The 41,997-nt window shown below is 44.7% G+C and carries 37 protein-coding genes and 1 pseudogene; 21 read left to right on the forward strand and 17 right to left on the reverse strand.

Annotated elements, in window-relative coordinates; all coding sequences use genetic code 11:
* Positions 1–65: 65 nt before the first annotated feature.
* A complete protein-coding gene (locus tag BS19_RS13720; RefSeq protein ID WP_051686538.1) occupies positions 66–410 on the reverse strand; it encodes a hypothetical protein in 345 nt (114 codons plus the stop codon).
* 477 nt (positions 411–887) lie between these two features.
* On the opposite strand from BS19_RS13720, the pseudogene BS19_RS20590 reads away from it, so the two are divergent.
* Positions 888–1,004, forward strand: a pseudogene (locus BS19_RS20590) (site-specific integrase); the annotation flags it as partial.
* Positions 1,005–1,068: 64 nt separating this feature from the next.
* Here the strand turns inward: BS19_RS20590 and BS19_RS13725 are convergent.
* The 3 genes from BS19_RS13725 to BS19_RS13735 all read right to left on the reverse strand — a co-directional run bounded on the left by BS19_RS13725 (position 1,069) and on the right by BS19_RS13735 (position 4,990).
* Complete coding sequence (locus tag BS19_RS13725; protein ID WP_038175970.1) at positions 1,069–2,112, reverse strand: GMP reductase; 1,044 nt, start codon at positions 2,110–2,112, stop codon at positions 1,069–1,071.
* Positions 2,113–2,561: 449 nt separating this feature from the next.
* Positions 2,562–4,190, reverse strand: a complete 1,629-nt coding sequence (locus BS19_RS13730; RefSeq protein ID WP_038175971.1) for a methyl-accepting chemotaxis protein — start codon at positions 4,188–4,190, stop codon at positions 2,562–2,564.
* 359 nt (positions 4,191–4,549) lie between these two features.
* On the reverse strand, positions 4,550–4,990 hold the full coding sequence (locus BS19_RS13735) for an Lrp/AsnC family transcriptional regulator (RefSeq protein WP_038175972.1): 441 nt from the start codon (positions 4,988–4,990) through the stop codon (positions 4,550–4,552).
* A gap of 144 nt (positions 4,991–5,134) precedes the next feature.
* Between BS19_RS13735 and BS19_RS13740 the strand changes: the two genes are divergently transcribed.
* From BS19_RS13740 to yghU, 11 genes are all read left to right on the forward strand, one after another.
* Positions 5,135–5,719 carry a LysE family translocator gene (locus BS19_RS13740; RefSeq protein WP_038175974.1) on the forward strand — a complete coding sequence of 195 codons (585 nt, stop codon included), beginning with the start codon at positions 5,135–5,137 and terminating at the stop codon, positions 5,717–5,719.
* A gap of 73 nt (positions 5,720–5,792) precedes the next feature.
* A complete protein-coding gene (locus tag BS19_RS13745; RefSeq protein ID WP_038175975.1) occupies positions 5,793–7,472 on the forward strand; it encodes an RluA family pseudouridine synthase in 1,680 nt (559 codons plus the stop codon).
* A 113-nt stretch (positions 7,473–7,585) separates the two neighbouring features.
* The gene (locus BS19_RS13750; protein ID WP_245609282.1) at positions 7,586–8,332 is read left to right on the forward strand and encodes a substrate-binding periplasmic protein; all 747 of its coding nucleotides are present in this window, start codon (positions 7,586–7,588) and stop codon (positions 8,330–8,332) included.
* A gap of 78 nt (positions 8,333–8,410) precedes the next feature.
* On the forward strand, positions 8,411–8,887 hold the full coding sequence (locus tag BS19_RS13755; RefSeq protein ID WP_038175977.1) for an OsmC family protein: 477 nt from the start codon (positions 8,411–8,413) through the stop codon (positions 8,885–8,887).
* A 94-nt stretch (positions 8,888–8,981) separates the two neighbouring features.
* Positions 8,982–10,181 carry a DEAD/DEAH box helicase gene (locus tag BS19_RS13760; RefSeq protein WP_038175978.1) on the forward strand — a complete coding sequence of 400 codons (1,200 nt, stop codon included), beginning with the start codon at positions 8,982–8,984 and terminating at the stop codon, positions 10,179–10,181.
* Complete coding sequence (yqfB, locus tag BS19_RS13765; protein WP_157631177.1) at positions 10,175–10,492, forward strand: N(4)-acetylcytidine aminohydrolase; 318 nt, start codon at positions 10,175–10,177, stop codon at positions 10,490–10,492. The genes BS19_RS13760 and yqfB overlap by 7 nt, the downstream gene beginning before the upstream one ends.
* A gap of 119 nt (positions 10,493–10,611) precedes the next feature.
* Positions 10,612–11,196, forward strand: coding sequence for a TetR/AcrR family transcriptional regulator (locus BS19_RS13770; protein ID WP_038175980.1), 585 nt, complete (start codon positions 10,612–10,614; stop codon positions 11,194–11,196).
* A gap of 75 nt (positions 11,197–11,271) precedes the next feature.
* Positions 11,272–12,303: an NADP-dependent oxidoreductase gene (locus tag BS19_RS13775; protein WP_038175981.1), complete on the forward strand. Its 1,032-nt coding sequence runs from the start codon at positions 11,272–11,274 to the stop codon at positions 12,301–12,303.
* A gap of 9 nt (positions 12,304–12,312) precedes the next feature.
* The gene (locus BS19_RS13780; RefSeq protein ID WP_038175982.1) at positions 12,313–12,930 is read left to right on the forward strand and encodes a glutathione S-transferase family protein; all 618 of its coding nucleotides are present in this window, start codon (positions 12,313–12,315) and stop codon (positions 12,928–12,930) included.
* A gap of 521 nt (positions 12,931–13,451) precedes the next feature.
* Positions 13,452–14,102 (forward strand): HAD family hydrolase, encoded by a 651-nt coding sequence (locus BS19_RS13785; RefSeq protein ID WP_038175984.1) that lies wholly within the window; start codon positions 13,452–13,454, stop codon positions 14,100–14,102.
* A 165-nt stretch (positions 14,103–14,267) separates the two neighbouring features.
* The gene (gene yghU / locus BS19_RS13790) at positions 14,268–15,125 is read left to right on the forward strand and encodes a glutathione-dependent disulfide-bond oxidoreductase (RefSeq protein WP_038175987.1); all 858 of its coding nucleotides are present in this window, start codon (positions 14,268–14,270) and stop codon (positions 15,123–15,125) included.
* 138 nt (positions 15,126–15,263) lie between these two features.
* Here yghU and BS19_RS13795 read toward each other — a convergent pair whose 3' ends face one another.
* Positions 15,264–16,196 carry an endonuclease/exonuclease/phosphatase family protein gene (locus tag BS19_RS13795; RefSeq protein ID WP_038176012.1) on the reverse strand — a complete coding sequence of 311 codons (933 nt, stop codon included), beginning with the start codon at positions 16,194–16,196 and terminating at the stop codon, positions 15,264–15,266.
* Positions 16,197–16,463: 267 nt separating this feature from the next.
* On the opposite strand from BS19_RS13795, the gene BS19_RS13800 reads away from it, so the two are divergent.
* From BS19_RS13800 to BS19_RS13820, 5 genes are all read left to right on the forward strand, one after another.
* Positions 16,464–18,953 (forward strand): bifunctional diguanylate cyclase/phosphodiesterase, encoded by a 2,490-nt coding sequence (locus BS19_RS13800; RefSeq protein ID WP_038175988.1) that lies wholly within the window; start codon positions 16,464–16,466, stop codon positions 18,951–18,953.
* A 114-nt stretch (positions 18,954–19,067) separates the two neighbouring features.
* Positions 19,068–19,397 (forward strand): EF-hand domain-containing protein, encoded by a 330-nt coding sequence (locus tag BS19_RS13805; protein ID WP_051686539.1) that lies wholly within the window; start codon positions 19,068–19,070, stop codon positions 19,395–19,397.
* A 490-nt stretch (positions 19,398–19,887) separates the two neighbouring features.
* Positions 19,888–20,538, forward strand: coding sequence for a TetR/AcrR family transcriptional regulator (locus BS19_RS13810; protein WP_038176016.1), 651 nt, complete (start codon positions 19,888–19,890; stop codon positions 20,536–20,538).
* A gap of 5 nt (positions 20,539–20,543) precedes the next feature.
* Positions 20,544–21,857: an efflux RND transporter periplasmic adaptor subunit gene (locus BS19_RS13815; RefSeq protein WP_038175990.1), complete on the forward strand. Its 1,314-nt coding sequence runs from the start codon at positions 20,544–20,546 to the stop codon at positions 21,855–21,857.
* Positions 21,854–24,955: an efflux RND transporter permease subunit gene (locus BS19_RS13820; RefSeq protein WP_038175991.1), complete on the forward strand. Its 3,102-nt coding sequence runs from the start codon at positions 21,854–21,856 to the stop codon at positions 24,953–24,955. Before BS19_RS13815 ends, BS19_RS13820 begins: the two co-directional genes overlap by 4 nt.
* 122 nt (positions 24,956–25,077) lie before the next feature.
* Here the strand turns inward: BS19_RS13820 and BS19_RS13825 are convergent, their stop codons facing one another.
* From BS19_RS13825 to BS19_RS13845, 5 genes are all read right to left on the reverse strand, one after another.
* Positions 25,078–28,221 carry an efflux RND transporter permease subunit gene (locus tag BS19_RS13825; RefSeq protein WP_038175992.1) on the reverse strand — a complete coding sequence of 1,048 codons (3,144 nt, stop codon included), beginning with the start codon at positions 28,219–28,221 and terminating at the stop codon, positions 25,078–25,080.
* A 3-nt stretch (positions 28,222–28,224) separates the two neighbouring features.
* Positions 28,225–29,370, reverse strand: coding sequence for an efflux RND transporter periplasmic adaptor subunit (locus tag BS19_RS13830; protein WP_038175994.1), 1,146 nt, complete (start codon positions 29,368–29,370; stop codon positions 28,225–28,227).
* Positions 29,371–29,791: 421 nt separating this feature from the next.
* On the reverse strand, positions 29,792–30,424 hold the full coding sequence (locus tag BS19_RS13835; protein ID WP_038175995.1) for a DUF6198 family protein: 633 nt from the start codon (positions 30,422–30,424) through the stop codon (positions 29,792–29,794).
* Between the two features lie 156 nt (positions 30,425–30,580).
* On the reverse strand, positions 30,581–31,945 hold the full coding sequence (locus BS19_RS13840) for a diguanylate cyclase domain-containing protein (RefSeq protein WP_038175996.1): 1,365 nt from the start codon (positions 31,943–31,945) through the stop codon (positions 30,581–30,583).
* Positions 31,946–31,949: 4 nt separating this feature from the next.
* A complete protein-coding gene (locus BS19_RS13845; protein WP_245609283.1) occupies positions 31,950–32,915 on the reverse strand; it encodes an ABC transporter substrate-binding protein in 966 nt (321 codons plus the stop codon).
* Positions 32,916–33,175: 260 nt separating this feature from the next.
* Here BS19_RS13845 and BS19_RS13850 point away from each other — a divergent pair, with 260 nt between their 5' ends.
* Complete coding sequence (locus BS19_RS13850) at positions 33,176–33,883, forward strand: SDR family oxidoreductase (protein ID WP_038175999.1); 708 nt, start codon at positions 33,176–33,178, stop codon at positions 33,881–33,883.
* A gap of 6 nt (positions 33,884–33,889) precedes the next feature.
* Here BS19_RS13850 and BS19_RS19850 read toward each other — a convergent pair whose 3' ends face one another.
* The gene (locus BS19_RS19850) at positions 33,890–34,054 is read right to left on the reverse strand and encodes a DUF2256 domain-containing protein (RefSeq protein WP_084185995.1); all 165 of its coding nucleotides are present in this window, start codon (positions 34,052–34,054) and stop codon (positions 33,890–33,892) included.
* A gap of 243 nt (positions 34,055–34,297) precedes the next feature.
* On the opposite strand from BS19_RS19850, the gene BS19_RS13855 reads away from it, so the two are divergent.
* On the forward strand, positions 34,298–34,777 hold the full coding sequence (locus BS19_RS13855) for a peptide-methionine (S)-S-oxide reductase (protein WP_038176001.1): 480 nt from the start codon (positions 34,298–34,300) through the stop codon (positions 34,775–34,777).
* A 17-nt stretch (positions 34,778–34,794) separates the two neighbouring features.
* Here the strand turns inward: BS19_RS13855 and BS19_RS13860 are convergent, their stop codons facing one another.
* Entirely contained in the window at positions 34,795–35,484 is a 690-nt protein-coding gene (locus BS19_RS13860; protein WP_038176002.1) for a flavin reductase family protein, read from the reverse strand.
* 74 nt (positions 35,485–35,558) lie between these two features.
* Positions 35,559–36,041, reverse strand: a complete 483-nt coding sequence (locus BS19_RS13865; protein ID WP_245609284.1) for a fasciclin domain-containing protein — start codon at positions 36,039–36,041, stop codon at positions 35,559–35,561.
* A gap of 290 nt (positions 36,042–36,331) precedes the next feature.
* Between BS19_RS13865 and BS19_RS13870 the strand changes: the two genes are divergently transcribed.
* Complete coding sequence (locus BS19_RS13870) at positions 36,332–37,207, forward strand: AEC family transporter (protein ID WP_038176005.1); 876 nt, start codon at positions 36,332–36,334, stop codon at positions 37,205–37,207.
* On the opposite strand, the gene soxR is transcribed toward BS19_RS13870, so the two are convergent.
* The 4 genes from soxR to BS19_RS13885 all read right to left on the reverse strand — a co-directional run bounded on the left by soxR (position 37,178) and on the right by BS19_RS13885 (position 41,183).
* Positions 37,178–37,645, reverse strand: coding sequence for a redox-sensitive transcriptional activator SoxR (soxR, locus tag BS19_RS13875; protein WP_038176006.1), 468 nt, complete (start codon positions 37,643–37,645; stop codon positions 37,178–37,180). The two genes, BS19_RS13870 and soxR, sit on opposite strands and share 30 nt — an antisense overlap.
* 270 nt (positions 37,646–37,915) lie before the next feature.
* Positions 37,916–39,829 (reverse strand): methyl-accepting chemotaxis protein, encoded by a 1,914-nt coding sequence (locus tag BS19_RS13880; protein WP_038176007.1) that lies wholly within the window; start codon positions 39,827–39,829, stop codon positions 37,916–37,918.
* 382 nt (positions 39,830–40,211) lie between these two features.
* On the reverse strand, positions 40,212–40,502 hold the full coding sequence (locus tag BS19_RS19855; protein WP_084185996.1) for a YkgJ family cysteine cluster protein: 291 nt from the start codon (positions 40,500–40,502) through the stop codon (positions 40,212–40,214).
* A 201-nt stretch (positions 40,503–40,703) separates the two neighbouring features.
* Entirely contained in the window at positions 40,704–41,183 is a 480-nt protein-coding gene (locus BS19_RS13885) for a YehS family protein (RefSeq protein ID WP_038176010.1), read from the reverse strand.
* 331 nt (positions 41,184–41,514) lie between these two features.
* Between BS19_RS13885 and BS19_RS13890 the strand changes: the two genes are divergently transcribed.
* A partial coding sequence (locus tag BS19_RS13890) for an IS30 family transposase (protein ID WP_157631179.1) occupies positions 41,515–41,997 on the forward strand: 483 nt, incomplete at its 3' end.

Genomic DNA, 41,997 nt, shown 5'->3' on the forward strand with positions numbered 1-41,997 from the left:
TGTAGCGTGATTTTTTCATCATGCGTTCTCCGTTTGTTTCAGTGTAAACGGAAAAACTCTAATAGCTAATGACCAGTTTTTTGGGGAGGGTTACAGGGGTTCCGATGCTCTTCACCAGGGAAAAACTCTGCATCCCAACTCATCCCCAAATCTGTATCTGTCATGGCTCGAGTCATTATTTTTGTGTCCAGTCCTACAGCGTGGTTTGATGCACTGGCTTTCAACTTGTACTGTAAAGGAATGGTAAAGTTACTTAGGTCTCCAGGGCCTGTCTTATCTAATGTCATATATGCAGAGGAATTCGCGAAAACCTCCTTTCCGGCCGCTTTTTCTGGTTCACTTAGGAACAACCAAAATTTACGAGATTTAGACTGTTCATTTACGATATTGATCTTGTATTCTGTAGTCATGTTTTAAGCCTTATATTTAACTAATAATATTTAATTTATCAGTATAACTATCTAACTGACCGGTTCAGTGTAGAAGCAATCACTACATGCACAATATGAATCATATTGCATTTATCATATATTAAGCATGACTCACACAAGCCATGAATCCAAAGAGACTTCTCAAATTTTATTTGTGATAACAAAGGCACATTTAGAACTTTTCAATGCTAAAAATTCAATCCTATACTACTCACGTCCAAATTCAGCTCTGCCCCCTTCTCGCTCTTAGCTTTGTATACTGTGACAGGCTTATCTGACTTAATTCGGAGTTCTACTTCGGATTTGCTTTTTAAGGTTGACTCGTTAGTGGTTGGTTGGCTTGGTATTGCTTTGGCGTAGTCAGATTTCCTGACTGATAAGCATGGTATTGTGAGCTAGTCGTTTCTCGGCGGTTTTGTCTTTAATGCCATCCAGTTTATTGGCATGGATGGTTAGATTTGTTTTGTCGATTTACGTTGGCAGAAAGGCGCCCCTAGTATTGCGACATTGAACTCTGAGCTCGCCCGATTTAAAGCCATGTTTAGTAAGTTGAAAGAGCTAAAAGAATGGAAAAGGCAAAAAAAGGAGCCGCAAAAAGCGGCTCTTAATCATTCGGAATTTACGAAACGTTCTAGTTTCACTCTTTACCGAATACGTTGTTCTCTTGCTCTTGTACACGGATAAAAGTCGTACGCTTAGTTAGCTCTTTAAGCTTTGCTGCGCCTACGTAGGTACACGTTGAGCGGACACCGCCGAGGATGTCAGAGATCGTCTCATGAACGCTACCACGGAATGGCAATAGTACGGTTTTTCCTTCAGCTGCGCGGTACTTAGCCACACCACCAGAGTGCTTCGCCATGGCTGACTGAGAAGACATGCCATAGAACTTCATGAACGTTTGTCCATCCTTTTCGATACGTTCACCGCCCGCTTCTTCGTGGCCAGCAAGCATACCGCCAAGCATAACGAAATCAGCGCCGCCACCAAATGCTTTAGCTACATCGCCAGCACAAGAACAGCCACCATCACCAATGATCATACCGCCAAGGCCATGCGCTGCATCACCACATTCAATGATTGCCGAAAGCTGCGGATAACCGACGCCAGTTTTGACTCGCGTGGTACAAACCGACCCTGGGCCGATACCGACTTTGACGATATCTGCGCCCGCAAGGATAAGCTCTTCACACATATCCCCTGTCACGACATTGCCCGCTGAAATGACCTTATCAGGGAACGCCGCGCGAACTTTTTCTACATACTCAACAAGGTGCTCTGAGTAACCGTTAGCAATGTCGATACAGATAAAGATCAGCTCATCACTTAGCGCCATAATATCTTGGGTTTTCTGAAAATCCGCTTCAGACGTCCCCGTTGAGACCATCACATGCTTTAGCGTCGCGCTGTCGGCCCCTTTAACAAAGTCGGCCCAATCTTCAACGGTATAATGCTTATGCACAGCCGTCATGACATCATGCTCTGCAAGTGCTCGCGCCATTTCAAAACTACCGACTGAATCCATATTAGCGGCGATTACGGGGGTCCCTGACCATTGACGCCCGCTATGCTTGAAGGTAATATCGCGGGTTAATTCAACTTGAGAGCGACTTTTTAACGTTGATCGCTTAGGGCGAAATAGCACGTCTTTGAAGCCTAACTTAAGTTCTTGTTCGATACGCATTAATACAGTTCCTTTCTCGTAAAAATCGGAGTGTCGGTGCGTTTTCAGTCAGCGTTGGCAGACGCTTTACTGAGTTTCGGACACAAAAAAACCGGAGCGTTGGCAGACGCTCCGGTTTTCAGCATTATAGGTCGCAATTTAATTCTCGCAAGACTGATATTCCTCATTTTTTTATGCTACAGTTCGGTTAAGTTGCATACCTACACAACGCCCCCTTCCTGATTCAATCTCACTAAAAAGATAATAAACAATTACTTACCGTATATTTTAGCAAGCGTTTGCGCACCCTTTCACGATTTGACTGCTGACGTCTATTTGACCTATTCAATGACTAAAGTGAGTATCTGTGAGCCAAAGCATCACTTAATCATGATTTTTATCGGTTTTTAAATGAGATAAATAAACAAAAAAGCAGCGATTGACGCTGCTTTTTATCTAATAAGCTTAGATTACAGCTTAAAGAACGCCAGTTGTGCTTTTTGCTTTTCAGCCAGAGTCGATAGCTCTTGGCTCGCACTGGCACTTTGGCAAATACCTGATACGTTTTGATTTACCAGTTCTGACATATTAACAACGTTACGGTTAATATCTTGCGTCACTTGGGATTGCTGCTCGGCCGCTGTCGCGACCTGCGCATTGGCATCATTAATGTTGGCTACCGATTCAGTAATCCCCAGTAACGCACTATTAGTCTGCTCTGCAAGCTGATTGTTCTTAGCTAGAACGTCTAAGCTCACCTGCATACTGTCGTTAGCGCAACCTGACTGTTTTTGCAGATCTTCAATAATGGTCTGGATTTCACCTGTCGATTCTTGCGTGCGCGCCGCAAGCATACGCACTTCATCGGCGACAACGGCAAAACCACGCCCCGATTCACCCGCACGCGCGGCCTCAATAGCGGCGTTCAATGCAAGTAGATTCGTCTGTTCAGAGACACTGCGAATAACTTCAATCACATCACTAATCTGCTCTGATTGCTGTTTTAGATTCATCACAACTTGCGCCGCCTCATTCAAGGCATTGCCCATCTGCACACTGGTCTGTTTGCTTTCTTCAAAAATATTCAAACCTGACTGAGCAAGCTGATCGGCCTCACGAGCAGTTGAATCAGCAATTTGAGCATTATCACTCACGTTATCAGCGGTACTCGATAGCTCGTTCACCGCCGAGGCGACTTGCTCAATTTCAGCCAACTCTTGCTGCGCGTTAGCTTGGGCTTGCGTCATTACTGCGGCTAACTCGGTTGAGGCCGAGGCCACTTCTTCACTAATTCGGCTCAGTTGTTCAACCGTGGTGTGGAGCTGTTGAGCCGTCAGATTGACATCTTGACCCAATTTAGCAATTTCATTTTGCCCCTCAACATTGGCGCGAATAGAGAGATCTCCTTGTGCCAGCTTACGCATCACTTCTTGCAACGCAAAAATTGGGTTGACGATAAGTCCAGACAAGATCCAAGCCACCATCAAAGAGATAAACAATACCACCAGCACCAATATCATCGCGGTCGTTTTAACTTTGGTGTTTTGCGCGTCACTGCGAGCCATGGTATTCGCCGCGTAATCGTTCACTTTAACCGAAAGTGCGTTGAGCGCTGCGATCATCTCGATACCCGACTGACGATATTGACTGATGAAACGGTTGTATTCCTGATCGGTCACTTGACCAAGATCGCGTCTAGATAATGTTTCAACCGCTCGATGGGAAAATTGAATGTAGTTTTCAATGACACTGCGCGTTACGCTAACGTCTTGACGAAATTCAGCGTTATTCGCCATAAGATCAAGAGCTTTATCAATACTGCTTAGCGTTGTTTGCAATTCATCAACGAACTGCTTACGTCTTGATGAGTCATAAATCGCATAAACCGCACTGATTCGTAAAGGATAAAGCTGATCACCAATTTCAGCTAATGTATCTTTATAGACAATCAACGAGTCGATACTCGCATTTACCGTTTTTTGCTCTTGTTCGAGATTCACTTTGGTTATCCACAGGGTGACAAGTAAGGTCAACGTGGTGAATAAGACAGGTAAAAGTACCTGAGTACGTATTGATAAGTTTTTCAGGGAAATATTCATTATTTTGTTCTCATGACGTCGTTGCTGCCGAATTATAATCAACGGCTTTTCTTGGGATAATCGAGTCAAAGAGTGTAAATCTCATTCGACTACTCGCGCTGCAGTGATCGATTAAGTTACATAATCCATAGACTGAGTAAGGATACTCAAATCAAACTATGCAATCAATTTATAAAATAGATGCAGAGCACTAAAGTGACTATATACTAATCAATCAGTTAGGTATTTCTTGTCTGGAATGCAGAGCACTAATAAAAACAGCGGCAAAGAGCCACAAACTTTAGCTATTATTTGGCTGCTTAATCTCAATGAAGGCTGTCAGTAGATGCTATTTAACCTGAGGGGACAAGGGGACTGTGTTATCGCTCGTCTTTTGGTGAGTCCATCACGACCATGGTTGTGATCGATTGCACTTGAGTACACTCACCGAGCACATCAGCATGAAACTTTTTATAACTGGCAAGATCTTTAGTTTCTACCCTCAACAGATACTCATTAGCACCAGTAATGTTATGACATTCAACTACCTGTTCGACAAAACGAACGTGGTCTTCAAACTCTTGCTGAGACTGCTTTTTGTGACTACACAACCCGATAGAAACATAAGCGATAAAACCAACACCTAGCTGTGTATTATCCAATACCGCACGATAACCTTTGATCACCGCGCGCTTTTCTAGCTCTTGCACGCGTCTTAACGTCGCCGAGGGCGATAACCCAATGCGCTCAGCAAGCTCAACATTCGACACTTTTCCATCGGCTTTAAGCTCGTGCAATATTCTTTCGTCAAACTTATCCATAATTAACCTTTGTTGTGCAAATACGTAAAATCATGCAAATAAAAGCACATAATTGCCCAGCTTTCTACATAAGATAATCATTATTCAGTTATCCGCTATTAGCACGCAATATTATTGCGCTTACTTTGACATTAGGAACATGCCATGGAATTTGAACAGCTCGGTGCTTTGATTGTCTTTGCTTTTGTCTCAACGTTTACCCCCGGACCGAACAATCTAATGTTAATGACGTCCGGAGCAAACGTGGGGTATCGCCGCACCCTTCCCCACATGTGTGGAATCGCGTTCGGCTTTGCATTTATGGTGCTACTGATTGGGCTTGGGTTATCAGCACTGTTTAATACTTATCCAATTGTTCATATGATATTGAAATACCTCAGCTTGGCTTACCTTGCGTATTTGGCGATAAAAATTGCACTAAGTGGTCAGGCCAAAGATGTCGATAATTTTACACCTATGACGTTTATGGGTGCAGCCAGTTTTCAATGGGTCAATCCTAAAGGTTGGTCAATGGCACTCAGCTCTGTGGCCTTGTACAGTAATAGCGGTGGTTGGGTTGAATTGATGATCATTTCTATCACGTTTCTGGTCGTCAACTTCCCATCCGGCACCTTTTGGATTTTGGCCGGAAGGGAGTTACAACGGTGGCTGACAACTGCACTGCGTATCAGAAGTTTTAACATCATCATGGCGTTACTGCTGGTTGGCTCGACACTACCGATGATTTAAAGCTTCACTAGTAATCCACCGCTAAACAGGTAAAATCACGCTTTGTTGAGTTTACCTGTTTATGAATGACCAGATGCACCATCCAGACCGCTTATTTACCCGTTTTAACACATCGATAGAATCTTATTCACTGCCAGAAAAGTTTACCTATCCGTTTTATTATCAACCACATCCCTTGTGCGTTGAGGCAGCGAAACAATTGCAAGATTACCTGCGACAACAACAAGAGTGGCAGCATAATTTCGGCCTATCGAATGACGCGTCAGCAAGTGGCAAAATGTTCGGTGTATTACTGGTTGAAAGCCCCCAAGGTGAAGTAGGCTTTTTGGCTGCATTTTCTGGTAAAGTCGCCGACAAAAACCTATTACCCGGATTCGTTCCACCAGTGTTTGACATGCTCACTGAACAAAGTTTTTTTCGCCGCGAGCTAGCCGAGATCACCGAATTGAATCATGAGGTTAACCAGCTAGAAACCAGTCTCGAATTAGCGCAACTTAAACAGGCGTTAAGTACCCTACAGCAACAATATGCGATTGAGGAGTCTCAACTTCGAGAGCAGATGATCAACGCACGAGCAACACGTAAGGCGCAGCGGCAAAAAGCGCAACAGCACATGGCCCCACAAGCCTTTACTGAGTTCAATGTTGAACTCAGTAAGCAAAGCGTGGCCGATAAAAATTCACTGAAGTACTTAAAGCTTGAGTGGGAACAAAAAATTGCTCAAATACAACATCAATTCGATACACTCGACACAAAGCTTTCAGCGTTTAAAAATCAGCGCGCGACGCTTTCCAACCTACTACAAAATAAACTGTTTGATCAGTACCGTTTCTTAAATGCACTTGGCGAGCATCAATCACTGAAAGCCATTTTTGCAAACACCAATTCGCCTACCCCTCCAGCAGGCGCTGGTGAATGCGCGGCACCTAAACTGCTTCATTTTGCCTTCAAGCATGGCTTTAAGCCGCTTGCCATCGCTGAGTTTTGGTGGGGGGCATCACCTAAGTCAGAAATTCGACAACACGGACAGTTTTATCCTTCGTGTAACAGTAAATGTCAGCCAATATTGGGTCATATGCTGAAAGGGCTTAACGTCGACGATAATCCTTTAGAAGAGAACTGGGCGCAAGACAAAGAGCTCGAGATCATCTACCAAGACGAGGCAATCGTGGTCGTCAACAAACCTTCTGGGCTGCTTTCTGTTCCGGGCAAGGTGATCAACGACTCGGCCTATACTCGCTTGCAAGCGCGTTACCCAGACGTTGAAGGACCGTTTGTTATTCATCGCCTCGATATGGCGACCTCGGGGCTGTTGGTGTTTGCACTCACCAAGCGTGCCAACAAAAGCTTACAACAGCAATTTATGTCTCGCAGTGTTGAAAAACGTTATGTCGCTCTCCTTGAAGGGACGCTAGAACACAGCGAAGGCGAAATCCATTTGCCGATGCGTGGCGACCCGATTGACAGACCTCGTCAACTGGTGTGTTTTGAACACGGTAAACCTGCCCAAACTTCGTGGCAGACCATTGAACAGCAACAAAATCGCACCAAACTTTATCTGTATCCCAAAACGGGCCGTACCCACCAATTGCGTGTTCACTGCGCGCATCATCTAGGACTGGCGACGCCCATGGTTGGGGATACTTTATATGGTGAAAAAGCCGATCGTTTGCATCTGCACGCCGAACGACTAGAACTTTTTCACCCCTACAGTAAAGAGCGAATGACGTTTCAGGTTGCAGCGGAGTTTTAAGTCACGACAAAGAGTGAGTGGATAACGGTGAGTATGTAAACTTTTTGCTGATAATTTCATCATCATCTATCCTTTATGCAATATGCAAGACAAACAAGGATAGAAACATGCTCATGAGAATCATTTCTTTACTTTGTATTACTGCTATCGCGTCACTCAGCAGTGTTGTTAGCGCCAATACCATCACCCTCGCTAATGGTGAGTGGGCACCTTACATGTCAAAGTCACTCAAACAAGGTGGCTTTATGACACAAATAGTCAAAGAAGCTTTCGAAGCAGAAGGATACCAAGTTGAGTTTACTTACCTACCTTGGAAACGTGGTTTTGAAGAAGCCAAGGCTGGCAAATTTGATGGCTCGCTAATTTGGGGCCGTAATTCAGAACGCGAGCAATTCTTCCACTTTACTGACCCTGTTATTACCTTAAGTACCGCCCTATTCCAACAAAAAAGCAACCCTATTTCATGGAGCGATCCTAGCGATCTCGGCAAGCTCAAAGTTGGTGGTGTCACTGGTTATGCTTATGGTATTGAAGAATATGAAAAGTCTGGCCAAGTTAAGATTCAACGAATTGCCAGTGCAGACAACAACTACAAGAAACTGAGCGCAGGTCGCTTAGACGTGGTACTAGAAGATAAAGACGTAGGCATGGAACTGATTACCCAATTGAACCTAGCCGACAGTATTGAGCCAAATGCAAAAACGCTCTCAGACCGTGATTATTTTGTGATTATTTCTAAGCAATCGCCTCGCGCTCAAGAACTGATTGACGCTTTCAACCGCGGCCTAGCCAAACTAAAAGCAGAAGGGAAACTGGACGCTTACCGTGACGCATCATTCCGAGGTGAATATAAGATGTAGCGCACGACGTTAGAGGTGAATTTTACAACTTGGGTCGATAAAGGTTAACCTCCATGGCAACACTACATGGAGGTTAATATGTCTGATTATCGTGCAACAATACAATGGCAACGTGCACACAACGAAGCGTTCAATGACAATCAATACAGCCGAGGCCACACATGGCACTTTGATGGTGGGGTTGTCGTTCCTGCCTCATCTTCACCTCATGTCGTTCCATTACCTTTTTCGGTAGCCGAAAATGTTGATCCAGAAGAGGCCTTTATTGCCGCTCTATCCAGTTGTCATATGTTGACTTTCCTTGGCATTGCGGCCAAACAACGCTATGTCATTGATCGCTATATTGATAATGCGGTAGGTGTAATGGAACAAGGCCAACACGGTCGAACGGCAGTCACTAAAGTCACCCTAAGGCCCGAAATTGTCTTCGCCGGTGAGAAACAGCCAAACTTAAAACAGCTTGAGAAACTGCATCACCTTGCTCACCAACACTGCTTTATTGCTAACTCAGTGAAAACCGAAATTACCACAGAAATAGTGACTCAGCGACCATAAACAAAGCTGCTCATTATCGTCATCTTCATGCTACACTCTGCTTCAATTAAGGGTGTTATTTGCCCTCGTCACTATCAAGATCCAGAGTGTAATCATGTCATTCGCAAAACTTGGCCTCAGCCAACCTATTGTCGACGCTATTTCCCAGCTTGGCTACCCAAAACCGACCTCTATTCAGAACCAAGCGATTCCCGTTATTCTCAAAGGAGAAGACCTAATCGCAGCGGCGCAAACAGGAACCGGTAAAACCGCGAGCTTTGTCTTGCCTATCTTGGAGAAGCTAAGCCAAGGCGAAACTCAGCGCAAAAAACGCATTCGTGCGCTTATTCTTGTACCAACCCGCGAACTGGCGGTACAAGTTGAACAGAAAGTGCAAGAGTACGGGCAGCATCTGCCTTTAACCTCATTGGCAATGTACGGTGGCGTTGATGAAAAAGCACAAAAACAAGCCTTGATCGAAGGCGTTGATATTTTAGTCGCCACTCCGGGTCGACTGCTCGACTTGTATGGCAAGCGAGCGCTGCATTTTGATGAAGTCGAAATATTAGTGCTTGATGAAGCCGATCGTATGTTGGATATGGGCTTTATCGATGACATCAATAAAGTGTTGGATCGATTACCAACTGACATCCAGAATTTGTTGTTCTCTGCGACGTTATCGAATAAAGTTCGCGATCTCGCTAAAAGTGCAGTCCACGACCCTTACGAAATCTCAATTGCGGCCAATCAAGCTTCAAAGAAAAACATTGAGCAATGGCTTATCACCGTCGATAAAGATCAAAAGTCTTCACTTCTCAGCCATATGATTAAAACTAATGACTGGGATCAAGCGCTTATTTTTATTGAGACCAAACATGGTGCAGCAAAACTGGCTGCTCAGTTAGAGAAGCGTGGCATTGTTGCAGAAGCATTCCACAGCGGTCGTAGCCAAGCAGTACGTTCACAGTTATTGGCCGACTTCAAAGCGGGAAAAATCCAATATATGATTGCAACTGGGGTTGGTGCTCGTGGTATCGACATCGAAGGGTTATCACGTGTCATCAATTACGATCTTCCTTTACCAGCGGATGAATACGTTCACCGGATTGGTCGTACTGGCCGCGCCGATGCCAGTGGTGAGGCCATCTCATTTGTGTCTAAAGATAATTTCAAAAACCTGTGCATGATTGAAAGTCGTCTAGGTCATTTGATTGAACGTCGTGAAATAGAAGGGTTTGAGCCGCGTAAACCCATTCCGGTTTCCGTGCTTAATTACGTTCCCAAAAGCAAACGTCAAAACCAGGAGGAATCATGAGCGCACCAAGCAAAATTACTTTTTTTGAGTTTTTGACGCCGTTAATCACCTCTGGCCAAAAGACCATTACCATTCGAGACGAATCGGAGTCGCATTATGTGCCCGGAACCACGGTCGAAGTCTATACCTTAGAGACCGACCAAAAGGTATGTAACATTCGTATTTTGTCGGTAAAGCCCCTTCGCTTCGATGATATCAATCAGTTTCACGCTAAGCAGGAAGCGATTGAACTGCCAAAACTCAAGCAGCTGATCCGTGAAATCTATCCAAATACCGACAGATTATTTGAAATAAGCTACGAGCTAATTTAACGTTCAAGTTCACCAACCAAGCGATCATTAAACGATCGCTTGGTGTTTTGATTAACCATCCCGTTGGTTTGTTTTTTTAGCCACTAGACGACTGGTCTAATTTAATTTATAGTCTCGCCATGAACGCAAAAACTCAAGACACTCGCCAACACATACTCGCCATTGGTTACCAGTTAGTGGTGACCAAGGGCTTTACTGCGGTTGGTTTATCTGAACTACTTAAAACGGCCAATGTACCGAAAGGCTCTTTCTATCACTACTTCAAGTCAAAAGAGCAGTTTGGTCAGGCATTAATTGAAGAGTATTTCCGCACCTATATCGCTCGTCTTCATTCAGTACTCAATACTGGGCAAGACACAGGCTTAATACGTGTATTAGACTATTTTTCAAAATGGCTTGAGATAGAAAATGGGGTATGTAACGCCAACAAGTGCTTAGTGGTTAAGTTAAGCGCCGAAGTCTCGGATTTATCCGACACCATGCGTATAACGCTCGCGCAAGGTGCAGAGAAAATCATCAGTCAGTTAGCCACCAGCATACAAGTGGGTGTCAATGACGGTTCCATCCAAGCCCTTGATGCCGAGATGACGGCAAGACTCTTGTATCAACAATGGTTGGGTGCCAGTTTGCTCAATAAACTCAATCAAGATCAAACCAACTTACAACACTGTTTTGTGGCAACAAAACGTTTATTAACCGCTTAATAACTCCCGTCAAATACACTGACGGGATTTTTTAAAGACCATACTAGACGACTGGTCTAATAACGAGGAATAACCATGACAAACTCTACTAATCGACGCATTGTGCTTGCTTCACGCCCTGTAGGCGCACCGACAGACACCGATTTTCGTCTCGAAAACAGCGACAAACCAGCGCCTGGCGAAGGTGAAATGCTGCTGCGCAGTGTATACCTATCACTTGACCCTTACATGCGCGGCCGTATGAGTGATGCTAAATCTTATGCTGAACCCGTCGCCATTGATGACGTGATGGTCGGCGCTACCGTCTGTCAGGTTGAAGCCTCTAATCACCCAGAGTTCGAAGCAGGAGAATGGGTTCTTGCTTACACAGGTTGGCAAGATTACGGTATTTCAAATGGTGAAGGTCTGATCAAATTAGGCAAGACCCCAACTCATCCATCGTATGCACTTGGTGTGATGGGTATGCCTGGTTTCACCGCTTACATGGGGCTACTTGATATTGGCCAACCAAAAGCAGGGGAAACGTTAGTCGTAGCCGCAGCAACTGGCGCAGTCGGCTCTATGGTCGGTCAAATTGGTAAACTTAAAGGTTGCCGTGTCGTTGGTATTGCTGGCGGTGAAGAAAAATGTCGTTTTGCTAAAGAGCAACTTGGTTTCGATGAGTGTATCGACCATAAAGCTGACGATTTTGCCGAACAACTAGCGAAAGCCTGCGACAATGGCATCGATATCTACTTTGAAAACGTCGGTGGTAAGGTATTTGATGCAGTGATGCCACTGCTGAACACCAGCGCACGAATTCCGTTGTGTGGCCTGATCTCACAATACAATGCAACCTCACTACCTGAAGGCCCTGACCGACTGTCAATGCTGATGGGACAATTGCTCGTTAAGCGTATCAAGATGCAAGGCTTTATTATTTTTGATGACTATGCACATCGTTACAACGAGTTTGCCAACGATATGGGTCAATGGTTAGCAGAGGGTAAAATCCACTACCGTGAGCATTTAGTCGAAGGGCTAGAAAATGCACCACAGGCATTTATCGGTCTGCTTGAAGGGAAAAACTTCGGCAAGTTAGTTGTTCAAACCAACCAGCCACTATAGGAAACCAACATGATTAAACTTCATCACCTCAACCAATCACGTTCAATGCGCATTATTTGGTTGCTTGAAGAGTTAGGCCTTGAATATGAAATTGTGCCTTACAAAAGAGACAGTGTCACTTTTCTTGCACCGCCAGAACTTAAGTCCGTGCATCCATTAGGTAAATCACCTGTGATTGAAGAAGACGGCCGTGTGATCAGTGAATCTGGTGCGATTACCGAGTACTTAATTGACAAGTACGCTCAGAAAAAATTAGCACCTGAAAAAGAAAGTGCAGCCTATATTGACTACTTGCAATGGTTACACTTTGCTGAAAGCTCAGCGATTTTGCCTTTGCTGTTAAAAGTTTTTATTGCCAAAGATGGCGCTCCAACTAACTTTATCGCCGATTACGCCGATGCAGAAATCAAAAAAGTGATGAGTTATGTTGAACAACAACTCGAAGGAAAGACATATCTGGTTGAGGAGCGTTTAACTGGCGCGGATATCATGATGTCATTTGTGTTTGATATTCTCGCTAAATTTGGGTTACTTGAGCACTATCCGAACATCCATCGCTACAGCAAGCAACTGGCTGGTCATGATGGCTATCAAAAAGCACAAAAACTAGAAGCGCAATACGGTTAATATCAAGGGGAGCATCACGCTCCCCTTATTGATTGTTCTCACCTATCAATTTAATACCAACAAGCGATTATTCTAAATACCTTTAGCCTTGTATCGTGTTTGTAAAACATCTACCAATCTTGTGGCGCAATAATCAATCATGCACTAACTTTAACAAAGGTAGTAAAAATACGAGCAAAGGTGCATATCGGCGCTTTGCTAGATGAGCATAATGATAGAAGGAACTGGCAATGAGCGACTTTAACTTCTTTAAGCTATTTGATACCAAAGAACTGTTTATTTTCTACTAAGGTCTTACCAAGCCTTCAATACATACTGAGGTGTCAATTTTAATAATCAAGTGCCGCGCCATTTTCAGCGCAGCCACTGTTTACTCACCTTACAAACTAGGATTGAGTATGCGAATATTCCGAAGCGAAACCATCACCTTAACCCAGTAGATAACTCAAATCGGGCGCTTTTACTATCGCGAGTAAGTATGCCAAAATGCGGTAACTTTTGTTGTAGATGAAGCTGTTGCTATGAAATTCCAAGCCGCTATCTTTGATATGGATGGCCTATTACTCGATACAGAGCGCCTATGTATGCGCGTATTTAAACAAGCCTGTCAGAGCGTCAATGTCCCCTTCTACCAAGAGACCTACCTCTCTATTATTGGCCGTAATTCTGCCGGAATTGAAACGATTTTTCGCCAAGCTTATGGGGATAGCTACGACAAACTTCATCAAGAGTGGCGCACCCAGTACGATGCAGTCGTTAAGCATCAAGCGATTCCGGTCAAAGCAGGTGTTGTCGAACTACTTGAGTGGCTAAAAGCCCAACATATCCCCGCCGTGGTTGCGACATCGACGCATAGAGAAGTGGCGCAGGTAAAGCTTGATTTGGCAGAACTGAGCCACTATTTCAGCGGCCTAACCTGTGGATGTGAAGTCTCTAATGGTAAACCAGATCCTGAAATCTATTTATTAGCGGCGAGCCGACTTGGGGTTGATGCTAAGCAGTGCATTGCCTTTGAAGATTCTAACAACGGCGTTCGTAGTGCCATTGCAGCCAATATGGCCACCTTCCAAATCCCTGACCTGGTCGAGCCTTGTGAACAGGTCAAAGCGCTCAACCCAATGATCATGCCGTCGCTGCACGATGCACTTAGCTATTTAAAACATCCAGCATAGCCAAGATAAGCATGGCCATCCGACATGCTTTTAACTTTTCTTTATTCCGCTTTGTCGCTGACCAATAACCAAGCGTTCTAATAAATCCGAGCAAAACGGGGTTTTATCTGCTTTATTGATCCCAATATCAATAACAGGAAGATAATAACTGCAAAAGGATTCACAATGACAAACCAATACGTACCACCGAAAGTTTGGGTTAATGACGTCAGTGGTGGCAACAAGTGGGCGAATATCAACAGCCCAGAGTCAGGTGCCCGCTTCGAACGTGATCTCCCCGTAGGCAAGCACGCGCTGCAACTTTTTTCATTGGGCACACCCAATGGCCAAAAAGTAACCATTATTCTTGAGGAGCTGTTGGCATTGGGCATTAAAGAAGCCGAGTATGATGCCTTCTTGATTAACATCGGTGAAGCGGACCAATTCTCATCCGGCTTTGTGGGAATTAATCCAAATTCGAAAATACCCGCTTTGCTTGATAAGTCGGGAGACGAAGAGGTGAATGTATTTGAATCAGCGTCTATCTTGGTTCACCTCGCTGAAAAGTTCGGCCAGTTTTTACCGAGCAGCGGGCCATCGCGCACTCAAACGTTTAACTGGTTATTTTGGGCACAAGGTTCAGCGCCTTTTCTAGGTGGCGGTTTCGGCCATTTCTACGCATACGCAGATGAAAAGCAACAGTATCCAATCAATCGCTTCGCCATGGAGGCCAAACGCCAACTTGACGTACTGGATAAACAATTAGCCAAACATAGCTATGTTGCGGGAGAGGAATATACCATTGCAGATATGGCCATATGGCCATGGTATGGCAATCTCGTTCTTGGCAAGCTCTATGACGCCGCTGAGTTTTTGCAAGTCGACGCCTACACTCATGTTGTGCGTTGGGCAAAACAGATTGAAGCTCGAGAAGGTGTGCAGCGTGGTCGTATCGTCAACCGCACGTTTGGAGAAGAGTGGGAACAGCTGGCTGAACGTCATGATGCTAGTGATATTGATGAAGTGCTAAAGCGTAAACCTTAATAGTTGAAAATTAGCACACTCCCTTGTGTGGTGTGCTAACTCCAAACGAGAGAGCAGCAAAGATAGCAAAGCCAACAAAGGCCACTTTGCGGCTCTACTCCCTCATACTGCATAACTTCAAACACAAGTTTGGCATTTTTAGTAACCTATCGTCGTTAGCACGAATTTATGATCCGAGCCTTTAGGCAGCGGATCACTGTGGCGTTGGCAAATTTTACGCCCCGTTTGAATAGCTTTTAGCCACAAGTGATCGATCGCGATTTGACTAAAGCTTGGCGTATCGACGCTACGATGCCAATTGGGCCAGCTAGCAACTGGGGCTGTTTGGAAACTCGGTAATATCTTGCTAAAACGTAAACTGACGGATGATAGGTTAAAATCGCCGACCACCAGCATTTCATCATTCGGGTAAATATCGATGAGCGATTCAATGGTTCGAATCAACGCATTACGCCGATACCATAAAGCCTTTGTTCTTGGTGATGGTGGGTGAGCGGCGATAAAAGCGAGTGCCTTTTGGGTATTTGGGTACCATAAACCACGAATAATTGCTTGCTGATCGGGCGTCATGTAAACGGATACCTGCTTTAAAGGAAAGCGGCTCAAAATCATCTGACTGGATGGGTACCCGACCCCTTCTTGCCCACCGTAATAATATGGATAAACGTCGTCGAGTGTTTTTAGTTTTTCTCCTACTTCTGGGGCCACCTCTTGCAACACCACCAAGTCACTGGGTGAGGTAAGCAGACGATTAACCAACGCGTTGATATTTGGGTTCTGGTAATAAAGGTTGTATTGCGCGACCGTAATAGAGTTCACGCAGTTAGCGACTAAGTGCTGACTGCGGTGTGGGCTGAGCAGTAAAAAAAACGACAGCAATACACCACACAAAATCAACGGTGCCCAAGCCTTTAAAAGTAACATCCCCACGGCTAACACAATGTAAGTGACAATAAATAGCGCTGGGAATGCGACGATGTTTTCGATCCACCACACCGCTTCATAAAAGCTTAAGCTCACCCAGATTACAGCAGGGCTAAAAACAACCAGCCAAATAAGTCCACGTTTAATCAAATGCCATCTCCTAACTTATTCACTTCAGTATGGGTCAAAAATGACGTGGAGAAGAGGATATGCTGCACAATGATGGGCAGAACTTATCTATCATCCAACCCACTCCGCATCTCATAGTTGAGACGCTGCACAAAAGTGACACATATTATTGCCCTTTACTTCAAGTTCTTAAAACCAATCGCCTACATTTAACAAATAATGTAATAATGTAATAACTCACTATTACAAAAATCGACGACTTATCTTTCATCTTCATGGAGCTCTATGACCAAACTCACCGACAAGAAGTTGCTAAACCTCATTACTTACGCTCCAGCGTTGATTGTCGCCGTTTTTACTTTGGTCTGGGTTTTGGTTGCCGCACGAGATCAAGTGCTCAGTTCCCAACAAGAGCTGCTGTCACTCAGAGAGGAAGCAAGGCAGCGCCAGTTTGTTACGTTGACCAACCGAGTCGATTATGTCCAACAACAGATAACCCACGCACGCGCTCAAACAGAGCAACAACTTGAGAGCACCATTCAAGCGCGCATCTACGAAGCACACAACATCGCCACTCGGTTGTATCAAAACAACAAGCACTTGCCAGAAGAGCAAGTCACTAAGCTTATCACCGACGCTTTACGTGATATCCGTTTCAATAATGGCCGTGGTTACTTTTTCATCTATAAAACTGAGGGTATGAGTATCATGCACCCTCTTCTACCACGAGTCGAAGGCACCTCTCTGTGGGACTTTAAAGACGTTCGTGGTAGTTATATTGTTCGTGAAATGGGTGAACAGGTAAAATCAAGCGGTGAAGCCTTTTATCGCTGGTGGTTTGTTAAACCGGACAATAAGAATAAAGAGTTCGAAAAAATAGGCTTCGGTAAGTACTTCGAACCCTATGACTGGTTTATCGGAACCGGTGATTACGTGGTCGACGTGGAAAACGACATCAAGGCAACGGTGCTTTATTGGTTAACGAATCTTCGCTTTGGTGAGTTTGGCTATATTTTTGTTTTAGACAAAGATGGAACGATTCTCTCGCACATCAATCAAGACCTATTAGGTCAAAACGCATTGCAAGTGGGAAGTGAAGCCAATATTAGCGGAGTAAAGAAGCTCATGTCAGCCGATCAGGAGCTGGTCCATTACATAGCACCGATAGGCCCAGCGGAACTGACCAACCTAGCGAAGACCAGCTATGTAGTACAAGACCCAAGCTGGGGCTGGACTATCGGCGCTGGTGTATATGATGAGCTCAGCCAGCGATATCTTGCACAACGTGAAGAAATCACTAAGCAAGAGCAGCAGCAAAGCATGCAACAGATGATCGCAATTGGACTGGTGACGATACTGTTTGTCGGCGTATTTTCTATTGCGCTGAGCCGCATGATTGCCGCGCGCTTTAAACGTTTCGAAGTACGCATCAACCGCGACTTTGCGCACCTTCAAACCACCAAAGACAAGCTAGAGTTTTTGGCCAATCATGACGAACTGACTGGCCTGCCCAATCGTTCTCAATTACACCATAAAATCGTCCAAGGCATAGCGCATTCTAGTCACAACTGTCAGCAACTAGCGGTTATGTTCGTTGACCTTGATGACTTCAAAAAAGTTAACGACCTATACGGCCATTCTGCCGGTGACAAGTTACTAAGTGAAATAAGTCATAAATTTGAAGCCTTCATCGGCCCTAATGATTATGTCGCCCGATTTGGCGGTGATGAGTTTATTTTCTGCTTTGCGGGTTTAAATAATCTTGCCGAAGCCAAAGTGAAAGTTGAGCAAATAAAATCCGTCTTTAAACAACAATTTGTCATCGATGGCAAAGTCTTGTTTGCCAGTTGCTCAATTGGTGTGTCAATGTTTCCAAGCGATGGCGATGATCCAGAGGCACTAATCTCTAAAGCCGATATTGTGCTCTACAAATCGAAAGCTCGTCAAAAAGGCGATGTTCTGTTCTTTGACTCATCCATTAACAAACAAGTTCAGTATGATTTCCTATTAGAAAGAGAGCTGCGCGGCGCGATAGAGCGTAATGAGTTATCTCTTGTCTACCAGCCTCAAGTTTATGCCGACAGCGGTGAGATCTACGGCGCAGAGGCATTAGTTCGTTGGTATAACCGTCAATTGGGCCATGTCTCTCCACTTGAGTTTATTTCATTGGCTGAAGAGATTGGCTTAATTGGTGAGCTTGGTCGCTTCGTCCTCGATAAAGCGTGCGAGGAATTCAGCCACATGTTTCCATCTCCACAGCATAACTTGATGTTGTCTATCAATATTTCGCCTGCTCAGCTGATGTGTGATGGTTTTGTCCATGAGTTGAGTACTGTGGTTGCCAAACACAAACTTGCTAATCGTAGGATCACGTTAGAGATAACTGAAAATGTTTTAATTAGTGACTTACCCAAAGCAGGCCCTATTATCAACCAACTTAAAGAGCTTGGTTTTACCATTTCACTGGATGACTTCGGCACTGGCTACTCATCACTCAGTTATTTGAGCAGTTTGTCGTTAGATGAGCTCAAAATTGACCGCGTCTTCGTTGATAAAATGCTCAGCTCAGAGCATAGCGACTCCTTGGTTAAAGCCATTATTGCCATCGGGAAATCAGCTAAGATGAGGATCGTTGCCGAGGGGGTCGAAACTGAAGCACAAAAACAGGTTTTGATCGATTATGGTTGTGACGTGTTACAAGGCTATCTTATTGAGCGCCCGATTAACGCAGATCAACTTGCGCAAAAATATTCTCCGATCAACATAGAGACATAATGTGTCTTACTATTAAGAGAATGGGCACGTCAATGGCACCTTTACATAACCTTACACTTTTGATGGTTATTTGATCGTATACTTAAAGTGAAACCTAAATGACCGGAGGATGCCATGAAACGCTATCTCGTATCTGCTTTGCTCGTCACTGTCTCACTTTCACTACCGTTTGCGCTCCAAGCGAAAGGGAACGGCCCAATGAGCATGCAACAACCCCCTGTATTCACTGATATTGACCTTAACCAAGACGGATTCATTTCTCAGCAAGAATTTGAACAATTCCTGCAAGCAAGACAACAAGCGCGTCAAGCCGAGGGGCGTTTAATGAAAAACGCGACTCAGAGTGAGCAAATGTTTGAACTGATAGACACCAACCAAGATCAGTTGATTGATATGCAAGAGTTCCAATCTCACCGTGGGTTTATGAGACGTCCAAATTCATAACCCTATGACAGAGAGGCCAAACACGCCTCTCTGCCTTATTATCTCTGCTTGAATATCAGTTATCACGACTCACTGAGATAGGCGGTGTCAGCACAGCTTTGCCCTCGGTTATCGGACCAATGCTGTAGCCCGAACTTACCATTAATGAAAGTTATCTTTCCATTTTTACTATTTAACCACTCGTGACAAAAGTGTTACTTTAAGCAGCATTGGTTACACTGATATAAACTTCCTTTAAAGACCGAAGTGAGTTGATAACAGTTAAGATAAGGATATTGGACCAACAATCTCCAAACAATCATAAAGAATTGTTGCCCATTTTTTGCCCATACGGTTGCCCACTGTATGGGTTTTTCTTTCTTGAGCGTCACATTTTAGCCACACACACTAGAAATTAATCATTTGATTAAATATCGATTAATTTATGTCATATCACACCGCTCAAGCGCACACTATAATTAACCATCGATTAATATTTGAGAGCAATACCTTGGCCCCATCTAATCGCAAAGTAGGTCGCCCCAGCAAACCAGTTGATGTCAGACAAGCGCTTATTCACCACGCTCGCGAACTCTTCATGGTCATGGCCTATGAAAAGGTTTCCATCCGTTTGATCGCGAATCGAGCCGAGGTCAATGCCGCCATGATTCGCTATTACTTTGGCAGCAAAGAAGGATTATTTGAAACTATGCTGCGTGAAACCTTAGCACCGATGAAGCGCCAGATGCAGTTGCTAGTCAAAGAGAGCTCACAAAAGAATTTTTTAGACCTGATGAAAACTTATTATCGCGAGATGGTGAAGGTACCTCAGTTCCCGCGCCTTATTGCGCAAGTGATGAATATGAACCCTTCAGAAACCCAACGAAAGTTGCTTGAGAAAGTATTCATCGATATCAGCCAACCGCTGCAAAAAATGATGTTCGAACATTTTATTGGCAGCGGTATTCTCCGAAAGGATGCAGACCCACAATTGTGTCGGGTTTCTTACATTAGCTTAATGGTGTTTCCCTTTATTACCCCACCGGCTTTGTTAGCGATTCATGGTATTGAGATAAACGAAACCTTTCTTAACCAATTGCTTGAACACAATATTAAATTAATGACCCATGGATTTCTTCTAACCGGCGACAACCAGGAATAGTCACGATGAAAATAAATAAAAAGCTACTGTTTTTCCCCGCCGTCACTATTGGTGTTGTGGTTTTACTCACTGCTGTCGCATTAAAACCGGATCTACCCGTTAAGCCAGCTAGCGATCGCGCTCGGTTAGTTGAGACCATACCGCTGAATTTACGCGCCATCGCACCAGTAGCAATTGGCTTTGGTAAAATCACGCCAAAAATTGAGTGGAAAGCCATCGCCGAGGTGAGCGGAAAGGTGGTTTACCGTCACCCTGAATTAGAAAAAGGTCAGGTACTGAAAGCAGGCACCGAGATCTTACGCATTGATCCCCTCGACTATGAACTTAAGCTAGTTCAGGCTCAGGCAGATTTGACCTCGGCGCAAACGTCTCTGGCAAAGTTGAGTCAAGAAGAGAGCAATCTTAAACTGACCTTAGAGATTGAACGCAATCGACTTGAGATCGCAAACAAAGAACTGGAACGAAAGCTCAACCTGCGCAAGAAAGGGCTCAACTCACAATCGGATGTCGATCAACAACAACAAAGCGCATTATCACAACGCAAATTGGTCCAAGATATTGAAAATCAAATCGCCTTGCTTCCCGATGAAAAACGGGTTGCCCAAGCACTCGTAAAAGTGAACACCTCTAAAGTCGATGAGGCAAAGCGCTCATTAAGCAAAACCATTATTACCCTGCCCTATGATCTGCGTATCGCGTCTGTCGATATTGAGCAAGATCAGGTGGTTAATCTTCAACAAACCATGGTCAGTGCGCATGGGATGGCGGTCATGGAAGTCGAAGCACAGCTCTCTATTCATGATATGCAAACCCTCGCGTCAAGTTTGGGGGAAATTAGTCGCGATGAGTCTGGCATTCCTCGACCTGACATGACTTTTATTAACGCCAGTATTGATTTAAGCAGCGGTAACTTACACGCAACCTGGCCGGCGAAAGTAAGTCGTATTAGTGAAACGGTAGACCCTAATCAAGCCACCGCAGGAGTAATTTTAGAAATCGCCCAAGATTATCGCCATCTTGATCCGACCAATGCACCGCCGCTAGTGAATGGTATGTTCGTTCGCGCCACTATCGAAGGTCAAGCCAATCCAAGCTGGGTGATCCCTGAACGTGCTTTGCATGGTGACACCATTTATCTGATGGACGCGGACAACCGCCTCGTATTCAAATCTGTTGACGTGTTATATCGCCGAGATAATCACGTGATCATTGACGGCGAGTTAGAGCAAGGGGACAAGCTAATTATCAATGACTTGTTGCCCGCGATTGAAGGTATGTCACTGAAAGAAGCGACCGACAACGGGGAGTCACCGCAATGATTCGATTCTTCGCAAAACACCCGACCGCCGCTAACCTGCTGATGCTTGGGCTATTGGTACTAGGGGTCACCTCGCTAACTAATATTAAACGCGAAACCTTTCCAGAATTTGATCCCCCATACATTATGGCGGGCGTGGTCTATCCCGGCGCTTCACCACAAGAGGTCGAAGAAAGCATTTGTGTACGCATGGAAGATGCCGTCGATGGCTTGGCGAATATTGAAGAGACGCAATGTGAAGCCACTGAAGGTTCTGCTCGCCTGATCCTCAAACTTAATCAGAAAGCAGACATCGGTCGCATGCTGGTCGATGTGCAAACCCAAATTAATTCGATCAACGATTTTCCCCAAGAGATCGAATCACCCATTGTACAAGAGCTTGACTGGAATGAACCTGTGGTCGATGTTGCGATTACCGCCGAAACCACTTGGCCTGAATTAAAAGCATACGCAGAGCAGCTTAAACAGACGTTAAAGTTAGACTATGACGTATCACTGGTGAGTGTTACAGGGTTTTCCGATCATCAATTTAGTGTTGAGCTTGACTCGCAAGCCATGCGCCAACTTGGCTTGAGTGTCGGTGACATCGCCGACCAAATCGGACGACAGAACATTAAATTGCCCAGCGGTAATGTTGAAACGCCAGACAAAAATTTCCTTATTCGCTTTGATGAACGTCGTATCACTCCACAGCAACTCGAAACTATCGTGGTAGCGTCTGGCGCTAACGGTTCATTAATTCGCTTAAAAGATATCGCCACTATCACCGACCGCTTCGAACTTGATGAGCAGAAAGTATTGTTTGATGGGCACCCATCGGCACTGCTCAAAGTGAGTAAGAACAAAGAAGATGATGCACTCAGAATCAAAGAGCGCGTCGAACAGTTTGTTAACGACCAACAAGCACTGGCGCCAATGGGAGTCAAACTAGAACTGACCAACGATTTATCATCAGTGCTCTGGGATCGCTTAACTATGATGGTTCGTAATGGTTGGCAAGGGATCATCTTGGTGTTTGCCACCATGTGGTTATTCTTTTCGCTGCGCTACTCGTTTTGGGTGGCGGCAGGTCTGCCGGTAGCTTTTCTTGGCGGCCTATTTTTAATGGCGCAGCTTGGCCTTTCGATCAATATTATGTCCTTGGTTGGCTTACTGATGGCTATCGGGATCATGATGGATGATGCCATTGTGATCGCCGAATCTATCGCCGCCCACCTCGACCGCGGTGAAGAGATCGATGACGCGGTCGTAAAGGGCGTAAAAAAAGTGCTTCCGGGTGTGATTTCCTCGTTTCTTACCACAGTTTGTATTTTTGGCAGCTTGTTATTTTTAGAAGGCGAGATGGGTGCGGTGCTCAAAGCCGTTCCCCAAGTATTAATACTGGTGTTAACGTTGAGCTTGGTCGAAGCCTTTTTAATTCTACCAAACCACTTATCTCACTCATTACACAAACAAAAAAGCGACAAACCGACAGCGAAATTCAAGCAAAAATTACTCGATAAATTTGAGTACTTTCGCAACACCACCTTAGTCAATGGCGTTGAACGAGTGGTTGAGTTTCGTTATGCGTTTTTAGGCAGTGTTGCCGCGCTGTTGCTTATCTCTATCGCAACGATTGCTGGCGGCTTGCTAAAGTTTCAACCCTTTCCCGAACTGGATGGTGACATCGTAGAGGCCAGAGTTATTCTCCCGCCAGGCTCATCGTTATCGCAGACTGAAGCCGTCGTAAGTAAAATCGTCTTATCGGCAACCGAGCTTGGGCGGGAGTGGTCAGCAAAGGTTGAAAATGGTACACCGCTTATTCAACACATCACCAGTCAATTCAATACCAACGCGGATGCCAACGAATCGGGCCCACACATTGCAACCGTTAGGCTTGATCTGCTCGGCGCAGAAAGCCGCAACACTGTGATTGATGACTTTATTACAGCGTGGCGCAATGACGTGGGTGAATTAGCCGACCCAATCTCATTGGTATTTAAACAACCGACAATGGGCCCTGGCGGTCGTGCGATCGAGATTCGAGCTAAACATCATGATCTTGATCAACTCAAGGCCGCTTCTATCGATATCCAACAATACCTTAATCAGTTCGATGGTGTTCACGGAATCTTGGATGATATGCGAATGGGTAAAGAGGAAGTGTTGGTTAAATTGCGCCCAGGAGCAGAGAGTTATGGCGTCAACGGACAGATGATTGCCAGTCAGCTTCGGGCGGCATTCTTTGGTCAAACCGCAGACGAAATACAAGTCGGCATTGAAAACATCACCATTGATGTCCGCCTAGATAAGATCCAAGCTGGCGATCTACAACAACTGGCTAACTTCCCTATTATTATGACCAGTGGCAGCCAGATTCCACTGGCGACCATCGCAACATTGAGCTTTCAACGTAACTACGTGCGAATTCAACGGATAGATGGATTACGTACCATTAGCGTTTTTGGCGATATCGACAACAGTAAAGCCAACTCCACCGCGATTATTGCTCAATTTCAACGTGAAGAGGCGCCCAAACTTCTCGCCAAATACCCAGGGTTACGTTTTGATTTTGAAGGTGAAGCAAAAGACACCGCAGAAACTGGCGCTTCAATGGGCAAAGGCTTTTTGTTAGGCCTATTTGGTGTCTTTGCTATTTTGAGTTACCAATTTAGAAGCTACCTAGAGCCAGTAGTGGTTATGCTTGCCATCCCGCTCGCCTTTATCGGCGTAGTTTGGGGACATATTTTGCTCGGACATTCGCTGAGCATGCCGAGTATGATGGGGTTTGTCTCACTCGCCGGGATCGTCGTCAACGACTCAATACTGTTAGTTCAGTACATCCGCCATCACGTTGATGAGGGAGACAGCGTCCATGACTCTGTCGTCAAAGCCAGCCGCGAACGTTTTCGAGCGGTGTTTTTGACATCAATGACAACCGCAGCAGGTTTATTGCCACTGCTGACTGAAACCAGTTTGCAGGCACAAGTAATTCAACCACTGGTCATCTCGATCGTGTTTGGCATCTTCGCCTCGACACTGCTGGTGCTGTTTATGATCCCAGCCGCGTACGCCGTGCTGGCCGATTTTGGCTTAGTCCATAAGCATCAAGAGATTTAAATCAAAAGAGCCAGAATTTTCTGGCTCTTTTGACCTCACGGTTGCGATTTGACAGCCTAATTTAAAGTCATCCGTTTCCCTTAAAGAACCCTTTAAAAAACATTGCTACATAACCAGTGGGTCTACTGACCTGAGGATTGATCTAGCGTTTGTTGCGTCGGGTAACGACGACGCAACATAAGGCTCTTAAGCTTAGTGAACAGTGCTTTGATGTCTTCTAAGATCAGATACAAACAAGGCACCAACACCAATGTCAGCAAGGTGGCGAACAACACTGCAAAACCAAGGGCGACTGCCATTGGGATGACGAAACGTGCTTGCAGGCTAGTTTCAAACATAATCGGCAACACACCAACAAAGGTCGTAATCGATGTCAGAATGATGGCCCTAAACCGCGCGCAGCCCGCCTCAATAACCGCTTGCTTAGTGTTGACGCCCTCTTTTCTAACCTGATTGACATAGTCAGTCATCACTAATGAGTCATTAACCACCACCCCGGCGGCAGCAATCAAGCCAAAGGTCGACATCATGCTCAGATCAAGACCAAACCAATAGTGACCCCAAATGGCTCCAGTTAAGCTAAATGGAATCACTGACATAATAATCAGTGGTTGTGTGTAGCTTTTCAGTGGCACGGCCAACAAAATGTAGACCAAGATCATCCCAGCGACGAAGAAGATAATCTGTTCGCTTTGCTGCGCTTGTTGCTCTTCAATCGTGCCGCCAAGCTCACTTTTAACGCCCGGATAACCAGCCAGAATATCAGGCATAATTTCGCTAGTCACTCGCTCGACAATCGCGTTAGGCTCCACTCGTTCTTCATCAATGGATCCATAAACGTAAACACTGCGATAACCCTCTTCGCGTCGAATACTACTCACGCCCGGCTTTTGTTTGATTTCAACCACGTCACCGAGCATGACCTTTTTGCCATCGGGAGTGGTTATCACCGCATAACGCAGAGACGAAAATGCCTCGCGCGTTAATTGAGGGTAACGAACCATCACTTTGACCTCTTCACCATCACGCAGTACTCGTTCCGCCTCACCGCCGTAAAAACTGCCACCAACTTGAGTCGCAATATCAAACAGATCTAAGCCAAGATTATAAGCCACTGGCGCTAATGAAAGTTGCACCTCTTGACTGCCAGTATCAATCGATGAAGAGATATCAAACAAGCCTTGCTGCTGTTGCAGGGCAAGGATTAACGCGCGCCCAGCTTCATTAAGAGAGTCAATATCTGAGCCGTACAGCAGGAATCCAAACTCATCACCTTTGCCATTATCGTTGACGTTATCGGACACGGTGAAAGTCTTCATTCCGGGTATGGTTGGAATGTTCTCGCGCCAGCGTCTTGCAAGCTCAAAAGTGTCAAATGGTCTCAGTTCTTCATCCACCAAAGGTATCACTAACGACCCCTCTTTGCGGCCTTGGCTGAAAGTCAGAATATCTCGCACCATTTTTTGCCCGGTCTGTTGCTCTATCTCTTGGTCGACGGCCATGACAGTTGACTCAATCAGCTTGAGTGCTGCGATGGTTTGTTGGCTAGAAATATTGTCATTCATCACCAGCTTAATGCTCGGAAAATCATGCGGCACTTTCGGCGACGGGACGATACGCACATAATTCGCCATCACTAACGCCACACTAAGCACAAGAATGGCAGTAAAACTGGCTAACACACTCCAGCGCCAATAGGTACACAGTTCAACGAAGCGTTGGTATGGCCCATAAACAAAGCTAAAAAAGCGAGTGTTAAATCGGTCGCGCCAACTGCCTTTCTTAATCGGACTAAAATGAGAATGCGCTAAATGTGCCGGAAGAATCAATTTCGATTCAATCAAACTAAATAGCAGACAAAGGATCACGATCGCGGCAATACCGAAGAAAAATGCCCGTTCAATGCCTTTCGACATCAGAAATGGCGCAAAAACGGCCATGGTGGTTAATACGCCAAAAGTCGCTGGTGTGGCTACCCGCTTGACACCGCGCACGACATTTTCGACCCCGCCACCCTTTTTCTCGATTTCACTGTAGGCACTTTCACCAATTACGATCGCATCATCGACAACAATCCCAAGAACCATGATAAAAGCAAACAAAGAGACGATGTTAATGCTGACACCGATCGCAGGCATGATCATCACCGCGCCTAAGAAACAGACTGGTAGCCCTATCATTACCCACATCGCCAGTTTAACTCGCAAGAACAAGCTCAACATCAATGCAACCAACACTGCCCCTTGCAGCAAGTTCTTCAACATCATGTCGAGACGGGCATTCAAGTAGTAGGTCATGTCGACCAACGTTTTGATCTGTAAGTCCGCTGGCAAGGTTTGATTTTTTTGTTCGATATACGCTTTGACAGTGTCTGCAACCGTGACCATGTTTTGGTCCTTGGTCGCCTTCACCGATAAATACATCGCATTTTGACCCGAGTACTTAAAATAGCGGTCATCTTCAGTAAATCCGTCTTTTATCGTTGCGATATCTTGCAACAGAACTTTGCCGCCATTGGCACCGATTTTGACCGGAATATCGCGAAATTGCTCACCGCGATAAAACTGATTCTCGATACGTACAGAAATCATGCCGGCATTGGTTCGCACTTCACCTGCCGAGTAGTTAGCAGAATAACGTTGAATAGCATTGACCACATCATTCAATGTGAGGCTATATTTTTGTAATACACGCGGCTCTACTTCAATAGCAATTTCATAATTTGGTGCGCCAAGCTCCACCAACGCTACATTGCCAAGCTGTAATAGCTCGTCTTCAATCTGTTTTGCAATCGGTTTTAACTCAAGTAGACTGCGATCGCCCACCAGCGCCATTTCTATGACATCTTGACGAAACTCATACTGATAAACTTGGATCGGCTCCATACTCGCTGGCAAGTTCGAGACCGCGTCAATCTTCTGTTTAACCTTGACCAATACATCATCAATGTCTTCATCAACGTTGATTTCGAGTTCAATATTGCCGCTGCCACGGTTAGCACTCGAGACCGCTTTCTTAATTCCGGTAACGTCTTTAAGTGACTCTTCTAACTTAATTAATATGCTCTCTTCGACTTCTTGGGGAGACGCCCCTGGGTATTGAGCACTAACATTGATGTAGTTCACCTCAATGTTGGGAAACATTTGCCTTTGAATGAAGAAGAAACTGACGGTACCAACGATCAATACGAACACCATCAGCAAATTTGCCGCGACTGGGTTATTGGCAAAATACGCGATTAAGCCTGTTTGTTTGGTCTCGTGCATACTTTAGTCCTGATTAGTACTGACGATATCGGCAACAGTGACTGCTAGCCCTTGCTGAGGATACTCGGGAACGGTAATCACTATCTGATCGTCATCACTCAAGCCTTGATTGATCAGCATGAACTCTTTTTCTGCTCGCAATACATTGACGGTCCTTGGCTCAAGTTGATTGTCTTGATTGACCACCCAGACTTGGCGGTTATTGACCAATTCTTGCGGCAATCGGTAGATGTGCTTGAGCTCCTTACCGGTAAATTGCACTTCAACATAAGAGCCAAACTGGATGGGAAACTGCTCGCTATTGACCGCATAAGGGTCATCAACGCGTATCACCAAACTTGTCATACGGGTGCTACTATCGACAATCCCCAAATCGCGATCGATAACACCTTGACGTTGAGTGCTACTGATCCCTCGTTGAATAACACGTGCGGGTAAACCAGCAAAGTTGGTTGGCAGAAACGCACTGTCAAAGCCCGCAATAGGGATATGCACCTCTCCGGCTTCAACATTATTTAACGTCGCAACGTGTCCTCCTGCTGAGATAAACTGACCAACTCCAATCGATTTCTCAACCACCAACGCATCATAAGGTGCCACAACCTCACAGTTGGCTAAATCACGCTTGGCGCGTTTAAGTGACGCTTGAGCCGATTTAAGTTGCGCTTCAGCACTCAATAGTTGCGGTTTTCGTAGATATAGATCCGTGACCTGATTTTTAGGGAGGTTTTGCGCTTGGCGTTTTGCCACTTCTGCACGCGCTCGCTCTTCGATTAGCGCCGCTTGTGCACTGGCAAGTTCGGCTTGTGCTTGAAGTACCGCAGCTTGGTAGTTATCACTTTCGATAGTAAAGAGCACTTCACCACGTTCGACAACACCGCCAACAAGGAAATTAGGGTGCCAGCTAATTACCTCGCCAGATACCTGCGCTGAAAGTTGAGTGACTTCAACAGGCCTTAATTCACCATGGCCGGTAATCACTACTTTATGATTGCTTGATTGTGCTTTGGCAACTTGAACCACTGGTGGCGCTTTGGGTGGTTTACTCTTCAGGGGATCAGGTGCACTGGAGGCAATCGCTGAATAGCCTGCATAAGCGCCGCCCAAAACAACAAAAGGCAGTAGCCAACGTAACGACTTACTCATCATGTGAGTTCCTTATCTGTCTGTAATGCTTGTAAAATGCCGCCTTAAGTAGCGGGCTCTAATAGTATGGTTATACGAATGAACTTACGTGTGACACCAAATCAGACCAATTTATCCATTGACCAGGATGATTTTATACAATCAGTTTATCCATTCTCATTATCGAGCAAGTAATTTTTAAAACAAATAACACAAAGTCACCCAAGCAAGTCGTAGACCAACTATTTGTCCAACATTTACAGCTACTTAAGAATAGGCCTCGACTGGTCAACTAATTCACATGGTGAATGTAGTCATTTGTTAGTCAAATTTACCTTGCGATTATTACAAACAATTTAAGGGGTATGACACTCAAGATGGGGGGCTCTAGAAGCGATGTGGTTGAAACTCCAGAGCGCTCGTCAAATAAAAAGGCTTAGCAATGCTAAGCCTTTTCAACGATGGCCGCATACGCCGCGGACGGCTTGGGTTGATAGCGGCCTGGTTTGTGATTCATGGCCAAAATTAAATTCGTTACCACAGCGCCCATCACCGATAGCAAAATCAGTGAAAGATCAACGATAAACAGTGATAACACCACGATGGTACAATCGAGCGCCATTTGAACCTTACCCGCTCGAATACCGAAACGTTCTTGAAGGAACAATGCCAGAATATTAAAACCGCCTAAACTCATCTTATGGCGGAAAATAACCAACATCCCAATCCCGATCAGCCCACCACCAATCAGTGCCGCATAGAAAGTATCAATACGGGCGATTTCAATCACGTGGTGAAGATGATCGACAGCGAACGAAACGATCGACACCGCGATAAAGGTATTAATGGTAAAACGCCAGCCCATACGAGCCACAGAAAGAAGGTAAAATGGCAAATTCAAAGCAAAAAAGATCTGACCGAAACTAAAACTGCTGACCTTAGTGAGAAAAATCGCGAGGCCGGCGGTTCCACCTGTCAGTAACCCCGCTTTGTTAAAAAATATCACGCCCAGTGAAACTAAGGCACTACCCAACAATAACGCGAGTAAATTTTCGCGCATACTATGTTCTTTATCCATTTTAGGCTTCCTATCCCTTAACGACTCACCAAAAAGGGTGAATCAAACCCGGATAAGATGTCTATTATTGATATTGATGTCGAGAGTGAAGTCGAAATGGCAAGTTAACAACAGTGTTAACTAATATTTACACTTTTGTGAGCCAGCGCCAATTTGTTAGTGTTTATTTAGCGAAATACTGACCACCTTAGCCTCACCTTCATCATCTTCAAGCGGAGGATCTTGAGCTTGATGACGCTGATTGCGTTCCTTAGCACAGTACATCGCTTCATCTGCAATACTCATTAATGTGTCTTTGTTTTTACTGTCATCCGGATAGCGGCTGATACCAACACTGACGCTAACCTGCAAATATCGTTCGTCATAATAGATGGGTTGATTGACCAATTTTTTTATCTGTTCGACCTTTTGCTTAACAACATCGAAACTGGTCAGCAGATCTAAACAGACGACAAACTCATCTCCCCCTAAGCGGCCAACAAAATCAGATTCACGAATACAATCGGTTAACCGCTGTGCAACGGCCGTCAAAACCATATCGCCTGCATTATGTCCATAAGTATCGTTAACCTGTTTAAAATCATTCAAATCGAGGAACAGCAACGCCAATTTTCGCTCAGTACGATTGGCTTTAATTAATGCGCTCTCTAACTGTTTATCAAACGCTCTGCGGTTCATCAAATTAGTTAAAGGATCGTGTTCAGACAAAAATAGTAGTTGCTGCTGTTTTTTATGTAACTGCATGGTCTGACGCTTGACCTCTTCTTCTAATTCTTGCTTGGTAACCGTAGACTGGCGTAAAGATGCCGTCATCTGATTAAAGAATCTCGATATCACTCTGAATTCACTGTCCATTTTGACATTTTCTACTTTGGTATCTAGTTGCCCACTCGCTAAGTCGAGGATCGCTTTCTTCATTGCTCCGGCTCCCGCTCTAAACCTAAATAGAATCAACCAAGCGACCCCACTGACCAGCAAAGAACAGGCAATTAACCATACCGCAGCCGTGCCCATCACGTTTTGTAAATTGATGGTATTCTTGTTGAGCACTTGCCTATGAATATAAGCGAGTTCTTCCGTCATATTCTGCATGATCATGTTATAACGAGATTGCAGCAGTGCTCGAGTATCTAAAGCCGTTTGTATGGCTGGGCTACTATCATTGAAATTGTTAAAAAACAACGCCTTCTCTTGGCCAAGAAGATTAATCAAACTGCTATTCATTCGCTGCAAGTTATCCAATTGGATGTGTTTATTTTTGTAGGCCGTAAACTTAGTCGCCAGATCCGCTTGGGCAAGCTCGACCTGATTTAAACTCGGCTGATCTCGAAACTGCATAAACGCCCATAGTTGGCTACGTAATAAATCAACACTAAGCTGCAGATCAATCACTTGATCCAAATCGGTCTTGGTTGCTTTATGCTCGGCATGAATTTTAGTAAACGACACCACAATAAAAAGCGTCAGTAGCATCGTCGTCGTCGACAGAACAAACATCTTCTTAAACATCGAATCAAGCATGACGTCAGTTCCTTTCTGCTAACATTTGTTGATATGGGTATGAGTAAAACACTCGCCTAAAATCTGGCGGAGACTTACTGACCAAACCGCTATTTATCGCCCAGCGTGCTTGCAATTGTAGGTTGGATAACAGTGAGTTACCTAGCGATAGGCGAAAAACATAGTCGTCCCAAGACCAGTCAATCTGTTCTACAGGCACCTCAAGTCGTTGCGACACTAGCGTGATGGCTTGCTGCGGGTGAGTTTTAATCCAATCGATTGCCACTTGGAGTGCTTGCAGTAAACGAACGGGTTCATCCCCTGCAAATTCAAGATGAGAAGGCCGAGAAATAAGGTTAAACGAGAGCTGATAGACCCCATTGATACCCAAATTGTGTACTTGCGCCACTGAAAGTAAGTCAGTTTGGTAACCCATTGGTTCCCAAGCAGAAATGGCGTCAACTCGGTATGAGAGCAATGCCGGGACAAGCTCTTTGTCAGACAAATAGACTTTCTCCACAGGCAATTCGCGTAAATCACTACCAATCAGCACAGAGTCAAAATAGAACTCACTCGCCGACCCTTTCACAATACCCACTCGTTTATCTTTTAATTGAGCAACGGATTTAATTTTTGACGGACCTAAGCTGAGCAATTTGAGATCATTATCCGACTCAACAAAACTCGCCAAAAGCAAGATATCATCCTGCTTGAAGCTCTTAAACATCACCACCGATTCCGAGGCGGTCGCATAATCGACATCGCTATTAAGCATAGAATCTGCGCAACTCACCCCACTTGAGCAGGGCAACAACGCAACATTGAGTCCATATTGTTTAAACAACCCCAGTTGCTCGGCGACAAAAAAAGGTGAAGAGAGCGGCGTCAATGAGACTCCGATCTTAACTTGATCCGTTGCAACGGTCATCGGCATTTTCCGTTGATAGAGGTAGAGTGCCGATATCGCCAGCACAACGATAACACTCCACATCAATCCGTTTTTCTTTGACCACACCTGCATCTGACCACGTCCAAATTTAAGAAACCTAGCTCATATAAATCTAGACCACTATTGACGCACTATTGGCTTAAGCTAAATTTGATAGCCGATTGGGCCTGATAAACATTGAGAATCTTGCGATTGATCACACATCTCGGTCTATATTGAGTCGTGTAGCCCTTTTTTTCGTAACTAATCACACTCCAAGTTCATTTGAACGACAGGTTCTTACATCAGATTGAGACATAAAAATGAAAATATTAATCATTGGTGGGCGTGGCGGTATCGGCAGTGCCATTTTACAGCTTTGCCAGCAACGTTACCCTAGCGCTGAGTTGCACGCGACCTATCGACAAACTCAACCTCAGTCGCAACCCGATGAAGTGACTTGGCATCAGGTCGATGTCAGTAACGAAAGCCAAGTGCATAAGTTAAGTGAGCAGTTGACTCATATTGACTGGATAATAAATTGTGTTGGATTTTTGCATAACAAGCATCAAGGCCCGGAGAAAAGTTTAGCGAGTGTATCGAGCGACTTCTTTAGTGAAAACATCCAGCGTAATACGCTACCAACGTTGCTACTGAGCAAGTACTTTACTCCAATACTGAAACGCAGTGAGGCGGGTAAGATGGCAATACTCTCAGCCAAAGTAGGCAGCATTAAGGACAATCGATTAGGAGGATGGTATAGCTATCGCGCTTCAAAAGCGGCGCTCAATATGATTGTAAAAACAGTGTCCATTGAATGGCAACGCACCTGCCGAAAGGCAACCATCATTGCCCTCCACCCCGGAACAACAGACACTGCGCTGTCAAAACCATTTCAAGCCAATGTACCAACTGGCAAACTGTTCACCCCGGACGATGTCGCGCGTGATCTGATTGCCATTATAGAGCGCAGTACACCAGAGCATAGTGGCCGATTTTATAGCTACAGCGGTGAGGAGCTACCTTGGTAGCCTTCGTTAGCCGATAGTATCGCAGCGCTGAGCACCAAATGAGCGACAGCGTTTTGAACAATAACGTACCTCATCCCAACAGCGCTGCCACTTTTTACGCCAACTAAAGGGCCGCTGACAAGCAGCGCAAATTTTCTTAGGTAAGTACTGCTTTTTTATTTTATTCGGCATGCTAAATCTCGAAGTAAGGCGAAAAACTATTAGTCCGATTTTTAACCTCAATCAGACACCTTGCCATACTTTTATTTGTTTCTTTTTTGCCCATCCATACTCTGTTACGCAGTAATCCTCGCTTGAGAGCAAAATGCCAACTCAAAAACAGCATCATCAATGGCCTTTGGTCAGGGTGGACTCGACTCTCAAACAGAGGCAATATACCAAGCGTTCCATGACTAAATAAGAGGAAAGACTAAAATGCAACAAGAGGTCTATTTTGCTGGTGGATGCTTGTGGGGCGTACAAGAGTTTTTCAAACACCTACCGGGGGTTGTCAATACCGAAGCGGGACGAGCCAATGGCACCAGTGACTCGACTCAAGCAGAGTACGATGGCTATGCAGAATGTGTCAAAACAGTATTCAATAGTGACGTCATTTCACTCGAGCAGCTCATCGGCCATTTGTTTGAAATCATCGACCCTTACAGCGTCAATCAGCAAGGACAAGATATTGGTGAAAAGTACCGAACGGGTATCTATAGTCATGACCAGCATCATATTGCCAAAGCCAAAGCGTATATTCTCAACCGACCAGATGCAGACAGGATTACCGTTGAAGTGCTAGCGCTCACCAACTACGTTAAAAGTGATGATGAACACCAAGACAGATTGACACGTTTTCCGAATGATTATTGTCATATCCCAATCGACCTGTTACACAAATATCGAGCTAAATAGCAGACACGATGATTACCTTAAGAGTACTTATCGTGACCTCTCGGCCATTGACTCTCTGCGCCGTCAACCGTTAGCGGCGACAGCTTTTTATCAGGCTTTGCATACTCGAGGCGAAACAAGCGCTGAGTCGTATGGTAACTATCAAGTCCACTGAGGGTGACTAAATCCATCGCTTCAACATCAAGATATCCATCCGCTTTTAATGCGTCAGAAGGAAGATGTATCTGTTCAACTTGGCCAATCACCATTTCAGTCTTGTTAACCTTAATCCTATGATGCTCTTTGAGAGTTAACGCCATTTTAAGCTCGCTCTCCAACACAAACGGGGCATCGAAACCGGTTTCGAACTGTGGGGTTAAGCCAACAGCATCAAATTCACTTTGTTGCTTAGCGTAACGTGCTGAAGTTTGGTGCGCCAAAGGGGCAAAGTCAGCAGCAACCGAATTGAGGGTAAATACGCCAGTCTGGAGAATATTCTCTAAGGTATGACGCTCAACAGAATTGGGACGATTGATAAACCCTAACAGCGGAGGATTTGACCCAATATGAATGACAGAGCTGACTATCGAAAGATTTGTTTGCCCTTGCGCGTCAATAGTACCGACCAAGTTGGCACTTTTGAAACCGCTTAAGCTGTTAATAAGCCTCGCACGGTAGCGGCTCTCCATTTGTGCGAGCTGTTCACTGGTAAATTTGCGTTGTTGCATAGCTTTTCCCAATAAATAAAAAACAAGGGCAAAGCGCCTTGCTTTGCCCAAGATTAACCATAATGTTGTTCGAATTATTTAGGTAGTATCACGGTATCAATGACATGAATCACACCATTGCTCGCCTTGACATCTGTCGCTACAACATTGGCATTATCTACCATCACCTTGCCATTCATCACTTTGATCGTGATAGCCTGACCTTGCACGGTGGTTGCTTTATCTAACTTGACAACATCCGCTGCCATAACTTTCCCAGCCACCACGTGATACGTCAACACAGCAATTAGCTTATCTTTATTTTCAGGCATCAGCAGTGACTCAACTGTGCCTTCGGGCAATTTGGCGAACGCATCATCAGTTGGAGCAAACACGGTAAACGGACCTTCGCCTTTCAAGGTATCGACTAAACCTGCCGCCTTGACGGCTGCGACGAGTGTGTTGAACGAACCATTCTCTGCAGCGACATCAACGATATCGGCTTTCATTCCATGGTCATGAGCTTGCACTGGTAGAACAAAAGCGAAAAGTGCAAATAGAGCGGTAACTAGCGACATTGTGTATTTAAACATGATTCCTTCCTTTGTTTTTTCAGGCCAAGCCCTGTTAGGCTTCGCGTTGACTCAAAACCTGTTACGCTGACTTGCGCACAATCGATCACCGACTTCGAAGACCAAGGAGTAAGTATCTTTGTTAGGGGCCTTTAAATACCCTTGGTGTTAATTGCAGTAACTAGGTTTGTTAAAATCGTGATGAGACGTCGATCATTGATCACTATGACGCTGTTTTAATGCACAAAAATCAGGTAATTTGATCGTTAACAATAACAATTACATCAGGGTGAGGCATGTTAGAACAAGTGGTCGGAATACTGTTCCCAGTCTTTGCATTAGTGACCGTTGGCTTTTGTGTGGGAAAGTGGCTCAAACCTGATTTTCAACCCATAAACCGTATTAACATGGACACCTTTACCCCTGCTCTGGTGTTCTCATCGCTTGTGTTAATGCCACTTGATACAGAACAAGTGCCTCTGCTCTCCGCCTCTTTTGTCGCGGTACTACTTCCTGGGTTAGTCATGATCCCATTGTGTAAGCTGTCTGGACTGAGTTTTAAAGCTTGGGCGCCACCCCACATGTTTCGCAACAGCGGTAACCTTGCCATTCCCCTTTTTACTTACACGTTTGGTGACAGTGCACTGGCTTCGGCGGTACTGCTGTTTGTTGTGTCGGCCTGTATTCATATTAGTCTAGGCCTTGCATTATTAAGTGAAGGTAACCCATTTAAGAAGATCATCAAAATGCCGATTTTCCTTGCCGCCATTGCCGCGTTAGTCATTAACCTTGGCGGATTTTCCGTGTGGACGCCGCTCTACGAAGCCACCGCGCTACTCGGGCAAGCTGCGGTCCCCGTCATGTTACTCTCACTCGGCGCTCAGATGTGTCATCTGCGTCTAAGTGGATTGAAAGTCGGTTTACTCTGCACCTTGCAATCGTTATTAACTGGCGCCATTGCGTTTGCGGTTATCTATTGGTTTATTCCGCTGCCAACCTTGCAATTGCAAATGATGGTTCTGTTTACTATGCTGCCACCCGCGGTCATGAACTACCTGTTCGCAGAACGCTTTAATATTGAACCGGCGAAAGTCGCTTCGATGGTTCTGTTTGGTAATTTTTTTAGCATCTTAACCTTGCCACTATTGCTCGGATTTGCTTTGTCCTTGTAACCACTCTTCCGGATGAGTAAGCATGGTTTTTCCTTGGAAAGTTTCAGCACGAATATCTTTTGGGTTATAGATAGCGCACGAGTCCATCGATAAGCAACCGCAACCAATACAGCCACCGAGATCTTGTTGTAAGGCTTGCAGTTGCAAAATTCTGTGTTCTAACATCTGTTTCCAACCTGAAGCCATCTGTTCCCATTCTCGTCGACTCGGGGCCTTATGTTTGGGCAAATGTGCTAACGACTGCACGATCTCTTCTAACGTTAATCCAACCTCTTGCGCAGCTTTAATCACAGCTATTCGGCGTAATACACTGCGATCATAACGACGCTGATTACCTTGATTACGCCAACTATGAATTAACCCTTTTTGCTCATAAAAATGCAGCGCAGATACTTTGACTCCAGCACGCTTTGCCACCTCACCAACACTCAAATCCATATTTTTCCCTCGGTGTTAAACACCCTTTTCCTTAAGTTAACTTGAGCTTTTAGATTAACAATAAGTGAGTAATTTTGCACAAGGGAAGCACAATAGGGGAAGAGACTGCGAAGCCAAATAACCCATAGCACTCAGCACTATTTGAGCGAAAGATTTTGATTGTATTGGATTGGGTTATTAATGATTAGCACTTTTCTCTACTTCAGAGTCACATAGCTACAACATCAAAAAGGCGCTCAACGCGCCTTTGATTACCATATAGATTTTGGTTTAACTAAGCTTAAAACGCCTTACAATATCAGTGAGTGTTTGGTTCATCGTTGAAATGGTTTGCGCCTCTTCTAGCGCTTGCTGACCGTTGCTGTCTAGCTCACCAACGATATCGTTGATGGCCGACATGTTGCGACTAAGCTCTTGGGTAACACTACTTTGCTCTTCTGCCGCTGTGGCAATTTGAGTGCTGAGGTCATTAATATCGGTGACAAATTGAGCCATAACATCAAGACTTCCTGCCACTTCGCCAGCACCTTCAGCGGTTTGAGCACATTTCTGCTTGGTCGTCTCCATCGAACTCACAACGGATTGACTGCCACGTTGCAAACTCGCTAGCGCCGTTTCTATCTCTTCAGTGCTAGTCTTAGTACGGCTGGCCAAATTCCGAACTTCATCTGCAACTACCGCAAAACCTCGACCCTGTTCACCTGCACGCGCAGCTTCGATAGCAGCGTTGAGCGCAAGCAAGTTGGTTTGCTCGGCAATATCACCAATAACACCTAAGATGGTGTTGATATCATCCGTTTCTGACGCCATCTTATTAACATTTTCAGAGGCAGCACTTACATCGTCGACCAGTTCTTGCACGTTGGCTTGGGCTTGATTAACTGTTCGTTTTGACTCGTTGCTGGCCTCACTCGCTTTATTGGTCAACTCTGCCGTGTTAGCTGCGTCAGTTGCCATCGAGTCTGCCGTTGAATTCATCTCTTCAATAGCCGTTACCACTTGCTCTGTCTCTTGGACGTGGTTTTGTAATATGATGCTATTGCGTTGGCTTTGGTCCTTCATTCGGTCGACGTTTTCATTGAGATGATCCGTGACCTGACGAATTTCTAGCATCATAGATTGCAAGCTTTCAATAAAGGCGTTAACCCCTTGTGAAATCTGCCCGAGATCATCGTTGGTTTTCACTTCAATTCTTTGGGTGAGATCGCCATTGCCTTGGCTCAAGCCAACAATAGTCTCTTTCAGCACCAAAATTGGACGATATAGTACACGGAGTATGATTAACGCTATTACGATACTGACAAAGGTAGCAATCAGAGCCGTGATCACTGCATTACGCTTGGCTGCGGAAAGTTCAGAAAATATGATCTCCTTGTCTAAGCCAACTAAAAGATACCAACTTTTATCCGCTACTTTAATTTTACGAGAGAAAAACAATTTCTCTTGGTTATTGATAGTCGACTCAAAATGGCTAGCCTCTTTGTCTACCACCTGCTTGACCGCGTTATTAAGCCATGCATAACGCTCAGCGTTATCACCAGCTTTCACATTTTGTATTGACGAGGCTAATATCGTGCCGTCATGATTGAGAATTATTGCCGTTTTCCCCGCAACCTCGTTGGCAGACTTAACAATCTCATTGAGAAAGCCCAATTGCATATCTGCCGAAATCATACCACTAAAAGTTTTGCGTACGATCGACACCCAGTAAATGCTTGAGTCATCAGAATCTACATACGGCTCTGTGACACTAGTGGATACAGCTTGACGCCCCGCCTGATACCAACTTTGAGTCGTGACATCACCGGCATATTTGTTGTTTGGCCAACTACTGCCTGTTTGGTTCCAGTAGGCATCACCATTGGTAAATGCTACCACTGAACTGTTTAAGTTCATCGCTGCTGCAATCGTATGTGTCATCATAATAAAGTCTTGCGGCCCTCCCTCGATAGGTGCGTTTTGAAAACGCTGGCCGAGTTTTTCTATCCCTGACACTTTCTGTTGTAAGCGGGTCGCGATTTGCTCTGCTTCCGCATCAACATAATTTCGGTTACTGTTAGTAATAAGATCGATCAAAACATCTCGCTCTTTTACATAAGCAACGTAACTTGATGACGATACCGACACCACCACTAAAGCGATAATTGAAATAAGCAGTAGTGTCTTAAATCCTAAGTTTCGCATCACTGATAATTCCTTATACAATATGTGCTAAAGACAATGCCTAAACGGCAATAGAGCCTGACTAAACTTTATAATTAAATTTGTAACTAAGTGTGGCCGTTAACTGGGAAAAATCCAGATCTAGCGTGGAACTATTGTTAATAAGTGATGTTGATGGTGTAAATAAACACTGATTACAAGGGAGATTACACAAGGGACAACATGCCGGACTTCACGGTCCAGTAGAGAATCGCCGCTTAAACGTCGATCCAATTTCATTTGGCGGGTGTGAGATTTCAGAAAGGCTAGAACTGACTTTCTACAACTTGGATCCAACCAAGTTTTTATACTATTAATACTGCTCCAAACATCTCTGTTCTAGCAATCAGAACTGGAGCTATGTTTATAAAAACTTCACTCTTTCATCAATGCACTCATAAGATCCCATTTCAAATTCGCGACATATCCAAGGCCTATTTTCGTAAATAGAGCACATCAGTGTTTCTCTGTCTAGAGCCGCACACCAACCATCATTTAATCGTCTCATTGTCTCGCCACCATATTGGTCACGTAAGATAAACTCTTCAGGTACGCCCGTGTCTGAAATAATCATAACTTCAAGACGACAACAGCACGCTTTGCAGTTTGAACACGAGACATCAGAGGGATAAGTGCTTTTAATTGGTATATTCATGGGTGATTAATTTTTACTAATTGGCTGTGATATCTTAAATCTAATATAACTATCTTAAACTGCTACAAGTCACGCGATTTTTGAACCAAAATACCTAAACTTACAGTGTGCATATTGGAGTTTGTCCGGTATCAAGTGAGAAACCAGCTCCTAGAACATGGGTTATCATATCCTAGGGGCTTAATTTGCCTTGCGAGAATACTAAGACTCTGATTCGTCGTCATTTGGGCGCAGTTGGCGTTGAAGTCCTAACAAAAAGTTTCGTAGCACTTGATCTTTGCATTCTCGATAGTGCTTGTTGTCAGGTTTACGGAAAAACGCACTGAGTTCATGCTTGCTTAAACGAAAATCGATAAGCTGTAACACATCAAGAATATCTTCGGCTTTCATGTTCAACGCAATTCGTAATTTTTGAAATACGATGTTATTGCTCAATTTATCTTCAGGCTTAGGCTGTTCACCTTCGCGTTTGCCACGTTTAAAATTGATAAAACCATTGAGAAATATCGCCAATTCAGTGTCGCTCAGTTCGACAAAAGATTCATCATCTTCTTTTTTAAGCCAGCCAGTGATCTGTACATCTGTCACATTCAGGTCGGCTAAAGAGAAGATTTCGCTCATTGCGTTATCTTTTAAATCAAATGTATAGCGTATACGGCGTAAAATATCATTATTGGTCAAAATAGTTCCTAGTCTTAGGTAAATCCAGTGCTATCAACGTGATTACTGGAAGACGCGGATTCTATCAGACATATGGTCAACCCCCTACCAATTGTGTCATTCGGCTAACTGGTATAACGCCGCGTTAAGTAGTGAGCAACATTGCCACCTAACCTAAACCATTGTGCCGTAAACACTAAATTCAAAGCAAACCGAAAATGCCTAGCGTTGCGAATCTGCCTTAAACGCCTTGTTAGTGTACTTGGATTCAAGTACGAAGTGCGACACCACTGAAAAATAAAACAGTGAGATGCGATAATCATGATTTTTGCTCCCGCCAAGAAGTAAAACCATGAAATATACACACCTCACTGAGAAAGAAAGATATACGATTTCTATCTTAAGAAAGCAAGGACTACGTACTGCTGGAATAGCTAGATTACTCAACCGTCATAAGTCTACGATCTATCGTGAGATAGAACGTAATAAGCGCTATAACAAGTACTTTGACAGGTACTCGTACCAACCTGAGTACGCTCAACAACGAGCTCGAAATAGGCTCGCTCGCTCAAGGCGAAACAAGCGCTATGACGAAACCGACTTCAGGCTCGTTGCTGCCTTGCTGCAACTGGACTGGAGCCCTGAACAGATAGTTGGATTCCTAAGGCGAATTGGTCAAAAAACGATGAGTCACGAACTGATTTACCAGTATGTTTGGAATAACAAAGCAGAAGGCGGAATGTTATGGAAACACCTACGCCAGTCAACTAAGCAAAGGCGTAAAAGATATCGCTCTAACGACAGCAGAGGCCGCTTAGCCGCAAAGAAACATATA

This window comes from Vibrio pacinii DSM 19139, assembly GCF_000711795.1.
Taxonomy (GTDB): domain Bacteria; phylum Pseudomonadota; class Gammaproteobacteria; order Enterobacterales; family Vibrionaceae; genus Vibrio; species Vibrio pacinii.

Excerpts from the sequence above, each read along its gene's own strand:
- BS19_RS13820 (WP_038175991.1), top strand. The coding sequence starts at position 21,854 with ATGATTCGATTCTTCGCAAAACACCCGACCGCCGCTAACCTGCTGATG.
- BS19_RS13745 (WP_038175975.1), top strand. The coding sequence starts at position 5,793 with ATGCACCATCCAGACCGCTTATTTACCCGTTTTAACACATCGATAGAA.
- BS19_RS13880 (WP_038176007.1), bottom strand. The coding sequence starts at position 39,829 with ATGCGAAACTTAGGATTTAAGACACTACTGCTTATTTCAATTATCGCT.
- BS19_RS13780 (WP_038175982.1), top strand. The coding sequence starts at position 12,313 with ATGATTAAACTTCATCACCTCAACCAATCACGTTCAATGCGCATTATT.
- soxR (WP_038176006.1), bottom strand. The coding sequence starts at position 37,645 with ATGGATTTGAGTGTTGGTGAGGTGGCAAAGCGTGCTGGAGTCAAAGTA.
- BS19_RS13725 (WP_038175970.1), bottom strand. The coding sequence starts at position 2,112 with ATGCGTATCGAACAAGAACTTAAGTTAGGCTTCAAAGACGTGCTATTT.
- BS19_RS19855 (WP_084185996.1), bottom strand. The coding sequence starts at position 40,502 with ATGAATATACCAATTAAAAGCACTTATCCCTCTGATGTCTCGTGTTCA.
- BS19_RS13815 (WP_038175990.1), top strand. The coding sequence starts at position 20,544 with ATGAAAATAAATAAAAAGCTACTGTTTTTCCCCGCCGTCACTATTGGT.
- BS19_RS13760 (WP_038175978.1), top strand. The coding sequence starts at position 8,982 with ATGTCATTCGCAAAACTTGGCCTCAGCCAACCTATTGTCGACGCTATT.
- BS19_RS19850 (WP_084185995.1), bottom strand. The coding sequence starts at position 34,054 with ATGCCGAATAAAATAAAAAAGCAGTACTTACCTAAGAAAATTTGCGCT.
- BS19_RS13735 (WP_038175972.1), bottom strand. The coding sequence starts at position 4,990 with ATGGATAAGTTTGACGAAAGAATATTGCACGAGCTTAAAGCCGATGGA.
- BS19_RS13785 (WP_038175984.1), top strand. The coding sequence starts at position 13,452 with ATGAAATTCCAAGCCGCTATCTTTGATATGGATGGCCTATTACTCGAT.
- BS19_RS13800 (WP_038175988.1), top strand. The coding sequence starts at position 16,464 with ATGACCAAACTCACCGACAAGAAGTTGCTAAACCTCATTACTTACGCT.
- BS19_RS13770 (WP_038175980.1), top strand. The coding sequence starts at position 10,612 with ATGAACGCAAAAACTCAAGACACTCGCCAACACATACTCGCCATTGGT.
- BS19_RS13860 (WP_038176002.1), bottom strand. The coding sequence starts at position 35,484 with ATGCAACAACGCAAATTTACCAGTGAACAGCTCGCACAAATGGAGAGC.
- BS19_RS13845 (WP_245609283.1), bottom strand. The coding sequence starts at position 32,915 with ATGTGGAGTGTTATCGTTGTGCTGGCGATATCGGCACTCTACCTCTAT.
- BS19_RS13775 (WP_038175981.1), top strand. The coding sequence starts at position 11,272 with ATGACAAACTCTACTAATCGACGCATTGTGCTTGCTTCACGCCCTGTA.
- BS19_RS13830 (WP_038175994.1), bottom strand. The coding sequence starts at position 29,370 with ATGATGAGTAAGTCGTTACGTTGGCTACTGCCTTTTGTTGTTTTGGGC.
- yghU (WP_038175987.1), top strand. The coding sequence starts at position 14,268 with ATGACAAACCAATACGTACCACCGAAAGTTTGGGTTAATGACGTCAGT.
- BS19_RS13840 (WP_038175996.1), bottom strand. The coding sequence starts at position 31,945 with ATGCTTGATTCGATGTTTAAGAAGATGTTTGTTCTGTCGACGACGACG.
- BS19_RS13730 (WP_038175971.1), bottom strand. The coding sequence starts at position 4,190 with ATGAATATTTCCCTGAAAAACTTATCAATACGTACTCAGGTACTTTTA.
- BS19_RS13870 (WP_038176005.1), top strand. The coding sequence starts at position 36,332 with ATGTTAGAACAAGTGGTCGGAATACTGTTCCCAGTCTTTGCATTAGTG.
- BS19_RS13720 (WP_051686538.1), bottom strand. The coding sequence starts at position 410 with ATGACTACAGAATACAAGATCAATATCGTAAATGAACAGTCTAAATCT.
- BS19_RS13855 (WP_038176001.1), top strand. The coding sequence starts at position 34,298 with ATGCAACAAGAGGTCTATTTTGCTGGTGGATGCTTGTGGGGCGTACAA.
- BS19_RS13805 (WP_051686539.1), top strand. The coding sequence starts at position 19,068 with ATGAAACGCTATCTCGTATCTGCTTTGCTCGTCACTGTCTCACTTTCA.
- BS19_RS13835 (WP_038175995.1), bottom strand. The coding sequence starts at position 30,424 with ATGGATAAAGAACATAGTATGCGCGAAAATTTACTCGCGTTATTGTTG.
- BS19_RS13740 (WP_038175974.1), top strand. The coding sequence starts at position 5,135 with ATGGAATTTGAACAGCTCGGTGCTTTGATTGTCTTTGCTTTTGTCTCA.
- BS19_RS13750 (WP_245609282.1), top strand. The coding sequence starts at position 7,586 with ATGAGAATCATTTCTTTACTTTGTATTACTGCTATCGCGTCACTCAGC.
- BS19_RS13850 (WP_038175999.1), top strand. The coding sequence starts at position 33,176 with ATGAAAATATTAATCATTGGTGGGCGTGGCGGTATCGGCAGTGCCATT.
- BS19_RS13865 (WP_245609284.1), bottom strand. The coding sequence starts at position 36,041 with ATGTCGCTAGTTACCGCTCTATTTGCACTTTTCGCTTTTGTTCTACCA.
- BS19_RS13825 (WP_038175992.1), bottom strand. The coding sequence starts at position 28,221 with ATGCACGAGACCAAACAAACAGGCTTAATCGCGTATTTTGCCAATAAC.
- BS19_RS13755 (WP_038175977.1), top strand. The coding sequence starts at position 8,411 with ATGTCTGATTATCGTGCAACAATACAATGGCAACGTGCACACAACGAA.